Here is a 57,671-nt window from a genome sequence, read left to right as displayed (position 1 = left end):
GGCTGTCTCACGCACCACCGGGGTCAAAACACCGCTGGAATAGAGCACCCAGCATCCGTACAGCAGCCCGAACAGGGCGTAAAGGTAGGCCGCATAAGCAATGATGAAGGCGATCCAGGTTTCCACCGTCACACTGCCTTGATTGATACGCAGGTCAAAGTTGACCCCCATCAGCAGTGCAATGACAACGGCGAAGGTCGACCAGATGACCACTTTGCCCGAACGGCCCTGATCCTGCAGCTTGCGATAGGCGGCCAGCATGATCGCGCCACCCGCGCCCAGCGCAGCCGCCGGTGTCGGATTGGTGACACCTCCCAGGATCGAGCCCAGCACCGCGATGATCAGAACAAGCGGCGGGAAGACCACGCGGATCAGATCGTTTGTGGCACAGCGGGCCGCAGCCTCTTTGCAACCATACATGGCCAGCGCGAACGGCAGGGCGAGCAGCACGAAAGTCACGCCAGAGGATGTGGTAGGCGATATTATCAGGATATCGACCAACGCCATCAGCAGCAGCCCGATTGCGCCAAGTATCAGCGGTTGCGGTGACCGCGACGGTGCGATCCCTCGGCCCAGAACCAGGGTCAGACCCAGCAGGACGAGGGTAACCGCCACTCCGGTGCCGATCGGTGCCGCATCGGCAATCCTTTTTTGCTGTTCAGCAGCCAGTTCCTCTTCTGTCAGGCGATGCGCTTGGGTTGTGCCGCCCGCGGCATCAATGGCTTCCTGCTCGGAAACCGCCTGATCCCATGCAGCCTGCCCATGCAGGTCGATCATTGACGCCTTGCATTCTTCCGATACGTTGGTCCGCAGCGACGCACCCTCGCCGATATCCGAGAAGGCCGAGACCGAGATGTTCTGGCTTCCGATCACACCGACATTGCCCAAAAGGACCGCGCCGACGATCAGGGCTACAGGCGCACCCAGCAACCATGTCAGGCCTTCTGACCGCGTAATGGGTTCCCCGGAACCACCGGACACAGCCACAGCGGGCGCTTTGTGTGGATTCAGCAATGCATAACCAAAGGCATAGAGCGCATAGAGCAGCGCCAGCATGATCCCTGGCAACAGCGCAGCCTGGAACAATGTCCCGACCGAGACAACCGCAGGCTCACCCAGATAGGTCAGCGCGTCGGTGCAACCGGCCTCAACAGCCCTGGTTTCCTGGGCTGTCGAATACAGATCTCCTGCCAATGTGCCCAGTAGGACGATCACGATCGACGGCGGAATGATCTGCCCCAAGGTGCCCGATGCCGCGATCACACCGGTCGCCAGTTCCGGTGAATAGTTGTTGCGCAACATGGTTGGAAGCGCCAGCAGGCCCATCGTCACAACGGTCGCGCCAACGATACCGGTCGAAGCCGCCAGAAACGCCCCCACAACCACAATTGACACGGCCAGACCACCCGGAAGCGGGCCAAAAACACGTGCCATCGTCGTCAGCAGATCATTGGCAATCTTCGAACGTTCCAGCGTGATGCCCATCAGAACAAACATGAGCACGGCCAGAAGGGTCTCGATGGATTGTCCGGCCAGTACGCGCTCGTTCATGCGGTTCACGATGAACGAAACGTTGCGGTCCAGCGCGGTTTCCCAGCCCGAGGCAAAAACCGGTTCGGCGAGCCTTGGCAAATCCGGGTATCGGAACACCGATATGGTGTCCGGCTTGATCCCGGAATTCACAAGGTCCCGATAACTTTGCGATCCAACATCAATCGCCTGGTGGATCAGCAACCCCGCACTGTCCAGCGCGGCGATGATGCCAAAGGATATGATCCCCGCCCCGCCGATGGCAAAAGCCACCGGAAAGCCGGAAAGAATGCCCCCGAAAAGGCAAAAGAATACGATAATGAGGCCTATCTCGACGCCATCAAGTCCGAATAGCATTGTCTTTGTCTCCGCCCTTAATGCGCGCCTTCATAGGCTTCTTCGCCCTCACCAAGGCTGTCCTTGTCGAGGTATTTTCCGATGCTGTCCGGCCCTTCCACGTATTCCAGATACGACCGGTACAAAAACGCGATGGCGTGCAGGAACACCATGGCCGCAAACGCCACCAGAAGGATCTTGAACAGGAAGTAGGCATTGAACCCGTTGGGGCTGAACCCGATGGTTTCCACGTTCCAGCGCAAGGCACGGGACTTGGCTACCAGACGGTCCAGCGCGTCACTGGCCGAAGGGTTCGGCACGATCAGGTGACGCCACAGGAAGAACCAGCCGTACATCCAGGTCAGCACCGCCATTGGCATCATGAACAGTAACGCACCGCACATATCGACCACGCGCTTGGCGCGGTGGCTGATACCGGCATAGATCAGATCAACGCGCACATGCCCGCCCTGCACAAATGTGTATGTACAGCACAGACAGACGACCATGGCGTTATACAGTTTCAGCTCTTCCGCGAACCAGCTGATATCCATCTGGAACGGTATTCCCAGACCGAAGGACATATCGGGACGGGTAAAGACCCGTTGCATGAATACGATGACAATCTGCTGGATTACCATCAGCAGACCCGCCCAGGCAAAGAACCGCCCAGTGGTGTTTGCAAACCCTTCCAGGCCACGCACGATGGCCCACATGAAGTTTCTGTAATACAACCCGACGGCTGTCAGAACCAGAAAGAAGGTGAACACCACAAAGAAGAATTCGACCGAACCGCCGTAATAGACAAAGCGCATGATCGACGCCTTGTCAGACCAGTCCAGCCAGAGCTGCGGATGCGTGATCGCATATCCGAAATTATAGAAGGCTTCGGCAATGTTCTGAATGAACCAAACCAGTCCATTCCACAGGGCGCCGAAGAACGAGATACCGTTTTCGTCCTGCATGTTGTCCCCAGGTCGTCTCAGTTGCGCGCAGGCCTATTGTGGCTTGCCCAAGTCCTTTCGCGCAACGGGAAAGGTTTCCCCGCAAGGCGCGGGGAAACCGTTTTTCCTTTGATCAGGAAGATTTAGCCGCGAACACGGTCACGCTGTGCGGTGTAGACACCCGACGACAGGTTGTTCCATGCCGACGAAGCCGCCATCGACGGCATTGCGCTGTCGTAGATCTTCTTGAACAGCTCGTCGCCCATGTTCTCGTCCAGAACCTCTTGGCTGGCCTTGCCGAACGCATCCCAGACACTGTCGGGGAATTCCAAAACCTTGACGCCACCGGCCTGCAGGCGCTGCAGGGCGGCACCGTTGTTGGCCAGGAACTGCGCCAGGTTCCACTGGTGCGCTTCGGCGGCAGCGATCTCGATGATCTTCTGCTGGGCCGGGGTCAGTTCATTGAACACGTCGCGGTTGGTTGCCAGCGACAGACCTGCGCCCGGCTCGTGGAAGCCCGCGGTGTAGTAGGTCTTGGTGATTTCCTGGAAGCCTGCCTTTTCGTCGGCCCAGGGTCCGATCCACTCGGTTCCGTCAATCGCGCCGGACGACAGCGCCTGATACACTTCGGAACCGGGGATGTTCTGAACGGACGCGCCCAGTTTGCCCAGAGCTTTACCGCCCAGACCGGGCATACGGAACTTCAGACCATTGAAGTCTTCGGGGCTGTTGATCTCTTTCGAGAACCAGCCGCCCGCCTGCGCACCGGTGTTACCGGCTAGGAAGGACTTCAGGCCAAAGATTTCGCCCAGCTCATCATGCAGCTCCATACCGCCGTCATGATAGTACCAGTTCACCAGTTCCTGTGCGGTCATGCCGAAAGGCACTGCCGTAAAGAACGCATAGCCCGGGTGCTGACCGACAAAGTAATAGTCAGCGGCGTGATACATGTCGGCCTGACCGGACGACACCGCGTCAAACACCTCGAACGCGCCAACCAGTTCGCCTGCCGCCTTGATCTCAACATTCAGGCTGCCATCCGACATGGCGTTGATGCTGTCGGCACAACGCTGCGCGCTGTCAAACACGCCAGCCAGACCACGACCCCACGAGGTCACCATGGTCAGTGTGCGCTGTCCCTGTGCATAGGCCGGAGCCGCCAGAGCGGTTGCTGCGGCTGCCGAACCGCCCAGCGCGGATTTTTTCAGAAATGAACGACGATCCATATGAGTGTTCCTCCCCTTCATAGTCACGATCCGGCAGAACCGGACCTGTCGCATTCAGTGCGCGTCAGCCTAATGTGAGCGAAGCGAAAGGGAATACCTACTACTGCGTAGAGAATCGATTTCTTTGGGGGATGCGGTGAAATTTCCGAATGAAAACTCCAACAAATACGGCCCAAATACCGGAATTTCACCGACCAACGCCAATCTTTTTGCATTTTTGCCGCCGCTTGCGTATCGATTCGTCCATGCAAAGAATCCGACATCTGATTTCGCTGACCTATGCGCAGAAACTGTCGCTGGTGGCCGCAATCCCGCTGGTTGTGGCCGTGGCAGCAATCGCTGTGCTTGTCGCATATGAGGCGCGTGCGACCGCTGAGCGCGAGATCGAAGCCCTGGAGCGCAGCCTGATCGAGGCCAAGAAAGAAGAACTGCGCAACTACGTGACGCAGGCGCGCAATGGTTTTGCCTATATCTATGGCCGCGCTGAACCGGACGATGAGGTGTCGAAGAACCTTGTCTCGCAGATACTTTCGGCAATGATCTATGGGCAGGACGGGTTCTTTTTCGTTTACGATTATGATGGCAACAATCTGGTCAGCCCCCGTCAGACACAATTCATCAACCGCAACTGGGAAGGTCTGACCGACAGCGATGGCACACCTATCGTTGACGAGTTCATTCGCCTCGCCCGTCAGGGAGCCGGGTGGCACAGCTTCATGTGGGAAAAACCCTCGACCGGGGATGAGGCGCAGATGATCGCCTATGTCGTCGGGTTGCAGGACTGGCGCTGGGTCGTGGGTACCGGGGTCTTCATTGACGACATTGTCGCCACAGTCGCCAACGCAAGGGCCGAGGTTGAGACCCGCGTGCAGCGCACCTTCATGTATATCGGCGCCATTGTTGTTGCTGCGGTTCTGATTGTTTTTGCTTCGGGCATGTTGCTGAACATTCGCGAGAGACGGTTGGCGGATGCCAAGTTGAAAGAACTGACGCAGCGTGTCTTCGACGCGCAGGAAGAGGAACGCGGCCGGGTTGCCCGCGAACTGCATGATGGCATAAGCCAGATCCTTGTGGGTGTGCGCTATGCGCTGGACAATGCGCGCCGCCGGCTGTTGCGCGGCGATGATGCAGGCGCGCGCGATCCGCTGGACAAAGGCATTGACCATCTTCGCACCGCTATCACCGAGGTGCGCCGCATCAGCCGCGACCTGCGCCCCGGCGTGCTGGATGACCTTGGCCTTGGACCTGCGTTGAAGGCTCTGACCGACGATTTTCGCGAACGAACCGGGATCGAGACCGAGTTTTCCACCGTCGTATTCCGCAACCGGCTGGATCAGGACAGCAAGATCGCACTCTACCGCATCGCACAAGAGGCGCTGACAAATATCGAACGCCACGCGGATGCCTCTTATGTGACGATTGACCTGCGCGGCCACAAGAACGGCGCAACCATGCGGATCACCGACAATGGCCGTGGGTTGCGCGCAGAATCCGGAACCCCAACCACCGGCATCGGTCTGCGCAACATGCAGGAGCGAATTGAGCAACTTGACGGATCGCTGCGTATTCTGTCATCACGCGGACCGCGCGGCGGTACGGTAATCGAGGCCAGCCTGCCGCTGAGCCACCTGTTGCCTCCGCAGGAAGACGCAACTCCGAACCGAAAGGCCGGTACATGAGCGCCAAAAACATCCGAGTTCTTATTGTCGACGATCATCCCATGGTGGCCGAGGGCATTCAGTCGATCCTTGAAAGCTACGACGATATCGAAGTGGTTGGAACTCTCGGCAGCGGTCAGGCCGCGGTGGATCAGGCGGTTGGCCTCGCCCCCGATGTCATCCTGATGGACCTGAACATGCCTGGCCTCGGCGGTCTCAGCGCCACGGAGATCATTCTGGAACGTCTGCCCGATACGCGCATCCTGATCCTGTCGATGCACGACAGCCCCGAGTATATTTCGACCGCGCTCAGCCACGGCGCAAAAGGCTATGTTCTCAAAGATGTCCCAACCGAAGAGATCAAGCAGGCCATCGATGCGGTCATGCGGGGTGAGCAGTATCTGTGCACAGGCGCAAGTGGGTCCCTGAAACCCAAAGGCGACAACGCACGCGAGGCGCTGACTGGGCGCGAGCAAACAATTCTGCTGGAACTGGCGCAGGGCAAATCAAACAAAGAAGTTGCGCAAAAGCTGGATATCTCGGTGCGAACGGTTGAAACGCATCGCAAGAACATCAAGCGCAAACTGGGAATATCCTCGACCGCCGGGCTGACCCGCTACGCGCTGGAACATGGCATGCTGCAAGGCACCGGGGTCGGCTTCTGATCGATGCGCGGCCGCAGCGCGCAGCGCGCTACCCGGCCCAACCAGAGAAGACGCGCCACAGGCGCGTTGACGACGGGCGGGAGCCTTGACCTCCGGTAGTGCCCCTTCAATCCAGCAACTGATCTTTTCGCAAACCCGCACGCTCATAATGGTGTGGCAACACGCGTCCATAGAGCTGCTGCGTCCGTTCGATCCCACCACACATGCCTTCGGCCTCGACAAATGAAAAGATACCCACATACCGCCGCCGCGTGCCCTTGACCGGGGCGACCCTGTGCAGGGAGTAGCGGCCTTTGAATATCTGCAAGTCCCCAGGTCGCAGCTCCAACCGATGAACGCGCTCATTGTTTCCGTCCAGAACCGACGCGACCTGATCGAAATTCTCATCCTCGGCTGTGCGCAGATTGGGTGCGTATTCGAATGCACCGCCCTGCTCGCCATTCTGGATCGCCAGTGTCACGGTGTAGTTGTTGGTGTCGAAATGCCAGGGAAAGCCCTGCCCCTCTTCCACGACATTGATGATCACATCTGCCAGAGGGTCATCGTAACGAAAGAAGCGGTCCTCAGGCTCATCCAGCGCATCCCGAATGAAGGGAAGAAATCCGCTAAACTCGTAAATCCTGCGCAAAGGACCGGAATGCGCAAAATTGTCAGCAGGAACAAACGCGTTCGACCGGTCATAGAACCGTCTGATCGGATGGGCGGCGTCGAACCGTGGGTCGTCTTTGGTGAAATAGGCATTTGTGCGATTGAAAGACCGGTGTGCATTGGGCGCCACCTCGTCGGCCTCCTGCACCAACAGCTCGATCCCTTGCGCATGTGCGAAACCCGGCAGAACCGCACAGCCGTCCTGTTCCAACTCGCGCCGCAAATCCCCGATCAATCGCCTGTAAGCTGGCGAATCCGGGCGATCAATCGGATATCGTCCCAGATCTACCAGGTCCTGTAACATGCTCCGCCTCCCTCGTTTGCGACCACAGGGTCAGCGTGACGCAGACAAATCACCGGATCATGCCAGTTTCAGACATCGGCCTGACGCATTCAGACCTTCATACCTGTCCCGCCCTCAGGAAAACGACTGCCCTTTTCCCGGAAATTCCCAGCATGCGGCAATCTGCGCAACAAAATTTCGCAAAATACCGCCATTGAGATAGAAAATTGGTGGATTTGCCTGTTGACGCTCCTCCCCACCGACCATAATGTCCCCTCCAAGCAAAAAGGAGCCTCTGGCGATGAGAACGCTAGTCGTAATCGTAGGAACCACGCGCATGGGCCGGTAACGGTAAACCATAATCGAACCCATGCGCCTCCGAAATTTCGGGGGCTTTTTTTTGTCAAACGCAAGACACATGTCGCGAACGGAGCAAAGCAGATGACACGTGAGATGACCGGCGCAAAGATGGTAGTTCAGGCCCTTAAGGATCAGGGCGTGGACACGGTATTCGGATACCCCGGTGGCGCCGTCCTACCGATCTATGACGAGATCTTTCTGCAAAACGACATTCGTCACATTCTGGTGCGTCACGAACAGGGTGCAATCCACGCCGCCGAAGGCTATGCGCGGTCGACCGGCAAGCCAGGTGTTGCGCTTGTAACCTCTGGTCCCGGTGCCACAAACGCAGTTACCGGCCTGACCGATGCGTTGCTGGATTCGATCCCGATTGTGGTTCTGACCGGACAAGTCCCGACCTTCATGATCGGATCGGATGCCTTTCAGGAGGCCGACACCGTTGGCATCACGCGCCCCTGCACCAAACATAACTGGCTGGTAAAGGACACGAATTCGCTGGCCGAGACGCTGCACGAGGCTTTCCATGTGGCCAAATCGGGTCGTCCCGGCCCGGTTCTGATCGACATTCCCAAGGATGTGCAGTTTGCCACGGGTGAATACAACAGTCCGAAACCTTCGACCTCGCATTACCAGCCGGTGCTGAAAGGCGATCTGGAGGAAATCAACGAGCTTGTTGCAGCCATTGAGAAAGCCAAGAAGCCGGTTTTCTATACGGGCGGTGGTGTCATCAACTCTGGCCCCGCAGCCAGCCAGTTGTTGCGCGAACTGGTGGATTCCACGGGCTTCCCGATCACCTCAACCCTGATGGGTCTGGGCGCTTACCCCGCCTCAGGCGAAAACTGGTTGGGTATGCTGGGGATGCATGGCCTCTACGAGGCGAACCTTGCGATGCACGGCTGTGACCTGATGATCAACATCGGTGCACGGTTCGACGACCGGATCACCGGGCGCATCGACGCGTTCTCTCCAAAGTCGAAGAAAGCCCATATCGATATTGATCCGTCTTCGATCAACAAGGTCATCCGTGTGGATATTCCAATTGTCGGCGACGTGGCGCATGTTCTGGAAGACATTCTGAAGGTGTGGAAGTCACGCGGGCGCAAGACCGATGCAGCGGCTGTCAAGAAATGGCAGGCGCAGATCTCTGAGTGGCGTAAGATCAACTGTCTGTCCTACACCAACAGCGAAAAGTCGATCAAACCGCAATATGCGCTGCAACGACTTGAAGAACTGACGAAAAAGTATAACCGCTATATCACCACCGAGGTTGGCCAGCATCAGATGTGGGCGGCACAGTATCTTGGGTTCGAAGATCCCAACCGCTGGATGACATCGGGCGGGTTGGGCACCATGGGCTACGGCTTCCCCGCTTCGATCGGCGTGCAGATGGCACATCCGGACGCGCTGGTGATCAACGTCGCCGGTGAAGCCTCGTGGCTGATGAACATGCAGGAGATGGGAACGGCCGTTCAGTACCGTCTTCCGGTCAAGCAGTTCATCCTGAACAACGAACGCCTCGGCATGGTCCGCCAGTGGCAAGAGCTACTGCATGGCGAGCGGTATTCGCATTCCTGGTCCGAAGCCCTGCCCGATTTCGTAAAACTCGCTGAAGCGTTCGGCGCCAAAGGCATCCAGTGTTCCGACCCCGCCGATCTGGACGACGCAATCATGGAAATGATCAACTACGACGGTCCGGTAATCTTCGACTGTCTGGTTGAAAAGCACGAGAATTGCTTCCCGATGATCCCGTCCGGCAAAGCGCATAACGAGATGCTTCTGGGTGAGGCCGAAACGCAGGGCGTGATCGACAGCAAAGGTTCGGTTCTGGTCTGATACCGTCCGAGGATTACCGCCGGGCGACCATTGCGCCCGGCAAACACAGGATGATGAAAGGGACATAAATGTCTGCCCTACATATCAAAAAAGGCTCCAACCGCCATTCGGCCTATAACCTACGGCCTACTTTTTCGGACGTGCAGGAACGCCACACCATTGCCGTGCTGGTCGAAAACGAACCCGGTGTCCTGGCCCGCGTGATTGGGCTGTTCTCGGGGCGTGGATATAACATCGAAAGCCTTACCGTGGCCGAGGTGGATCACACAGGACACCTGAGCCGCATCACCATTGTCACCACCGGCACGCCGCAGGTGATCGAGCAGATCAAGGCGCAGCTGGGCCGGATCGTGACTGTCCATGACGTGCATGACCTGACGGTCGAAGGCCCGTCGGTTGAACGCGAACTGGCCATCATAAAAGTCGTGGGAGAAGGCGACAAACGCGTCGAGGCGCTGCGCCTGGCTGACATCTTCCGCGCCAATGTGGTCGACAGCACTCTGAACTCTTTCATCTTCGAGATCACCGGCGCGCCGGACAAGATCGACGCTTTTGCTGACCTGATGCGCCCGCTGGGCCTGATGGAAATCGCCCGCACCGGCGTGGCGGCCCTACTGCGCGGCGACTGAACAACGTACCCGCCTTGGGACTTTTCTTGCACCCAAGGCGGGAACACTATTTGAGGTTGGTGGGCATCTTTAAAACCAACCCACGCGCCCTTCTATGCGCTAAATTTGCCATAGGGCCGGCTTTTCCGAATAAGGATCAGGTATTTTCACATAAAGCCTATTGCCATTGCACTTAATGGCATTAGCCTCGATGCCGCAACGCGACGTGGGGATACGTTGCTTGGGGTCAATCTGTACGATTTTTGAATGCGCGCCAGGGTCTGGCCCGGTGTTGCGATGGTTTTTCGGGAAACTCAGCAAGGCGTGGGCATCCATGACCGACGACATTCGCAGCCCGTCTGAACTTCGCGCGATGTTTGGTGCGAACCTGCGGCAACTGGCACGAAGGTATCGGTCAGTCTCAGCACTGTGCCGCAAGCTTGGCGTGAATCGGACGCAATTCAACAGGTATCTTTCAGGCGAAAGTGTTCCACGGCCGGATGTTCTGGATCGCATCTGCCGATTTTTCGACGTGGATGCGCGCATTCTCCTGAAGCCGCTGGACGAAATTGAAAAGATCGAGGACCACCCCGCAGTAGCGGCCTTGACCGAGTTCCTGGGATCAGGTGTGGACATGATCGCCAGAACTGCGTTTTCTCCGGGGTTTTATGCCGTGATCGAAAGCGTCTCGGCCTCGCACCGTATGACCTTGCTGCACGCCCGACCACTGGCCCAATGCACGTTGATACGCGGATATGTGTCGCGCGCCGCGATGCCCGAAGCAACACCACAGGCGCGCGAAATACAGGGGATCGTCGCCTGCACCGGCAGTTCCGTCTATATGCTGACCTCTCAGCGAGCGGGTCAGAACAGTCGTGTTTATATGATTGCACCCGATCCGACGGGAACAGCAGTTCAGTGGCGCGGCACGGCCATAAGCCCGGCCAACCCTTCGACACCGGAACCCGTGGTTCTGAAATATCTCGGGCACGATGCAACGGCGATTTTCGCCGCTGCACGGTTGTCGACCAACAATCCGGCACAGTATCCCTGACCGGTTTTCTCAGGACGATGCGTCCTCGCCTTCGACTTGGGTGATTTGCCTATACAGGTGCCAACTGGCGTGGCCCAACAGTGGCAGGACCACCAGAAGGCCCAGAAACCAGGGCACCATGGCCAGAAACGTCAAAACAGCGATGATCACCCCCCATGCCAGCATCACCGGAAAGTTCCCGGACACATAGGTAAAGCTTGCAATCATTGCCGTGACAAAATCCAACTCGCGATCCAGCAGCAGTGGGATCGACAAAACGGTGATCATATACAGAACGGTTGCGAAAACCGCCCCGACCACCGTGCCCACAGCCAGCATTGTCAGGCCATTCGCCGTCAGAAAGACCTCAAGCGAGGATGACACGTTTGTCATCGTGGCCAGCCCAAGGAACAGGGCAAAGATCATGTGCCCCAGAAAAAACCAGAACAGAAACACCACGACGATGATGGCGCAGATCGACGGCAATTGCCTACGGCTTTGTTGCAGCACGACACCAAAGATTGCGCCAAGATCCAGCGGTTCACCCTGTTCCAGCCGGTGCGACACCTCGTAAAGGCCAACAGCGGCAAACGGGCCGATCAACGGAAAGCCAATGGCTGCCAGAACCAGCCAGAAGGTTGTACCGGTCTGGATGGTGACCCATGCCATCGCCCATCCCGCAAGCACGTAGAACCCGGCAAAGATCAACCCGAACTGCGGCGCACGCCGAAAGTCGGCCCAGGCGCGCCCCAACGCGGCGCGTAGCATGGCAGTATCTACCGGACGCATGTCCGGAACGCCAAATGGCTTTTCCATTAAGTCTCCTCCCTGATCGGCGTTATGACATCGCCGGCCTCTTGTTGGGCCAGTCGGTTTCGGCGTGATAGGCCGCCCCGACCGACAGTAATTTCTGATCCGACCCTTTTGGTCCAAACAGTTGAAAGCCCATGGGCAGGCCCTGCACACCAAATCCGGCAGGCGCAGCCAGACAAGGCAAGCCGATCAGGCTGACCGGTACCGTGACATGCATCCAGCGATGATATGTATCCATTGCGCAGTCCGCGATCCGTGTGGGGTATGGTGTTTCAATCCCAAACGGCCAAACCTGTGCGGATGGCAGGACAAGGGCATCAAACTGCTCAAACAGTTCAGCCGCGCGCCGGAACCAGTCTGACCGGATAACACTGGCGTGATGCACATCCATGGCACTCATCGTCAGACCCCGATCCAGCTCCCACTGTGCTGTGTCTTTCAGGTGGTCCCGTCGTTCAGCCAAGGGTTCAAGCCCTGCGGCAACGCTCCAGGACCGCAGGGTGATCCAACTGGTCCATAACCGTTCGGCATCAAAAGGCGGGGCGACATGTTCAACGCGCGCGCCGAGCATTTCGAACACCTTCAACGCATCCCGGCACAGCTCAAGAATTCCGACCTCTGTTGGAAAGGCCCCGCCCCAATCGCCCAGCCAGCCAATGCGCAGCCCGCTCAGATCTGCTGCGACCACCGGTGACACCGGCGTACAATCTCTGGCCAGCGGCAGGCGTGGATCAGGCCCCGAGATCACATCGAGCAGGAGACCCAGATCCTCGGGGCTTCGCGCCATGGGCCCCAGCGTAGACAATTGATGTAGAAAACTATCACCCACAGGATCAGACGGCACCCTGCCCCAGCTTGGGCGAAAGCCATAGATGTTGTTCCATGCCGCCGGGTTGCGCAGGCTGCCCATCATGTCGGACCCGTCGGCCAATGCCACCATACCCGTCGCCAAAGCCACTGCTGCCCCACCGGATGAGCCACCGCAGGTGAAACTGGCATCATACGGGTTGCGCGTCGCACCATAGACCGGGTTGAACGTGTGCGAGCCCAGCCCGAATTCCGGCGTGTTGGTCTTGCCGATCAGGATGGCGCCCGCGGCCCGCATCCTAGCGGCAATCAGATCATCCCTGTCAGGGACGACATCCCTGAAAACAGGCGATCCATGCGAAGAGACAATACCTGCTACATTGACCAAATCCTTGACCGCAATTGGCAAGCCGTGCAGCGGGCCAGTGACGGGGCCGCTGTCGCGGGCCTGTGCTTCGGCCATCAGTTCACTCTTGTCCCGCAGCGCCACGATGGCGTTCACGTCACCGTTGACCTTGGCAATGCGATCCAGCGTGGCCTGCATGACTTCCATGGCCGAAACCTGCCGGGTAGCCAGTTGGTTCAGAAGCTCTGTTGCAGATATCCGGGTCAGGTCCATAACACGCCAGTCTGTTGTTGTTCTTCAACAGCCTAGCGAGCGGCTCACCTCATTTAAACCCACTGTTTGGATGTATCTTTTCTTGCTTAACATACAACGGCATCACAACGCTTTGCCGTGCAATGGCAGGTTGCTGTTCCGGCCCAGCCAATACCGTAGACAAAGGGCAATGGCGCCACCACTCAACACCAGCCAGACGCCACCCCACAGCATCGCGGTGCCGCCGAATTCCTCGGCCAGCAGGAACGCGTCCGAGCGCGCACCGAATCGTCGGATGGTGTCATCAAAGATATCAAACGGCACGTAGATCATGCTGGTCAGTCCGATGACGCGCAGCACCAGATCACTGACCTCGTGGCTCAGAAACCACGCTGTCGCAATCATTGCCGTCCCGACCCCTGCGCAAAACAGCAAGGCGAAAGCATCGCGTATGTACAGCAGTGCGATCAGACACATGATTGCGCCGAAAACAGCCAGAACAGCTCGGTCAGCATTTGTCCGCAAGGCGATGATCAAAAGCGCCATGCCAAACACAAGCGAGCCGAGATACCCGGCGGACAGGCTGAGAAACCTGCTGCCGCCCCGGCCGATCACCATTCCGCCTTGCTGGGGTGAAATCGTGAAACTCTCGACCGAGCCGCCAGTCAGTAGGATTGTCCCGGCATGAGACAGCTCATGCAGAAAGACAACCAGAATTTTAAGCGGAACAACAACCGGCGTACTCCAGAGCGCAAAGACCAGACCGGTGATCAGGATAAGCTGCCAGTGCCCTTTCAGCAGGTCCAAAAAGGAACGCTGGCGTGTCACCTTAGCTGTCGCCCTGCGCCTCGGATCGGCTTTTGCCTGCCACGTTCAGGGCCAAGGTTGCCGCCATGAATCCGTCCAGATCGCCGTCCAGAACGCCTTTGGTATCCGAGGTTTCGTGATTGGTTCGCAGGTCCTTTACCATCTGATAGGGCTGCAACACGTAAGACCGGATCTGGTTGCCCCAGCCTGCGTCGCCCTTGGCCTCGTGCGCGGCGTTGATATCCGCGTTGCGGCGATCCAGTTCCTGCTGGTACAGACGCGACTTCAGGGCCTTCATGGCAATATCGCGGTTCTGGTGCTGCGACTTTTCCGAGCTGGTCACAACAATCCCGGTCGGGATGTGTGTAATCCGGACGGCCGAGTCGGTGGTGTTCACGTGCTGGCCACCAGCCCCCGAAGACCGGTAGGTGTCGATGCGGATATCGGCCGGGTTCACCTCGATCTCGATATTGTCGTCGACCACCGGATAGACCCAGACCGAGCTGAACGACGTGTGGCGCTTGGCCGCCGAGTCGTAGGGCGAAATCCGCACCAGCCGATGCACGCCGCTTTCCGATTTCAGCCAGCCATAGGCGTTGTGACCAGAAATCTTGTAGGCTGCGGATTTGATCCCAGCTTCTTCGCCCGGTGTCTCGGATTGCAGCTCGACTGTGTAACCCTTTTTCTCGGCCCAGCGCACATACATGCGCGCCAGCATCGACGCCCAGTCGCAGCTTTCGGTTCCCCCCGCGCCCGAGTTGATTTCGAGGAAGGTATCATTGCTGTCGGCCTCACCGTCCAGCAGCGCCTCAAGCTCTTTTTTTGCAGCCTTGGTTTTCAGCGTCTTGATCGCGGCTTCGGCATCCTGAACGACTTCTTGGTCTTCCTCCATCTCGCCCAACTCAATCAGTTCGATATTGTCGCTGAGATCGGTCTTGATGGATTCATACGTCTCGATTGCATCGACCAGCATCTGCCGCTCGCGCATCAGTTTCTGCGCGTTTTCAGGGTTATCCCAAAGGTTGGGGTCTTCGACGCGCGCGTTGAATTCCTCAAGGCGATGCGGCGCAGTTTCATAGTCCATACGCTGCGCCAGCAGCTCCAGCGACTTTTTGATATCCGCCACGATGTTCTGGGTTTCGGCGCGCATGGTCTTGTCCCAACTTGCTCAATCAGGCCTGCGTGATAGCAAGAGGTGCGAGACACCACAAGACAGGCTGGATGCTGAAACAGCTATCGTGCTTTCAATCCGAAAGATGCGCAATCGCCCGAATTTCCACCAGCGCCCCTTCCCGTCGCAATCCCGCAACTTCAACTGCGGTCCAGGCCGGGTACGGCGCGGTCAGTACCTCAAGGCGCACGCGATCAAACAGGTCGAAATGATCCCGCATTTCAACGTGGTATGTCGTCATCTCGACGACCGCATCCAATCCAAGGCCGGCTTCCTTCAAAACCTCTGCAATCTTTGCAAAGGCGTTTCGGAATTGTTCTTCCGGATCGCTTGGCATGGAGCCGTCCGCCGCGTTTCCGGTCATGCCGGTTAGAAACACGTGCTGGCCCGAGAGGACGCCCGGAGAAATGCTCAACTGTCCGGGTGCCCCCAGCAAAGAGTGCGGAATCAGCGGGATCTTAGCCAATTGGAACGCACCTTGTCAGTAAAGCCCGCCGGTGCTCAGGTCCCCTTGGGAAGCTTTCGGTCCAACGGTCACGGTCTCGCCCGTTGACGTCTGAACCTGAACCCCCGCGCGCTGCACTTCTTCAAACAATGGCAGATCCGATCCGATGGCAAAACCACCATCATAGACACGGTCGATGAATCCATCGACACCGTCGCGGAAGAATTCAGCCACGACATAATCACCGGTGGCATCATCTGGCAGGCGGGCCCCGCTGAAACGGTCGATCTTGATGAAATGGCCGCCTTCGGGCACTTCAAACGGACCGCCGCCATATTTCTCGACCGCTTTTTCCATGAAGCTCTGGAAGACCGGGCCGCACAACGTGCCACCATAGGCCCCACGTCCCATCGGACGCGGTCGATCATAGCCGATGTAGCAACCCGCCACGATGTTCGACGTAAAGCCGATGAACCACGCATCCTTGGAGTCGTTGGTGGTTCCGGTTTTGCCTGCTGTTGGCACCGGCAGATTCACTACGCCGGATGCTGTCCCGCGATCCACCACGCCCTTCATCATCGATGTCAGCTGATAGGCGGTGATCGCATCCATGACCTGCGCGCGATCCGTGACAAGGGTCGGCGATTCATCTGGTTCCAGCCAGGTCGAGTTACAGTCCAGACACTGACGGTCATCGTGGCGATAGATGGTTTTTCCGAACCGGTCCTGAATGCGGTCGACTAGAGTCGGTTCCACACGTTGGCCGCCATTGGCGAACATCGCATAGGCCGCGACCATCTTGTAAAGCGTGGTTTCCTCGGCCCCCAGCGAGTTGGCCAAAAACGCGCCCATCCGGTCATAGACACCGAACCGTTCCGCATAGCCGGCAACAACGGGCATTGTAACTTCCTGCGCCAGACGGATGGTCATCAGGTTCCGCGACTGTTCGATCCCTGTTCGCAAAGGTGTAGGGCCGTAGAACTTGTTGGAGGAGTTCTTGGGGCGCCACAGACCCTGCGGCGTGTTCACTTCGATTGGCGCATCGACAACGATGGTCGCGGGGCTGTATCCGCTGTCCAGCGCGGCAGCATAGACAAACGGCTTGAACGACGATCCCGGCTGGCGTTGTGCCTGTGTGGCCCGGTTGAACACGGTATCCTGATACGAGAACCCGCCCTGCATCGCCAGAACACGACCCGAGTTCACATCCATCGCGACAAAGCCGCCTTGTACCTCGGGCACCTGGCGCGCCGACCATTGCCCATCTTCACCCGCAACGACAAAAATGACATCACCACGCTTGAAGTTGGCCGCAAAATCACCCTGCATCCACTTGATGTCCGCGCGCGGGATAATCCCATCGGCAGGACCTTCTTCGACACCAACGGTCAGTTGCTGGTCGGTCACGCCCAGAACCACGGCGGGATACCAACGGGTTGGCAGAATAACGTCGCGCGGAATTTCCATGGTCGCCAGCGCCTCGCGCCATTGCGCCTCATCCGCCAGTTTTTCTTCCGGGATCACGTCACCTGTTCCGCGCCATTTGCCACGGGACCGGTCGTATTTCTCGAGCGCCTCGCGCAAGGCCCGTGCGGCCTCAACCTGCATTTCCTCGTCCACCGATGCACGCACGGTGAAGCCCCCGGTAAAGAACTCGCCCTCACCAAAATCTTCGCTCAGCTGGCGGCGGATTTCGTCGGTGAAATAGTCGCGGGGCGGCAGGGCCGTACGGAAGCTTTCAAAATCTCCGTTCTGGACCGAGCGCAGAGGCAGCTCGACCTCGGCCTCATAGGTCGCCTGATCAATGTAACCGTTCTGCCGCATCTCACGTAACACGTAGTTGCGCCGGGCCAGAAGGCGTTCTTTTTCCCAAACGGGGTGGTAATCTGACGGCGCTTTGGGCATGGCAGCCAGCATGGCGGCCTCATGCGGGGCCAGTTCCTGGAGAGTCTTGTTGAAATAGGTCTGCGCAGCGGCAGTCACACCGTACGAGTTCTGGCCCAGAAAGATCTCGTTCATATAAAGTTCGAGGATCTGTTCCTTGTCCAATGTATCCTCAAGCCGAGTCGCAAGAATGATTTCCTTGATCTTACGCTCGGCCCGGCGGTCACCGGACAGCAGAAAGTTCTTCATGACCTGCTGCGTGATGGTTGATGCACCGCGTACGGTTTCGCCCTTGGTCCGCACTGCCTCGACCCCGGCGGCAATGATGCCGCGCGGGTCATAGCCCTGATGGTTGTAGAAATTCTTGTCTTCCGCCGAAATAAACGCCTGCTTCACCAGATCCGGGATTTCCTCGGATGGCGTAAACAGGCGGCGTTCCTGCGCGAATTCATCAATCAGCTTGCCTTCACCCGAATAAATCCGGCTGATCGTGGGTGGTTTGTACTGTGCCAGTGACTCGTGGCTGGGCAGGTCGCGCCCATACATCCAGAACACCGCGCCGATCACCAGCGCGGCCATGAAAATACCCAATGTCACGAGGCTGAAAATCGCCCCGAAAATCGAAAGAATGAACCGGATCACGTTACTGCCTTTTTTTCGCGGTGCTGCATATATAGTGATGCGCCGCCCAAGGGTCAAAACACCGAGCGTATTCTAGCCGTTTTACGCCGCAAGGTCACTGACCAATAAGGGATTTGAGGATCACATCCTGCTGGCGCCAATCCTCAAGCCCCCGATGAATTCCCAGCGCCATTCTTGCACGCCAATCAGGATCTTTGAGGTTCTTCAGGTCTCTGGGACTGGACAGAAATCCAAGCTCGACCAGAACCGACGGGATGTCCGCCGCCTTGAGTACTGAAAAAGATGCGGTACGCAAGGGTTTGCCGTTCATCGGCCCGCCTTGTTGTGCCAGGCCGTTTGCGATGGCCTTGGCCAGCGCGCTTGTGCGTGGCATCGTTTCCTGACGGGCCATGTCCAGCAGAACATCGGTGACCTGATCATCCGCCCCGTTCAGATCGATACCGGAAATCAAATCCCCGCGGTCGTGCCGTTCCGCCAGCTTCGCACTGGCCACATCCGAGGCATCGTTGGACAGGGTATAAACCACAGCGCCATGCGCCCGCCCTTCGGACAGGGAATCAGCGTGCAGCGAAATGAACAGGTCCGCACCGGCCCGGTGCGCCAGCGCAATTCGGCGCTCCAGCGAGACGAACTGATCGTCGACCCGCGTCAGAACCACCTCGTACCCGCCTGATCTTAGAAGGATTTCGCGCAGCTCACGTGCGAAAGTCAGCATCAGGGTTTTTTCATCAATCGCGTCAGTCTCGGCCCCCGGGTCAATGCCTCCGTGGCCCGGATCCAGCATGACACGCAAGGGTCGGTCGGCACCGCGCACCGCGGCTTGAGGCACATCCGCCGGTTCCGGCAAGTCCCAGCCCGGGTTTCGCGGCGCACCTGCCGAGGCGTTGAAGGCATCGAAATCCGTCCCCTTGAGGTCGAGCGACAGCAATGCAGCACCTGAATCCTCTGCCACCGACATTTCTGCTTTCGTCACTGCCATCGGCGCCCCCAGTTCCAGCACCAGACGTGACCAACCCGGAACATATGCGCCAAACTGCACGCCGCTGATGCGATCGGATTGCAGGAAATCTTCGCGGATCAGCCCGACCCAATCCACTTCGTTGAAGTCCAGAACCATACGGTAGGGATCCTGCAAGGTGAAAATCCTGTAGGGAACGCCCTGACTGAGGGCGATGTCCACCCGAACACCGGTACGCCCGACATCCGTAATACGGCTCTGGTCAGGCTGGACACGCGCCAACGCGCTGAAATCCTGCGCAATGGCACCACCAGCCAACGCCCAACACAGCGCAATGCTAAAGAAGATCCTGCTCATGGCCTCAAGTTTTCCCGAGATCGTTTGCCGGGCACCCTATACCACAAGCGGCCGCTTGTGAACGGCTCAGGCCGGTTCCCTGACAGCGCCGCGCCGCGCCATAAAAAGGCGCAAACGCTCAAGCCCTTCCTGAATGTCATCCGTCGCGCGCGCATAGGAAAAACGCAATGTGGTATGGCCGCGCTGCGGGTCGAAATCCAGCCCTGGCGTCACGGCCACACCGGCCAGTTCCAGAATCTCGGCCGCAAATGTGCGGCTGTCGTCGGTCAGGTCGGATACATCTGCATAAACATAAAACGCCCCGTCGGGCGGCGCTATGTTCGAAAACCCGGCCTTGGGCAGCCCGTCCAGCATCAGCGCGCGATTGCGGCGGTACACATCCAGATTGGCTTGTAATTCGTCGTCGCAATCCATCGCAGCCAGCGCTGCGACCTGGCTGGCATGAGGGGCGCAGATGAACATGTTCTGAGCAATCCGTTCGACCACGCGCACCTGATCCTCAGGCACCACCATCCAGCCAACGCGCCATCCGGTCATCGAAAAGTATTTCGAGAACGAGTTGATCACATAGCATTCATCAGTCAGCTCCAGCGCCGTCACGGCCTTGGCTTCGTATTCCAGCCCGTGGTAAATCTCATCACTGATGAACGACGCGCCCTGCCCGTGCGCCGCCTGGATCAGGGTGCTCATGGCGGCACGGTCCAGCATCGTACCGGTCGGATTTGCGGGCGAGGCAACCATCAGCCCTTTCAGGTCCATCCCCTGAATATCCGCCGCCACGGGCTGCAACCTGTTTTCCGGCGCGGTCGGCAGGTCGACCGGGACCAGCCCCAGCGCCTTCAGGATCTGGCGATAGGACGGATAGCCGGGCGCCCCGATACCGACACGGTCACCGCTGTCGAACAATGCGGTAAAGGTCAGCAGGAATCCGCCGGACGAGCCAGGTGTGATCACCACCCGCTCTGGGTTCAGATCGACATTGTACCAATCCCCGTAAAGCCGGGCGATCCGCTGCCTCAGGGCGGGCAGACCCAGGGCAACCGTATAGCCCAGCGGGCCTTGCTCCATCGCCGCGGCCAAAGCCTCGGTCGCGCCCTTTGGCGCGCCGGTTCCGGGTTGGCCGACTTCCATGTGGATCACGTGGCGACCCGCCTCTTCGGCCTTGCGTGCCGCCTCCATCACATCCATCACGATGAAGGGATCGACCCCGGACCGGGTTGAGTTTCTCATGCCCATCTCCCATGTTGCAGTCATGGCTTTTGAGCGCGTATCCCGGTTGGCGTCAATCCCGGCCCTGATGGTTGCCGTTGTCGTCTGGCTGGCGGCAGCGATGCAATCGCACGCGCAGAGCCTAGTCCGCGACCCTGATATCGAACATGGCCTGCGTGAACTGGCCTTTCCGGTGTTGCGGGCTGCGGGGCTGAACACGAACCGGGTTCAGATTCTGGTCGTAAACGACAACACGTTCAACGCATTCGTCATCGACTACAACGCGATTTATGTGAACTACGGGCTGATTCTGACCGTCGAAAGCCCTGAGATGTTGCAGGCTGTCATCGCCCACGAGGCCGCCCATATCTCGAATGGTCATCTGGCGCGACGGGCTGAGAACCTGAAAGCCGCGCAGCGCAACGCCAGCCTCGGCACGGCTTTGGCCCTGCTGGCTGCAGCGGCGGGTGGGGGCGAGGCCGCCATCGGGATCGCTGCTGGCACCCAAGGCGCGGCAATCCGCGGTTTTCTGGGTCACACCCGCGCGGAAGAGGCATCCGCCGACCGCAGCGCCGCAAGTTACCTGCGATGGGCCGAAATCTCACCCAGCGGGATGGTGGAGTTGCACCGAAAGTTCGCCGGTCAGGAACTGCTGAGTGTCGCCAACCAGGACCCCTATATGCGATCACACCCGACAAGCCGTGATCGTCTGCGCGCCGCCGAGGCTTTCCTGGATGAGTTTGGCGACCGAGCCGTTCCAAACCCCAATGCGGATTACTGGTTTGCGCGGGTTAAAGGCAAGCTGTCGGCCTTTCTGCGGTCGCCCAGTTGGACCTTGCGGCGCGCCGGCGAAGAACCCTACCGCGACATCCGCCTGATGCGAGAGGCTTCGGCCTATCATCAGAATCGCGATCTGTCCCGCGCTCGTGCCGCGATAGACTCGGCGCTTGCCGAGCGTCCTGATGACCCGTTCTATTACGACCTGAAAGGGCAAATCCTGTTGGAAAACAGAAGGGTAAGCGAGGCTGTTAAAGCCTACGCAAGCGCTGTTGAAATGGCACCTAACAATGCGTTGATCCTTGCGGGCTATGGGCGCGCACTGTTGGCGCAAGGGGAAACAAAACAGGCATTGAATGCACTGGAACAGGCGCGTGCGCGCGACTTTCGTAATGCACGCCTGATGCAGGACCTGGGTGTGGCTTACGCGCAGGTCGGAAATAACGGCATGGCTTCGACCGTGACGGCAGAGCGCTATGCCCTGCAGGGTCGGATGGAGGATGCCGGAATTCACGCGAAACGGGCCGTGGCGCAATTGCCGGAAGGCTCTCCGGGTTGGCAAAGGGCACAAGACGTGTTGATTGCCTCAGAACGACTCAAGAAAGATAAAAGGAAACGGAAATGATCCTCAGACATGCTGCACCTGCCCTTCTGGGGCTTTCCATGGCGGCGACCTCAGCGCAGGCGCTGGACCTGAACGCGATGAATGATGCCGAAAAGGCAGAGTTTGGCGCTCAGGTACGCGAATACCTGCTGGAAAACCCCGAAGTCATTATCGAGGCAATCAATATCCTCGAACAGCGAAACGCAGTGGCCGAAGCGGCCGCAGACAAGGAACTGGTTGCCGCCAATGCGGCCGAACTGTTCGACGATGGCTTTAGCTGGGTTGGGGGCAACCCGGATGGCGATATCACACTGGTCGAGTTTATGGATTACCGCTGCGGCTATTGCCGCCGCGCGGTGCCCGAAGTGGCAAACCTGCTGGCCAGCGATGGCAATATCCGCTTTGTGATCAAAGAACTGCCAATTCTGGGCGACGCATCTGTTTTGTCCTCTCGCTTTGCGGTGGCAACCAAGCAAGTGGCGGGCAATGACGCCTATAAACAGGTTCACGATGCGCTGATGGAATTCAGCGGCGAACCCTCAGAAGTAACTCTTCGCCGCATCTCTGACGGGCTGGGTCTGGACAGTGACGCGATCATCGCCGCGATGGACAGCGACAGCGTCACGGATGAGATCAGCCGCACCCGCGCCCTGGCGCAACGGATGCAGATTTCGGGCACGCCCTCATTCGTGTTGGGAACCGAGTTGCTGCGCGGCTATCTGCCTGCCGATCAGATGCAGCAGATTGCAGATGGCGTTCGCGCAGAACAGGGTTGATAGGTATTGGGGGCGGCACAGCTGCCCCCAGACAAAAAGGCGGACTGATCGCTGACCTCAGCCGTCTACCGGTTCCACGGCCCGTTGATAGAGATGCCACGTGGTATGGCCAAGGATCGGCAAGGTAAAGATCAAGCCCATAAACGCCGGAACCATCGACAATAACATTGTGACCGAGATGATCGCTGCCCAGCCGAGCATGACCACAGGGCTTTCCGAGACGACGCGTAAAGACGTCAACATGGCTGAAACGAAATTTGTTTCCCGGTCCAGAAGCATGGGCATGGCGACGACAGTGACCGAAAACAAGACAGCCGACAGAAACGCCCCGACACAGGTGCCGATTGCTAGGAATGTCCAGCCCTGCGGGGTGAACAAGATGATGTTCAAGAATCCGTCAAAATCCGAAAAGGATGAATTCTGCAGGATGATCGCAAGCCAAAGCCGGACCTGGTAAACCCAAACCCAGAAAATGAACAGCGTAACAAAGGCCATCCAGCCCATTTCGCGCTTGCGTTGATCGGCCATGACTGTGAGGATTTCATACCAGCCAAATTTCTCTCCCTTCTGTAACCGCCGGGACATCTCATAAAGTCCTGCAGCGGCGAAAGGCGCGACCAGAGGAAACCCGACAATCGCTGGGATGATCATCCAGATCTTGCCAAGCCAGACCAAGCTCCAGACCATCAGGATGCCGAAAGCCGCATAGAAAAACCCGAAGAAACCGCTCATGAAGGGGCGCGCCAGAAAATCGGAGAACCCAGCTTTTAGCGACGCCTTTATATCATCCGAAGTAACCCGATTGACCTTGGGCATGGCCTGCTGGTGTGGCGTCAGGTTCTCAGGTGGCGTAGGGCCTGCGGTCTTGGATGTCATGACACACTCCTCCCAAAGCATGGGTCCGCGCTGTTCTGTTTACCGACTGAACCGGCGGCGAAACAGGCATCGTTCGGTCACGAAACAAGTTTGCAACAGCTCAGGCATCAGGGCAAGGGATGAGTAAGGTCGCTATGTCTGCCTTACCGACACAGCCGACCCCACACTACTCCGCCGCTTCCGCAGCCGCGTCCAGTTCCGCGGCTTTCTTTTCGACCTGCTCCACGATGTGGTCGATCATCTGATCGTTGGACATCTTATGGCTGGCCTTGCCCGCCAGATAGACCATCCCGGATCCTGCCCCGCCACCGGTAAACCCGACATCGGTCATCAGCGCCTCGCCCGGTCCGTTGACCACGCAGCCGATGATTGACAGGCTCATCGGTGTCTTGATGTGTTCCAGACGACGTTCCAGCGCCTCGACGGTCTTGATAACGTCAAACCCCTGCCGCGCGCAGGACGGGCATGAGATGATGTTGACGCCACGGTGGCGCAGACCAAGGGATTTGAGGATTTCAAAGCCGACCTTCACCTCTTCCACCGGATCGGCAGACAGGCTGACGCGGATCGTGTCGCCGATCCCCATCCACAGCAGGTTGCCCAACCCGATGGCGGATTTGATGGTGCCGGACACCAGTCCGCCCGCCTCGGTGATACCCAGATGGATGGGCGCATCAGTGGCTTCGGCTATGCCCTGATACGCGGCGGCGGACAGGAATACGTCGCTGGCCTTCACACTGATCTTGAACTCGTGAAAATCATTGTCCTGAAGGATGCGGATATGTTCCAACCCGCTTTCGACCATCGCCTCGGGGCACGGTTCGCCATATTTCTCAAGCAGGTGCTTTTCCAGGCTGCCTGCATTTACGCCGATGCGGATCGAGCAATTGTGGTCGCGCGCGGCCTGAATGACTTCTTTCACCCGACTTTCATCGCCGATGTTGCCGGGATTGATACGCAGACAGGCAGCGCCTGCCTCGGCCGCTTCGATACCACGGCGATAGTGAAAATGGATGTCCGCAACGATGGGCACCGGGCTTTCGCGCACGATTTCTTTCAATGCCTTAGCCGACGCCTCATCTGGGACTGAAACGCGCACGATATCCGCGCCAGCCTCGGCTGCGGCCTGAACTTGCGCCACCGTTGCCGCCACATCGGTGGTCAGGGTGTTGGTCATGGTCTGAACGGCGATCGGGGCATCCCCCCCGACGGGAACGTTACCGACCATGATTTGACGGGATTTACGACGATATATGTCACGCCAGGGGCGCACGTGATTAAGGGACATAAGGACGGATCCGCGTCTGCCTGAGTTGCGACTGTAGATAGTCCGGCAAAGGGGTTACCGCAATGGCAAGATCACTCGGCGGGCGCTTCTGTCGCCTCGGTTTGCAGTTCAGCCACCAATTGCTTGAGAGCGCTGTTCTGTTCCGCCTCAAGATCGGCAACGGCATAAACTTCAGACACCGCGTCTTTCGAAAGGATCACCCCTTTGGCAACCGTGCCGGGTGCCCCTGCCGGGCCATAGTGCTCGCCGTTCATTGAGAAATAAACCGATCCCGACGCCCCTGCCCGCAACAGCGGTGGTTCTTCCGTTAGCGGAACCTCAAAGACACTGCCTTGCTCGACCGTTCCAAGGGTCCCTTCGAAAATAACACTGCCATCCGCCGCCGTCACCCGCATCCAAGAAGGATCGACAGCAACGATTTTCAGCATGGTATCAATCTGTTCCACGACCTGCGGCAAGGATGGTCGTTCAACCGTGTGCACTTCGGCGACTTCGAACTGCGGCAGGCTTGGCGGGCGGAAGGTTCCGACATCGCGTGGATCAAGGGTCGAAATCGGCGCATCGCGGGCAACCAGAACCGGAACATCCAAGGCCTGCGGACGATAGAGGCGGTCCAGTGCCTCGGTGTTCGCCGCAGCAACCGCATCATCGACAACGCCGTCGCGCACGGCATCCAGCGGATCAAGGTCGGAAAGCACCACAGGCGCTTGTTCAACCGGGCTGACCTGTACCTGCTGGATCTTGTTCAGAACCGCCCACCCGCCATAGCCGATGCCACCAATAACCGCCAAAAGCACCAGCGACGATCCGATGGCGCGCGGTTCAATCTGACTGACCAGAGATTCCTTGCCCGGAATATACGGCGTATTGGGCGAGATGAAGGGATCGCGCCCCATTGGCCCACGCGTCGGAAGCGCACCGGTCGGCTTTCGCACCACCGAAGCCTCGGCCGACATGCCATGCGCGACCGAAAAACCGCTTTCCGCGCAGAAAGTCGAGAAGGTTTCATCCGGGTTCATCCCCAGATAACGCGCGTAAGAACGCACATACCCGGCGATAAAGCCGGGCGTGTCAAAGGCATCAGGATCTGCGTTTTCGATGGCAGCAATGTAGTTGGCTTTGATCCTCAGCTCGCGCTGAACATCCAACAGGGATTTGCCCATGGTTGCGCGTTCGCCGCGCATCTTGTCACCAAGGCGTACCTCGTAGTCGTCAAACCCTTTCGGTCTGACATCTACATCCTCATCAGATTCGCGCTGTGATCTGCGCCCAATCATTCCTGCTGCCCCATTCTGCCTGTCGCGCGTTTCGCGTTAGCGGCGAATCATCCCCAAAACGATTCGTCCGCCGATTTTGTTAGCGTAAGCTTAACACGCGGCAAATACGTTGCACACTTTGGCGTGAGGTTAACCGGCAAGTTCGGCGCGATTTAGCGCACAATGTGACCAAAGTTCGTCCATCGCCTGTACCAGACGGTTCATTTCGTCAGGCCCATGCACCGGAGAAGGGGTAAAGCGCAGACGCTCGGTTCCGCGCGGAACGGTCGGGAAATTGATCGGTTGCACATAAATGCCGTAATCATCCAACAGCATATCGCTGAGCTTCTTGGTATGGACCGGGTTTCCGACGATCACGGGCACGATATGGCTTCCGTGGTCGATCAGCGGTAGCCCCATCCCCTTCAACCGCAGCTTGAGGATTTTGGCCTGCGTCTGATGCTGCTCACGCAGTTCAGGTGCAGTTTTCAGGTAGGCAACAGATGCAGCAGACCCGGCCGCAACCGCAGGTGGCAGGGACGTGGTAAAGATAAAGCCCGGCGCATATGACCGCACGGCGTCGCACATCTTGGCGCTGGCCGCGATATAGCCGCCCATCACGCCATAGGCTTTTGCCAGCGTGCCATTGATGATGTCGATCCGGTGGGCAAGGTTATCGCGCTCGGTCACACCGCCGCCGCGCGGGCCATACATGCCTACTGCATGCACTTCATCAATATAGGTCAGCGCACCGAATTCATCCGCCAGATCGCAGATCTCTTCGATCGGACCAAAATCGCCGTCCATGGAATAAACCGACTCGAATACGATCAATTTGGGTGCGGCCGGATCGTCCGCCTCAAGCAGCTCGCGCAGATGCGCCACATCATTGTGCCGGAAGATGCGCTTGGCTCCGCCATTCCGGCGCACGCCTTCGATCATCGAGGCATGGTTCAGCGCGTCAGAGTAGATGATCAGGCCCGGGAACAGTTTAGGCAGCGTGCTGAGCGTTGCGTCATTGGCGATATAGGCGCTGGTAAAAAGCAGCGCGGCTTCCTTGCCGTGAAGATCGGCCAGTTCAGCTTCAAGCCTTTTATGATAAACCGTGGTGCCCGAGATATTGCGCGTACCGCCTGAACCTGCACCGGCTGCATCAACAGCTTCGTGCATTGCATTCAGAACGACCGGGTTTTGCCCCATGCCCAGATAATCGTTGCCGCACCATACGGTGATGTTCTGCTGTGACCCGTCCGGACGTGTGCGCACCGCATGGGGAAAATACCCATTGCGACGTTCGATATCGATGAAGGTCCGGTAACGACCTTCATCATGCAGCCTGGCAATCGCTGAATCGAGCTGAGCAGTATAGTCCAAAGGACCCTCCTTGAACGCCCGTATCCGGTTTCCCATTGGGCGATATTTTCGCCACCTCCCACAGCTTACCCTGTTTCGGTGGCTTTGTGTTCCCTTATTCAGCTGGTTACAGCCGAAAAGGTGAACCCAACTTTGATTTGCATCAAATATAAGTTTGCACCCCATCCGACAAGTAAAGTTACGGCCATCGAACGCGTGGAAACGACGCAGGTCTCGCCTCCCTACCCAAAGCTTACGCTGCCGGGCCGCAATTCGTGTCAACAACTCTGGACGGCGCCGACAACGCTGCTAGGGTTCGCGGGAACAAAAAACAGGCAGGAGCCCCCCATGTCGCTAGACGCCGTGTTGAACCGGATTGACGAAGATCTGCAAACCTCGATCGACCGCCTGATGGAACTGCTGCGCATCCCGTCGATCTCGACTGACCCCGCATACAAGGCCGAGGTTAGCCGCGCCGCGGACTGGCTGGTCGCCGATCTGAACAGCATCGGGATTGCGGCAGAGAAACGGGAAACACCGGGCCACCCGATGGTTGTTGGCCACGTGGGTGAGGACGCGACTGCGCCGCATTTCCTGTTTTATGGCCACTACGATGTGCAGCCGGTCGATCCGTTGAACCTGTGGAACCGGGATCCATTCGATCCCGCCATTGAGGACACCGAAACCGGACCGGTCATCAGCGGACGCGGAGCGTCAGACGACAAAGGCCAGCTAATGACTTTTGTCGAAGCCTGCCGCGCCTGGAAGGCCGTACACGGATCCTTGCCCTGCCGCATCACTTTCTTTTTCGAGGGCGAAGAAGAATCAGGCTCGCCCTCACTGGTTCCTTTCCTCAAGGAAAATGCCGCCGAACTCAAAGCGGATCTGGCGCTGGTCTGCGATACATCCATGGTATCACGCGGCGTTCCGTCGATTGCGGCGCAGTTGAGGGGCATGCTGAAGGACGAGTTTACCATTGTGGGGCCGCGCATCGACCTGCATTCCGGCCACTATGGCGGCCCGGGCCTGAATCCGCTGCGCGAACTGTCGAAAATCGTGACCTCTTTTTATGACGACGAAACCGGGCGGATCGCTGTCGACGGGTTCTACGAAGGCGTGCATGAAGTACCCGAAGACCAGTTGCGCCAATGGCAGAATTGCGGCTTCGACGAAGCGGATTATCTGAATTCGGTCGGCTACACCCAGCCGCATGGCGAAAAGGGTTACTCCACCTTGGAGCAACAATGGGCACGACCAACGCTCGAAGTGAACGGGCTGTGGGGTGGTTATAACGGTGCGGGCTCCAAAACCGTTATTCCGTCCAAGGCCCATTGCAAAATCACCTGCCGTCTTGTTGGTGACATGGACCCGGACGCGCTGCGCGCCAAAATCCGCAAACATGTCGAGGATCAGCTATCCCCGGACGCCAAAGTGGTCTGGGATAACGATATGGAAGGGTCTCCCGCTTCGGTCATGAATATCACCCGCCCCGAATTCGAAGCCGCGCGCGGCGCATTGTCGGATGAATGGGACCGCGAGGCAGTGTTCACTGGAATGGGGGGATCAATCCCTGTTGTCGGCTATTTCAACACCGTTCTGGGGCTCGACTCGATGCTGGTTGGCTATGCAAACGAAGATGATGCCATCCATTCGCCGAACGAGAAATATGACGTGAAAAGCTTCCACAAGGGCATCCGGTCATGGGCGCGCATTCTGGATGCTTTGAACAAATAGGTCTTTTGCGAGGCTCTGCCTCGCGCTCCGGGATATTTGCAGCCAGATGAATAAAGGATCCCTGCTTCATCTGGCCTAAAATATCCCGGGGGAGGCGCGCGGCACGCGCGGCGGGGGCAGAGCCCCCAACCCTGACGGGGAACTACGCCGATCTTACATATGGATCACGCGACCATAGGCATCCAGCACACTTTCGTGCATCATCTCTGACAGTGTCGGGTGCGGGAAGACGGTGTTCATCAGGTCTTCTTCCGTTGTCTCCAGCTGGCGACCGACCACGTAACCCTGAATCAGTTCGGTAACTTCGGCACCGATCATGTGGGCGCCCAGCAACTCGCCTGTTTTCGCATCAAACACGGTTTTGATCAGCCCGTCCGGCTCACCCAAGGCTATGGCCTTGCCATTGCCGATAAAGGGAAAGCGGCCGACTTTGATGTCGTAACCCAGCTCTTTGGCCTTTGCTTCGGTATATCCAACCGAGGCAACCTGAGGCTGGCAATAGGTGCATCCCGCGATGCTTTCGGGTTTGACCGGGTGCGCATGTTGACCCGCAATGAGGTCCGCGACCATGACACCCTCGTGGCTTGCTTTATGTGCAAGCCAGGGCGCGCCTGCGATGTCACCGATCGCATAAAGGCCCTCAACGCCGGTGCGGCAATACTCGTCCGTAACCACATGTGTCCGGTCGATCTTGACGCCCAGAGCTTCCAGACCAAGGTTTTCGATATTGCCAACGATCCCGACAGCCGAGATCACTGTGTCGAACTCTTGTTTCTCGACCTTGCCCTTTACCTCGATATGCGCGGTCACTTTCCCCTTGCCACGGTCCAGCTGCTTGACCATGGCTTTTTCCATGATGGTCATGCCCTGTTTGGTGAACGCCTTCTTGGCCAATGCGCTGATTTCGGCGTCTTCGACCGGCAACACCCGGTCCATCACCTCGACAACTGTGGTGTCTGCGCCCAGCGTATTGTAGAAGCTGGCAAACTCGATGCCGATCGCACCAGACCCGATGACGAGCAGTTTTTTCGGCATCCGCGGCGGTTGCAGCGCGTGCTTGTACGTCCAGACCAGATCGCCGTCAGCTTCAAGGCCCGGCAGTTCCCGTGCCCGTGCCCCGGTTGCGAGAATGATGTTCTTGGCGGTCAGTTCCTCGGTGCCTTTGTCGGTCTTGACGCTGACCTTGCCCTTTGCAGGGATCGTGGCCTGACCCATCACGACGGCAACCTTGTTCTTCTTCAACAGATGGCCAATGCCTCCTGACAGCTGCGCGGCCACGCCACGGGATCGTTTGACCACCGCGTCCAGATCATATCCGATCTTTTCGGCTTTCAGACCGAAATCCTTGGCGCGCTCCATCAGATGGAACACTTCGGACGACCGCAACAGCGCCTTGGTCGGAATACAGCCCCAGTTCAGGCAGATCCCCCCCAAATGCTCGCGCTCGACCACTGCGGTTTTCAGGCCCAGCTGGGCTGCGCGGATTGCAGCGACATAGCCGCCGGGGCCAGCCCCGATTACGATCAGATCATAGGATTGTGCAGCCATGTGTTCCTCTCGGCGCAGGAGTTGAAAATTTAGTTTACCATTAAACTATTATTCGGAACGCATCAACACACCGTTCCCGCGACAAATAGGACGCAGGGTAAGCGATGCCTGAACTTGCGGATTTCAGCCTATACCCCGGGCCATGCAATGGCTAGAAAAGAAACGCCGACACCGGTCGGACCTATTCTTTTCTCAACCCATTCAAGGGGCTGACCATGGCCAAAACTCTGAAAGATCTGCTGCTTGCCCTGCTCAATGCCACATTGATACTTGTTGCGCTGTGCCTGTTTCTGGGCTGGAAACTGGCGTCCAAAGCCGAAAACATCACTGCTGAAGTCTCGCAAACGGTTCAGGCCTTGGCCCCCATCCGGGATGAGGCGAAGGGCATTCGGGACGAGCTTGCGGCGTTGCGGACTGATTTGGCGGCGCTTTCAAAGCAAGACACGTTTGCAGACAGCCAAGCCGCGCAAAACCTCCGGGCAACGCTGGGGCGCCTGAATGCAGCAGAACAGAAGCTGCAAACGGTTCAGGAGCGGATTTCGGAACTGGCTGACACGCCAGAAATGCTGATTGCGCAGGCGATCCAAACCGGCGCCGATATCGCAGCGGAACGCGTTTTGGCATTGCGGGGATGCACACCTGAGTCATAAAGCGCAGCCGTGACCAAAGAGCGGTTGCGGCTTCGCGTTCAGCCCGTAGCTTGTAGTTCGCGCACGGTCGTGCCGTACCCGCCCATATCGACATAGGCAGTTTCATGCGGAGTCGAGCTGCGGGACAGCGCCGCGTTCCGATACGGGAAACGACCGAACTTGCGGATCACCTCGCGATGCGCTCTGGCGTGCAGCAGGTTGCTTGCGTCGCTGCTCATGTTTTGGCAGATCAGACGCACACAGCGTTCCTGATCGCACAGGTTTTCCGAGTGCATCATCGGCAGGTAAAAGAACTGTCTGGCTGGTTCGTCGATCTTCTTGTCCCAGCCTTTGTCGACTGCGCATTTCGCCGCCGCCAATGCCGCACGATCGGTCGAGAAGGCACGCGCCTCACCTCGGAACATGTTACGCGGGAACTGATCTGTCAGGATGATATAGGCCAGCGCCCCGCTGGGATAAGTCAGCCAGAGCGAAAACCGACCCGCTGCCGCTGCTTCCCAAGTTGACTGAAACCGCGCCCGAATGTCTGCGTCCAGCGCCTCATTTTCAATATACCAGCCCTTAGGGCCAACTTCATCTAACCAAAAACTCAATACTTCTTCAGGCGTTACCATTGCCTCAAACTCCGTCAATTGCCCGCGCCCCAGACGTAACGTCATTTAAGTCCCTTTTACAGAACTGTTACAGTAACATATTGCAACACAACCGACATAATTTCGTGTCTCAAGCGGTTTCGCGCGCACCTTCTTCGAACTCTGCTTCTGCCGCCTCTATGGCAACTTCCTGTGCAACCTCGAATGCAACGGGCGATGCAGTGGGATAAAGCGTCGACATGGTGCCGGTTTCATCAACAGGAACTGCTGCACGCTGGGTCATCCGGTAGACCGAATAGGCGGCCAATGCGACAAGCAACACGGCAATGATCAGGAAAAAGCCCGGCGGGCCAAAGACTGCGTCACCCATCAGCCAGCCTGTGATAACGGGTCCGGTAATTGCCCCAAGGCCGTTGATGAAGATCAGACCACCGGATGCCGCGGCCATATCCTCGTATTCCAGAAAATCGTTGGTGTGCGCAATCAGCAATGAATACAAAGGGTTGGTCATTCCGCCGATCACAAAAGCAGACGCCAGGAGGATTTCGAAGGAAAAGCCATAAAGCATACCACTGACGGCGCCAACTGCTCCGGTTGCCGCGACCAACAGGATCAGGAAACGCCTGTCCATCCGGTCGGAAAACCAGCCCAGCGGGTATTGCAGGACAATTGCCCCAACATAGAACGCCGCCACAAATGCCGAGATCTCAACCAAGGACAGACCGGCCTGGGCCCCGTAAACCGCAGACATCCCGAATTGCGCCGAGAACACGCCGCCTAGCAGGAACATGCCGACACACCCCAGCGGAGAGCTTTTCATCAATTCCCGCAACGTCATCGGCTTGGTAGTATCGAATGCCGGCGTTGGCGAAATTGACAGCAAAATCGGTGCGAAAGATACCGAAACAAGGATCGAGGCGATCACGAATGTTTCGTATCCGGCAGGGTCGCCCAACAGGAAAAGGCCCTGCGCGCCGATGATACCCAACATCTGAACGATCATGTAAAGCGACAGGGCCTGACCGCGGTTTTCATTATTGGCTGCGTTGTTGAGCCAGCTTTCCGCAGTGACGTAAACGCCCGAAAAACAGAACCCGATCACTACGCGTCCCAGAACCCAGGCAATCGGGTCTGCCAGCATCGGATACATGATCATCACGGCAGAAATGAAAGACGCCAGCGCCGCGAAGACCCGCACATGACCAACACGCCGGATCATCTCGGGCGCAAGCCGTGAACCACCCAGAAAACCAACAAAATATGCTGACATTACAAAAGACATCTCAAGGGTCGAAAACCCCTCGAGTTGTCCGCGAACACCCAGGATCGTGCCCTGAAGGCCGTTTCCGACCATCAGCAACCCCATGCCGAGCAACAATGCCCATGCGCTGGACAGAACCTGAATCATTTGGGCCTCCGATAGGTGCCAAGCTGGTTTGAGTTTTGTTCTGCGATCAAAGACCGCTTCCATCGCGCTTGTCTACGACATTCCCTGTCGGTGATGCCGTATGCGCGCCTATCCGGGGATCAAAAGCGACGCATCGCCATAAGAAAAGAACCGGTATTTCTGCGCGATGGCATGGGCGTAAACCTCGCGCATCCGGTCCTGACCCATCAACGCCGAAACCAGCATCAACAACGTGGATTTCGGCAGATGAAAATTTGTCATCAGCGCATCGGTCACGTGAAACCGGAAACCGGGATAGATGAAGATATCGGTGTCACCTTCCCACGGTTCGATCGTGCCCGAACGCGCAGCACTTTCGATCAGGCGCAAGGCGGTGGTGCCCACCGGGATGACACGCCCGCCCGCAACTTTTGTCGCCTGTATCTCGGCAACAGCCTCGGCGCCAACCTGCCCCCATTCGGCGTGCATCTTGTGGGTTGTCACATCCTCGACCTTGACCGGCAGGAAGGTTCCGGCGCCAACATGCAGGGTCACATGTGTGACGGCGACACCCCGTTTCGACAAAGCCTGCATCAGGGCATCGTCAAAATGCAACGAGGCGGTCGGGGCTGCCACCGCACCGGACCTGCGGGCCCAGATGGTCTGATAATCCGTCTTGTCCTGCTCGTCCGCCGGACGTTTGGCGGCGATATAGGGCGGCAGCGGCATCGCACCGGCCTGATCCAGCGCCTTGTCGAAATCCTGACCACTGAGATTGAAGCGCAAGTAGGCCTGCCCGTCTTCCACCCGATCCAGCGTCGCGCTCAGATCGGCCGAAAACACGATCTCTTCCCCCGGCTTCACTTTCTTCAATGGCTTGATCAGCGCAGACCAGGTGCCATCGGCCTGCGGGTCCAGCAGAGTGGCCTCGACCCCGGCGGAAACCGGGCCTTGCGCGCTGTCTCTGTGGCGCCGCCCGTTCAGGCGCGCCGGGATAACGCGCGTGTCGTTCAGCACCAGCCGGTCGCCCGGCCGCAGGAAATCGGGCAGGTCGAACACGTGGCTGTCCACTGTGGCACCCCCCCGCGCCACAAGAAGGCGCGCAGAGGATCGCGGGCTGGCAGGCCGCGTGGCAATCAGGTCGTCGGGCAGGTCGAAATCAAAATCGCTGAGCTTCATGACCGCGCCTTACAACCCCACAAAAGATTCGGCTATATCCCGTCAGCGGTCACTGGGAGGAGAACCAAATGTCGGTTTCGGCTCGTCAGGTTCCACCGGCGCAGCATTGGGGCCGTCCGAGACCTTTGGCGCAGGCTGACGCAACAGATCACGCAAAAACAAGGGCGCCAGACCGGACAGAGGGTTCACCGCGACTTTGGGCGAGGATATCGGCCCGGTCAGCGTGTAATTGAATCCGATGACACCTTCGCCCTTGCGGGTAAACACGCTGCCAACGGCATTGAGAAGGTAAATCGGTGAAATCGCCCCCCGCAGGTTCAGCAGGCTGTTCACGGTGTCGATTGTTCCATCAAACGAAAGCCCCATTGACGGGCCAACAGCGCTGCCACTCAGCACTTTGATGTCGGTGGGCGATATCCTCATGCGGCTGTCAATCGCCGAAAAGAAGATCCCCTGCCCGGCCATCTCGTCCAGCAGGCCAACAAGGCTGATCGCGTTCAGGATCGCGGCCATGGCCGGGGCATCGGTGATCCGGGTATTAACGATTTTCAGGATGACGTCGTAACTGCCGGGCTCAGCCACCGGTTCAAGCTTGAGGTCCAGATCACCGCCACGCGCCTGTGTCAGAACGCCGGCCGATCGCAAAACGGCCCCCGCGTCTTTCGACGTCAGGTCAACGGCGCTTCGATTTCCCCGTGGGGTCACTTGACCGGCAACAGCCGCACCGCCGTTCACCCGCGCTGTGAAGGTGCCATTTACGCCGCCGGTTGTCTGGAACGCCCCCCGGAAACCTGTCAGTGCAACAGTTTCGGTAACCTGAAGACGGTCCAGTGCCACGTCCAGTTTCGGCCCCGGGGCACCGCCGCCGCCCGATCCGCCGCTTTCCCCGAAGTTTGCAGACCCCATGTTCAGCACACCGCCAAGGACGCGGATATCCGGGACAGCGGCTCCCCGCCCGATCAGTTCCGCCGGAACCGCAAGCCAGTCCCCCAGATCGAACGAGCTGAACTGGACACGGTCATATTCACCGTTTTCGTGAAAGGAAATGGATGCGGTTGTGCGCAGTCCCGCTGCATTGATCCGCAGGTCGTCCACTTTCAGCTGCGCGCCCAACGTCGCGTCCGCAGTCAGTGATCCTGTGGTGTTTACCTCTTTGCGCCAACCGAGTTCAGGGATGGCTAGCGCCACGCCCTGAAGGTCCGAAACAACAGACAGTTTCGGAGGTGCCCCAGCGCCCAGACCCAGCGTAATATCAGCAACCCCTTTGCCCGTCAGCATCCCCGGCGGCAGGCCAGCCTTGATCTCATCCATCAGACGCGGGGACAGTTCGATCTGGCCGGTGAAGGTGCTGCGCTGTTCGGTTTCGCCGTCAATGGGCTGCTGCCAAAGCGCCTCAAGCGGAACATCGCCGAACTGTCCCAGCCCTTGAATCTGGACACCCGACTGATTGCCGGAAATATCCAGCATCGGGGCACTTATGGAAAATCCCGGCACCAGACGGTCACTGGACAGATTGGCCAGCGTTCCGATAAAGTGAAATTCGGTATCCTGAAACTTCAGCTCTTTTATCAACGGCAAGGACAGCGTTCCGGTCAACGCAACCGTGCCTTTGGCAACGTCAACGGGCAAACCGGCCTTGCTCAGCAATTCCAGCGGCGGCCGGTCCAGCAGCGACAACGCAGAAGTCACGCTGCCCTTTGCCTGAATACGGGCGATGCCGGGTGCGGATTTCTTGATATCCGTGTCAGGTATGATGAAGGACGTCCCCGCGGCATCCACACTCCCCCCGTCATCGGCGAACACCAGCCCCTGCTGCGCGGTGACCGTAAACCGGCTGTCGATCAGACTGGCCTGACCCTGTGCATCTTCGATCGGCGGCAGCGTCTTGGCAAAGCGAACTTTGGCCTGCTCGAACCCAAAATCAAGATACAGATCCGGTTTGGAACCGGGTTCCAGACGCAGGGCAAAATCCATGTCCGACAAAACCCCCTGATAGAGGTTTTCCGTCACCCATTCCCGTGGCTTGGGTGCCAGACGCTCCGGCCAGTAGCTCAGAACATTGTCCGAGCTCATCTGATCCAGATGGGCATCCAGCGCCACAGCCCAGCCATCTGCACGTCCGTGCAAAACACCAAAGGCGCGCACGGTGTGGCCCGGATCCTCGATGGTCATCTGGCCAAGGCGCAACTGGAACGGGTTGAACGCCATCTTGAAATCCAGGCTGGCGCGCGACAGCTGAATCGGCTCCGGGAACAGGTTCGCCGGGTTCACATTGATCCCGGACAAGCGCAACTGTGTCTCCAGACTGTCCAGCACACCATCTTCAGCCCCTTGCAGAAACGCCTTTCCATCGGCCTGAACTGTGCCCCAGGCCGACACCACCGACACCTCATTGAAGTCCAGCATCTGGGCGTTCGGGTCATAGGTGAAATATGTACGGGCAGATTCGAACGGGACAGGGCGTGTTTCCGGGTTGGGCTGCACCGCCCCGGCCCCCAGATTGAGGGTTGCGAACACGGTTCCTGTTGCCCCGTTTTCATCGACACTGCCCCGCAAAGCCCCTGAAATCGGTGCGCGCAGAACCTGCAACCAGGCAAGGGCCGGGCTTTGGCCTGCTATATCCTCGGCCGGAAGATCGGTGACCGAGATGCCAAAGCTGGCGGCAGGCGTGCCCAGTACGCTGGTATAGTTGGCCTCGATACTGCTGACATAGTCACGCCCCGACAGAACCGAAAACCCGGTTGCAAGCCGCACTTCGTTATCACTGCGGTTCGCCTGAATATGCCCACCGTCCAGAACCCACGACCGCCCCTGCCGCAGGTCGCGGTAATCCAGCGTAATCGCATCAAGTTCGACCGAGGTCAGCGCCGACAGTATCGGAGATTGAAAGACCTCGTCCGAGGTCTCGATCAGCTGTGCAAGGTCCGGCGCTTCCTGAACCGGCGCGCTGCCCGATCCCACGGTCAGGGTCAGCGCCCCGTCCTGATCGCGGGTCATGGCGATCTGCGCGCCACTCAGAATGATGCGCTTGGGCCGGACCTGACCGCGCAGCAAGGGGCGCATGGCCAGGCTGGCGCGCATATCGGATACCTGCGCAATCTGCTGGCCCGCCGCGTCACTGATGGCAACATCGGTCAGCCGCAGACGGGGTCGCCAGCCTTCGTGAATGATGAAACTGACGTCTCCAAACCGGATTTGCAGCCCGCCCAGCGCCCGTTCCAGCCGGGCTTCGACCCTATCGCGCAGCCAGACCGGCGCGTGCATTCTCTGTCCCACGACCATGAAACCGGTAAACATCGCCAGAAGCACCAGCACGATGGCCCCACGCATAGCCCACAGACCAGCGGTGCGGCGGCGCGACCGACGGCGCACGGGCTTGCCCGGTTTTGCTTCGTCGTCTTCGTGCTGCTTCAATTTGCTATCCACGCCTTCCAACCCGCACGCGTTGCCCTATGATGAAGGGCAGCCTTTAAAAACCTTTAGCGGAGTTTCCAATGCCCGACGTTTCAGACATCGCCCCCGACTTCACTTTGCCGCGCGACGGCGGTGGCGAGGTGACGCTTTCGGCGTTGCGCGGTGGCACCGTGGTTTTGTTCTTCTATCCCCGTGATGATACGCCGGGCTGCACCAAGGAATCCATCGGTTTCTCAGAGCAGCTTCAGGCGTTTACCGAGGCAGGGGCTCACGTTTTCGGCATTTCGCGGGACAGCGTCGCCAAGCATGACAAGTTTGTCGCCAAACACGGGCTGACCACTCCGCTCTTGTCGGACGAAGGCTCGACCGTCTGCGAGGACTATGGCGTATGGGTTGAAAAGAACATGTATGGCCGGAAATCGATGGGGATCGAGCGATCGACCTTTGTCATTGATAGCGAGGGACGCATTGCCAAGGTCTGGCGCAAGGTCAAGGTGCCCGACCATGTGGATGAGGTGCTGGAAGCGGTGAAGGCGCTCTAAGCCCCCCTCGACCTGCCGCGCCATCCGGTCTATCACCCGCGCTGACATGCCAAAGGCGGAGCAACCCGGTGCCCAAAACACTGACACAGATGGCGACAGAGGTTCTGACAACAGCGGACGGGCGGGCCAAAACCGCCCTGTCCAAAGCCCATGCCGCCGCGTGGTTTACCTCCCGCACGGCCGAGGGTGAGCCGATCGAGATCGGCACCGCATCACCGCCCCTATCCCCCGCGCGCCCGGACAAGCCCGAGCTGTTGTCCCCGCGTGAGGTACCCAAACGGAAACCGGGTACCGAAGCCGGGCGCATTGCCCTGCTGCACGCGGTTGCCCATATCGAGCTGAACGCCGTCGATCTGCACTGGGACATCATCGCGCGTTTTGGCCATGTACCCATGCCCATCGGGTTCTACGATGATTGGGTGAAATGCGCCGAAGAGGAATCGCGCCATTTCGAGATGGTTTGCGATTGTCTGGAACAGATGGGCAGCCACTACGGCGCCCTGCCCGCCCATGCTGGCATGTGGCGCGCTGCCGAGGATACTGCCGAAGATCTGATGGGGCGGCTGGCCGTTGTACCCATGGTGCTTGAGGCGCGCGGGCTGGACGTGACGCCCGGCATGATCGAGATATTCCGCAAGGCCAAGGCCGAACAGGCCATCGCCGCGCTCGAAGTGATCTATGCTGAAGAGGTCGGCCACGTCGCTTACGGCTCAAAATGGTTCCACTTCCTGTGTGGCCGGGAAAACGCCGACCCCAAGGATGTGTTTCACGCGCTGGTCCGGCGGTACTTCCACGGTGTTCTCAAGCCCCCCTTCAACGAAGAAAAACGGGCCGAGGCCGGGTTGCCCCCCGATTTCTACTGGCCCCTGACCGAAGACCTGCCTGCGCCCGGAGACCTCTCGAACTGACACTTTTGCGTTATTTTCGGCAAAATCTCGCCGATCTTTGCGGGATTTCAGCGCCATTTGCACCTGATTGGTCAACAAACTTGCCCGAACGCCGCTGCCGCTTTATGCAATCGGCCCAAGGGACGGCAGGCACTCACGACCGGTTCCGATCTTGGGGATGAAAGGTGGGACGCGTGCGAACACGTCTGGCAATAAAACTGCACTCACTGCTTGAGAGACATTTCCCGGAACGCCGGGTCTTTCTGAAATCCGACACAGACACGAAATTTATCCGGCTCAGTTCGGAAACTCAGGTCGTCGCAGTGGCCGGAGTTGCCGTCATGGTCGGGTGGACAGCGGTTGCGACAGCCATACTGCTGATGGACAGCATCGGGGCCGGGAATTTCCGGGAACAGGCAAAGCGCGATCAGGCCATCTATCAGGAACGCCTGAACACTTTGTCGGCAGAACGCGATGCCCGTGCGCATGAGGCGCTGGCCGCTCAGGACCGGTTCAATGCCGCGCTGGACCAGATTTCCGCGATGCAGTCGGAACTGCTGGCCTCGGAAAACCGTCGCCGCGAGCTTGAGACAGGTATCGAAGTCATCCAGACGACATTGCGCACCACGATGAAACAGCGCGAAGAGGCGCGCTCAGAGCTGGCCCAATTGAAACAGGACACCAGCGGCTCCGATATGTATGCCGCGGTTGCCAGCGCCCCGGTACAGATGGCCTTTATGACCGACGCCTTGGCGCGGACCGCCAAAGAACGCGACCTGATCGCCACCAACGCCCTGGACGCGCTGGAACAGCGGGACGATCTGGAACTGGAAATCCGTCTGATGCAGGAACGCAGCGACGAGATTTTCCGCCAGCTGGAAGAGGCGATGGTCATTTCGGTCGAACCTCTGGACAAGATGTTCCGAGAGGCCGGAATGCCAACAGATCGCATCATCGAAGAGGTCCGGCGCGGATATAGCGGTATGGGCGGTCCGCTGACCCCTTTATCCCTTAGCACACGCGGCGAAGAAGACGAGCTTTCGCCCGAAGAAGTGCGCGCGAACACGTTGCTGCGCCAGATGGATCAGCTGAACCTGTACCGGATTGCAGCGGAAAAGGCCCCCTTTGCCAGCCCGGTCAAAAGCGCGTTTCGCTTTACCAGCGGATATGGTCGCCGCCGCGACCCAAAAACCGGCGGTAGCCGGATGCACAACGGCACGGATTTTGCTGCAGCAACGGGCACCGATATCTTTGCGACCGCTGATGGCGTGGTCACGCATGCCGGTTGGCAATCAGGCTTCGGACGCCTTGTGAAAATCAAGCACGCGTTCGGAATTGAGACACTTTATGCTCATAACACCAAGATCAACGTAAAGGTCGGCCAAAGGGTCTCGCGCGGGGATCATATTGCTGATATGGGTAACACCGGACGGTCCACCGGCACGCATCTGCACTACGAGGTGCGCGTGAACGGAAATCCCGTAAACCCAATGACTTACATCAAGGCTGCGAAAAATGTTTTCTAAAAGCAAAATCAACGAGCCCGCACCCAAAGCACCTGAGGCGGCCAAACCTGCCGCTCCGGCGACCCCAGCGGCTCCTGCTCCGGCTGACGCGAAACCTGCAATGGCACCCAAACCCAAGCCGCCGGCCTCGGTTCTGTCCTCGGATCTGCACATCACCGGCAACATCAAGACCAGCGGTGACATTCAGGTGGAAGGCACTGTCGAAGGCGACATCCGCGCCCATTTGCTGACCATTGGTGAATCGGCAACGATCAAGGGCGAAGTCACCGCAGATGACGTTGTGATCAACGGTCGCATCGTTGGCCGCGTACGTGGCCTCAAGGTTCGCCTGACCTCGACCGCCCGTGTCGAAGGCGACATCATCCACAAGACCATCGCCATTGAAAGCGGCGCGCATTTCGAAGGCTCGGTTCAGCGTCAGGACGATCCCCTGAACCCCGGCCGCAGCGCCAAAGCCGGATCGAACCCGGCGGCAGAAGTCAAACAGTAAGCAGACTGCACTTCATGTCAGGGCGCCGTGGGGAAACCCGTGGCGTCATTTCTTTTGAGTGTCCGGATGATCCGGGATTCCCGTTTTCGTCCCTTTCTGATCGCGCTACAGTCGATCCATGTTGCTTTTTCTGACGGTTGTCGCGCTGATCGCTGGCGCTGCGGCCTTTCACTTCTGGTCGAAACGACAAACCCGCCTGACCTTGCTGGCCAAGTCGCTGTCCCAGCACCAGCGCGATATTGTGAACGCTCAGGTGCCGATTATCCAGAAGCTGCCCAAAGACTTGCGCGGGGCGCTGGAAGGAAAGATCAACCTGTTTCTTGATCAGGTCGATTTCGTCGGCTGCGACGGGCTGGACGTCACCGAAGATATGCAGGTGTCGATTGCCGCGCAAGCCTGTCTGCTCGTGGTGAATACAGACCAGTGGTATGACAACCTGACGACCATTCTGGTTTACCCCGGTGCCTTCAAATCAAAACAGCGCCGCCACAGTGGCTATGTCGTCACCGAACAGGAAATCATCCGCAGCGGGGAAAGCTGGAACCGCGGCCCCGTGATCCTGTCCTGGGCCCATAGCCAGCGCGGTGCCCTGAATGATCACGATGGTCGGAACGTCGTCTTTCACGAGTTCGCGCACCAGCTTGATGACCTCTCGGGCGCAACCAATGGTGTTCCCGTGCTCAGCAATGACCAAAGCTTTGGCGAGTGGGAAACCGCCTTTCTGAACGGTTACAAGACACATGTTCACGCCGTGGAAACCGGGAAACCCACAGTGATCGATCCCTACGGCGCGGAAGGGCACGAAGAATTCTTTGCCGTTTCGGTCGAGGTGTTCTTTGAACGACCACATGCGCTGAGATCCTCTGACCCGGCAATCTATGAACAGCTGTCAAAGCTTTTTCATCTTGATCCCGCTCAATGGCACAGCGGTCCGTTCTGACCCGATTGAGGAAGCTTCGAAAAAAATTCCCCGTTCGCAACAATTTAACATAAGCTAATTCTTGAATTACGGTTAACCTCATTATTGGGCGGAGGATTTTCTATGTCATCGAAACTACTTGCCGAGTTCTTCGGCACGTTCTGGTTGGTTCTGGGGGGCTGCGGCAGTGCCGTTCTGGCGGCAGGCGTAGCTGATGTGGGCATCGGTTGGCTTGGTGTTTCCTTTGCCTTTGGCCTTACCGTTTTGACGATGGCTTACACAGTTGGCCCAATCTCGGGCGGGCATTTCAACCCGGCCGTCAGTTTGGGGCTGATGATTGGCGGACGGTTTCCGGCCAAAGACCTTCTGCCCTACTGGGTCGCACAGGTCGTTGGCGCAATCGCTGCCGCAGTGGTTCTGTACCTGATTGTCAGCGGGGCACCCGATTTCGCAGGTGTCGGAGGGTTCGCGTCAAACGGGTATGGTGAGGCCTCGCCGCAGGGATATTCGTTGATGTCGGCTTTGATCATCGAAGTCGTGATGACGGCTTTCTTCATTCTGATCATTCTGGGCGCGACGTCTGAAAAGGCACCCGCCGGGTTCGCTCCGATTGCCATCGGTCTGGCGCTGACCCTGATCCACCTGATCTCAATCCCGGTGACGAATACCTCCGTCAACCCGGCGCGCTCAACCGGCGTTGCCCTGTTTGCCGACGGCCCGGCTCTGGCTCAGCTCTGGCTGTTCTGGGTGGCCCCCCTGATTGGCGGCGCAATCGGCGCTTTGATATGGAAAGCAATGTCCTCGGATGACTGATCCGCGCGGGAAAGGTAGTTATCCCGTTTTCTGAAAAACACGGTATCCTTCCGCCCAACCTGGCTTGGTCACAGCCTTTAATTCAACGGGAGGATACCATGAAGACATTTTCCATAGCACTTTTCCTAAGCTGCGCTGCGACGGCAGGCTGGGCCGAAGACAAATGGCTGAGCATCCCGCAAGCCCCCCAGATGCCCGCCGCCACCGAAGCGGGCACGGCAGAGATCAACGGCATCGACATGTATTACGCCACGTATGGCGATGCGGGCGGCACCCCGGTTCTGATGATCCACGGCGGGCTTGCCCATGCCGATGTCTGGGCTGCGCAGGTTGCCGACCTGTCGCAGGACCACAGGGTGATTGTGGCGGATACGCGCGGGCATGGACGATCCACAAACGATGGCAGCCCTTATTCTTACGCGTTGTTGTCGCAGGATTATCTGGCGCTTCTGGATCATCTGGGGGTCGATCAGGTGCATCTGGTCGGCTGGTCCGATGGGGCAAATATCGGGTATTCAATCTCGACCACCAACCCGGATCGGCTGGCCAGTCACTTTGCCCATGCAGGCAATGTCACGCTGGACGGGATCGATCCTTCGGTGGAAACCAACGAGGTGTTTGGCACTTACGTGGGCATGATGGCCCAAGATTATGCGGCCATGTCCCCCACTCCTGACGGGTTCGAGGCATTTCTTGGTGGGGTTGCCGCCATGTGGGGCACCGAAAAACCCGGTGGGCTCGGGGCGCTGTCATCGATCACCGTCCCGACACTCGTGGTTCAAAGCGCACATGACGAGGCCATTCTGATGGCGCATTCACAAGCAATTGCTGACGCGATCCCCGAAGCCAAATTGCTTGTTCTGGAAGATGTCAGTCACTTCGCATCTTTTCAGGATCCCGTTGACTATACCCGTGCCATCCGTGATTTCATCGACAAATAGGCCAAAGAAAAAGCCCGGCGCTTGAGCCGGGCTAAATCATCTTATTCGGTAACGGTGACTTTTTTCATCATATCCGGTGCACCGATGATCGCACCATTCTGACCTTCGCCCCGCTTGATCGCGTCGACCACATCCATACCGTCGGTCACCTGACCAACCACGGTATACTGGCCGTCCAGAAATGGGCCGGGGGCGAACATGATGAAGAACTGCGAGTTGGCCGAATCCGGATCGCTGGACCGGGCCATGCCGACCACACCCCTGTCAAAACTCACGTCCGAGAACTCGGCCGGCAGGTCCGCGCGATCAGACCCGCCGCGCCCGGCATAACGCATGTCGAAGCCGTCCGCGCCCGAGTTGCCGTATTGCACGTCGCCGGTCTGCGCCATGAAGCCATCGATCACGCGGTGAAACACGACGCCATCGTACTGACCGTCAGCAGCCAGCGCGGTGATCTGTTCCACATGCTGGGGTGCCACATCTTCGAACAGGTCGATCGAGATTGTGCCATTGGCCCCTTCCCCTTCGACCTCAATCTGCAAACCGCTGGCCAGCGCCGGGCTTGCCAGCAAGGCAAAAGCCGCAGCCAGTTTATGCATCTGCGGCCACCTTGACGCTGATCATGCGGTCCGGGCTCGCAGGCGGCTCGCCGCGTACGATGGCGTCCACATGCTCCATCCCGTCGATAACCCGGCCATAGACCGTGTACTGACCATTCAGGAAGTGATTGTCCTTGAAGTTGATGAAGAACTGCGAGTTGGCCGAATCCGGGTTCTGAGAGCGCGCCGCACCCAGCGTGCCGCGATCATGGGGCAGCTTGGAAAACTCTGCCGGAACATTCGGCAGCGACGAACCGCCGGTGCCCGCCATGCGCAGGTTGAACCCGTCTTCCATATCGCCATGCTGCACGTCGCCGGTTTGCGCCATGAAACCGTCGATCACACGGTGAAACGCCACGTTGTCATATTCACCGCCACGGGCCAGTTCCTTCATCCGCGCACTGTGCAGAGGCGCTACATCCGGCAGCAGCTCGATGACGACATTGCCGCCTTTCAGCTCGATGATGATTGTGTTTTCGGGGTCTTTGATCTCGGCCATGAGGCCCTCCTGTCGTTTATCTTGCGCAAATACCTATGACGCACGCGTGCGAATGCCAAGTGACGCATTGACCTGAGGGCAAAATGCAGGAAAAGAACCGCCTAAATCGGTTGCCAATGACAAGGATCGCACAATGGGCTGGAAAACACTGGACGATATGGACCTGAACGGCAAACGCGTGCTGGTGCGTGTGGATATCAACGTGCCCGTGGTTGACGGTGTTGTGACCGACGCCACCCGTATCCAAAGGATCGTCCCTTCGGTACGCGATATTCTGGCCGCTGGCGGCAAACCGATCCTTCTGGCTCATTTTGGCCGTCCCGGTGGCGAACGGCGTGAAAGCCTGTCACTGAAACAACTGGTCCCGACATTGGCAAGCGCTTTTGGCGCCAAGGTTCTGTTTGCTGCCGATTGCGTCGGGGCCGAGGCGGAACTGGCCGCCAGTGCCTTGCAACCCGGCCAGGTCCTGTTGCTCGAAAACACGCGCTTTCACGCAGCCGAAACCAAAAATGACGCCGATCTGGCCGCTGGGATGGCCAAGCTGGGCGATGTCTATTGCAACGATGCGTTTTCAGCCGCGCACCGCGCCCACAGCTCGACCGAGGCTATCGCCCGTCTGCTGCCGGCCTGTGCGGGCCGTCTGATGCAGGCCGAGTTGCAGGCGCTGGAAAGCGCGCTGGGTGCACCCAAGCGCCCGGTAACGGCGGTTGTTGGCGGCGCCAAGGTCTCGACCAAGCTGGAACTGCTGGGTAACCTGATCGACAAGGTCGATTATCTGGTGATCGGTGGTGGTATGGCGAACACATTCCTTGTCGCCCAAGGCATCAGCGTTGGCAAATCTCTGGCTGAAACCGCAATGAAGGACACCGCCGCCGAAATTCTGGCCAAGGCCGAAAGCTCGGGCTGCCAGATCGTCCTGCCGCGTGATGTTATGGTGGCTGAAAAATTCGAGGCCAACGCACCCCACAAGGTTCTGCCCGCCGATCAATGCCCTGCGGATGGCATGATCCTGGACGCGGGCCCTGAAAGCGTCGCAGCGATTACCACGATTTTCGACAAAAGCCAAACCCTGATCTGGAACGGCCCGCTGGGCGCGTTCGAGCTGGAGCCGTTCGACGCGGCCACCAATGCCGCGGCCCTGAAAGCCGCAGCCCTCAGCCGTTCGGGTCAGCTGATTTCGGTCGCGGGTGGCGGTGACACGGTTGCGGCGCTGAACGCGTCGGGTGCGGCCAAGGATTTCACCTATATCTCGACCGCAGGTGGTGCATTCCTTGAATGGATGGAAGGCAAAACCCTGCCCGGTGTCGCTGCGCTGGAACAATAGGCAGCACTGATCGCATTTGGCCGCTTGTCACGGTTCATGGTATTATCCCCTATTTGAACGGGGGATTATGTCATGAGGTCATTATACCTGCTCATCCTTCTCGCGATGCCGTGGCCTGCAACAGCACAATCCAGTTGCGGTGGCCAGACACAGCTTGACGCAAATTTCTGTGCCAAGGAGCAATGGGAAGCCGTTGACCGCAACCTCAACCGGTTATGGAAACAGATCAAGCCGGTCGCTGATGCGCGTGGCAACGGCGATGCCCTTCTGGCGGAACAACGTGCGTGGCTAAAGACACGGGACGCCACTTGCGACAAGGAACTGTCCGGCGGCGGCAGCGCTGCGCCCATGTTCTACTGGACCTGTATGAAAGAGCAGACGCTTGCAAGAAATCAGCAGCTTCAGTCCTGGCGCTGAGCTTTAACCGGGACGCACACGAAATACTGATGAAAAAACCGAATCAGGGGATTCACAACCCGAATCGCCTGTGACATAGTGCGATCAGAGGCTCGGAAAGAGCCCGTTATTGAGGCAAGTTTTCATACGGCGGTAAACAGAGTGTCCCGTTCCCATCGGCCCGGTTTGGGTGCAGTTCTCTTCTTCTCGGTGGCTTTCATGCTGGGTGTGTATTTCACCTTCGCCGCCGTTCAGGGGGATTACGGCCTGTTTCGGCGGGTCGAAATTGCGGCGGAACGGGACGCTCTGTCACGCAGTCTGGAAAAACTGAATGTCGAAATCGCCGAGATGGAAAACCTGACACGGCGTCTGTCCGACACCTATCTGGATCTGGACCTGCTGGATCAGCAGGCGCGCTCGGTTCTGGGCATGATCCGGTCGGACGAAATTGTGATCCGCTGATCAACGACCCTTTTCAGAAAAGGCAACTCAGGCCCGGCGTTTCGGCCAGGATGCGCCGTGCCGAACGCTGCGTCACATTTCCCCTCGCCAGAAAGCCTCAAATGCTTTATGAGATAGTTTAACGCTAAACTATCTGTCCGAAAGGGGGAGATCGCCACGATGGCTGCGCGAAAAACCACAAAGAAACCAAATGTTTCTGCGGAAGAACTCCAGACATACTACCGCGAGATGCTGCTGATCCGCCGATTCGAGGAAAAGGCCGGTCAGCTTTATGGCATGGGCCTGATCGGCGGGTTCTGCCACCTTTATATCGGACAAGAGGCCGTTGTTGTCGGGCTTGAGGCCGCTGCAGAGGAAGGCGACAAGCGCATCACCTCGTATCGCGACCACGGTCACATGCTGGCCTGTGGCATGGATCCGGGCGGCGTGATGGCCGAACTGACCGGGCGCATCGGTGGCCTGTCCAAGGGCAAGGGCGGCTCGATGCACATGTTCTCGAAAGAAAAGCATTTCTACGGCGGGCATGGTATCGTCGGCGCGCAGGTTCCGCTGGGCGCGGGGCTGGCTTTTGCTGACAAGTACAAGGAAAACGGCCGCGTTACCTTCACCTATTTCGGGGACGGTGCCGCGAACCAGGGTCAGGTGTATGAGACCTTCAACATGGCGGCCATCTGGGGCTTGCCGGTGATTTTCGTGATCGAGAACAACCAATACGCCATGGGCACCGCTCAGTCCCGTTCGACCTCGACCAAAGACATCTTCCATCGCGGCGAAGCGTTCGGCATTCCGGGCGAGATCGTCAACGGCATGGATGTGCTGGCGGTCAAAGAAGCAGGCGAAAAGGCTGTCGCGCACTGCCGCGCGGGCAAAGGCCCCTATATCCTGGAAATCAAGACCTACCGCTATCGCGGCCACTCGATGTCCGACCCGGCCAAGTACCGGACCCGCGAAGAGGTTCAGAAGGTCCGCGAACAAAGCGACCCGATCGAACACGTGCGCGAGTTGCTGCTGACCGGAAAGCACGCGACCGAGGATGACCTGAAAGCGATCGACAAGGAAATCAAGGAGATCGTCAATCAGGCCGCCGAATTCTCGAAAGAAAGCCCCGAGCCTTCGGTCGAAGAGCTCTGGACTGACATTTACGCCTGAGAGGACGAATAAGACATGGCAACCGAAATTCTCATGCCCGCCCTTTCCCCCACGATGGAAGAGGGCACGCTGGCCAAATGGCTGGTCAAGGAAGGCGACACCGTATCCTCGGGCGACATCATGGCCGAGATTGAAACCGACAAGGCAACGATGGAGTTCGAAGCCGTCGATGAAGGCATCGTCGGCAAGATCCTGATCGCCGAGGGCACCGAAGGGGTCAAGGTGAACACCCCCATCGCGGTGCTGGTCGAAGAAGGCGAAGACGCCTCTGCCCTGCCCGCAGCAGCCCCCGCAGCGGCAGCGGCGCCCGAGGCCACCCCCGCAGCAGCCCCGGCCCCGGCTCCTGCCGCAGCAGCCCCCGCGGCTCCAGCGGTGGACCTGTCACCCGACTGGCCCGCGGATGCTGAAATGAAATCCGAAACCGTGCGCGAAGCCTTGCGTGATGCAATGGCCGAGGAAATGCGCGGCGATGAAAACGTCTATCTGATGGGCGAGGAAGTCGCTGAATATCAGGGGGCCTATAAAATCTCGCAAGGTCTGCTGGATGAATTTGGCTCCAAACGCGTGATCGACACCCCGATCACCGAACACGGGTTTGCCGGTATCGCGGTGGGTTCGGCCTTTGGCGGTCTGAAACCGATTGTCGAATTCATGACCTTCAACTTCGCCATGCAGGCGATTGACCAGATCATCAACTCTGCGGCCAAAACGCTCTATATGTCCGGTGGTCAGATGGGTTGCCCCATCGTGTTCCGGGGGCCCAACGGGGCCGCGGCCCGCGTGGCCGCACAGCACAGCCAGGACTATGCCGCGTGGTACATGCAGATCCCCGGTCTGAAGGTCGTCATGCCCTATTCAGCCGCTGATGCCAAAGGTCTGCTGAAATCGGCCATCCGCGATCCCAACCCGGTTGTGTTCCTGGAAAACGAAATCCTCTACGGCCGCTCTTTCGAAGTGCCGCAGGTGGATGACCTGACCATTCCGCTGGGCAAGGCCCGCATCTGGCGCGAGGGCTCGGACGTGACCATCGTCAGCTTTGGCATCGGCATGCAATACGCGCTGGAAGCTGCCGACAAGCTGGCCGAAGACGGCATCAGCGCCGAAGTGATCGACCTGCGCACCATCCGCCCGATGGACACTGGCGCCATCATCAACTCGGTGATGAAGACCAACCGTCTGGTGACAGTGGAAGAAGGCTGGCCGCAGGGGTCCGTCGGCAGCTACATCAGTTCGGTCGTGATGCAGGAGGCGTTTGATTACCTCGACGCACCGGTCATCAACTGCACCGGCAAGGACGTTCCGATGCCCTATGCCGCCAATCTCGAAAAGCTGGCCCTGATCACCACCGATGAGGTGATCGCCGCCGTCAAACAAGTGACCTACCGGTAAGGAGCGACAGACAGATGCCTACAGAAATTCTGATGCCCGCCCTGTCCCCGACGATGGAGGAAGGCACGCTCGCCAAATGGCTGGTCAAGGAAGGCGACACCGTCTCCTCCGGTGACCTGCTGGCCGAGATCGAAACCGACAAGGCCACGATGGAGTTCGAGGCCGTTGACGAAGGCACCATCGGCAAGATCCTGATCCCCGAGGGGACCGAAGGGGTCAAGGTCAACACCGCCATCGCGGTTCTGCTGGAAGATGGCGAAAGCGCCGATGACATTGGCACGGCCCCGGCTGCAGCCACGGCGGCTGCCCCCGCAGCCGTCGCGGGCAACGAGGCTGCCGCGCCAGCGGCACCCGAGGCGGCCGCCCCTGCCCCGGCCGCTCCGGCCAAGGCTGATGGTGGTCGGATTTTTGCCTCGCCTCTGGCCCGCCGGATTGCTGCGCAAAAAGGTCTCGACCTGACGCAGATTGCCGGTTCCGGCCCGCATGGTCGCATCGTCAAGGTTGATGTTGAAGGCGCAACTGCCACCGCTCCGGCAGCAGCTCCTGCCACTGCTCCCGCCGCCGCCGCGCCCGCAGCTGCCCCAGCAGCTCCGTCTGGTCCATCGGCGGATATGGTCGCGCGGATGTACGAAGGCCGCCCGTACGAGGAAATCAAGCTCGACGGTATGCGCAAAACCATCGCCGCACGTCTGGGCGAGGCCAAACAGACCATTCCGCATTTCTACCTGCGCCGCGATATCAAGCTTGATGCGCTGCTGAAATTCCGTGGTCAGTTGAACAAGCAACTCGAAGGCCGCGGCGTCAAGCTAAGCGTCAATGACTTCATCATCAAGGCTGTCGCCAACGCGTTGCAGCAGGTTCCGGCTTGTAATGCCGTCTGGGCAGGTGACCGGGTGCTGCAACTGAAACCGTCAGATGTGGCTGTTGCCGTCGCAATCGAAGGCGGGTTGTTCACGCCGGTCCTGCAAGATGCTGACATGAAATCCCTGTCAGCCCTTTCGACCGAGATGAAAGACCTTGCCGCCCGCGCACGCGAACGCAAGCTGGCTCCGCATGAATATCAGGGCGGCACCTTTGCCATCTCGAACCTGGGCATGTTCGGCATCGACAATTTCGACGCCATCGTGAACCCTCCCCATGCCGGTATTCTGGCCGTCGGCACCGGCGTCAAGAAACCGGTTGTCGGGGATGATGGCGAGCTGACCGTGGCAACGGTGATGTCTGTCACCATGTCCGTTGATCACCGGGTCATCGACGGCGCGCTGGGGGCCGAGCTGCTCAAGGCCATTGTCGACAATCTGGAAAACCCGATGGTCATGCTGGCGTAAGCCATACCGACCTCGCGAAAAAAAAGGCCGCCTCGAATATCGAGGCGGCCTTTTTTGTTATTTCAAATCAACCTACTGATCTTTGCCCAGCATGTGATCCATCGAGATCGACGGCTGATCGCATCCGGCCTCGCCCACGATCTTGGCCGGGATACCGGCAACGGTCTTGCACGGCGGAACGTCCTGCAACACCACCGAACCGGCGGCGATACGGCTGCAATGGCCGACCTTGATGTTACCCAGAACCTTTGCCCCGGCCCCGATCAGAACACCATCTCCGATTTTGGGATGGCGGTCTTCCTCCTCCTTGCCGGTTCCGCCCAGCGTCACCGAATGCAGCATCGACACGTTGTCTCCGACCACGGCGGTTTCACCGATGACGATGGAATGGGCGTGGTCGATCATGATCCCCTTGCCGATCCTCGCGGCCGGGTGAATATCGATGCCGAATATCTCCGACGATCGCATCTGGAAGAAATAGGCCAGATCAAAACGCCCCTTGCGCCACAGCCAGTGCGCCACGCGATAGGCCTGCATGGCCTGATAGCCCTTGAAATACAGGATCGGCTGCAACAACCGATGGCAGGCCGGATCACGCTCATAAACCGCCATCAGATCGGCGCGGGCGGCTTCCAGCAATCCGGAATCGTTTGCATAGGCCTCGTCCACGATCTCACGCAGAACCATCATCGACATTTCGTTCGAACACAGCTTGGCCGCGATCCGATAGGACAGTGCACGCTCAAGGCTGCGGTGATGCAGAATACAGGCGTGTACAAGCCCGCCCATAAGCGGCTCCGTCTCGACGGCTGCTTGGGCTTCGGATGTGATACGGTTCCAGACCGGATCGACCGGTGTCACAGGGCTGCGTTTTTCAAACATAGCTTTTGATCCTTTGCTGCGCCTAGAATGCCATTTAGTGGCAAAAAGGCCAAACGCAAACCCGTGATCCGCGATACAACGAAAATGAATGAGTCTGAACGCGCATATTTTGAAACACGAATTCGCGAGCGTCTGGCCGAACTGAATCAATTGTCCGCATCAGGCCAACAGGCTCAGGCCGTTGTTGAGCTGGATCAGCAGGCGGTTGGTCGGCTCAGCCGCATGGATGCGCTGCAAAACCAGGCGATGGCAAAGGCGCAACAGGTGAATCGCAATGTTGAAACCCGCCGCCTTCAGGCCGCGCTTATGCGGCTGGACGAGGGGGAGTACGGGTATTGCGAGGATTGTGGCGACCGTATTCCCGATGGACGATTGTCTCTGGATCTGGCCGCCAGCAAATGTGTCAGCTGCGCGACCGGGTGATCAGAAACTCGGCAAGATGGTGCAAAACCGTCGAAAAACACTGACAATATTGCAAATCGTCAAACCCCGGCTCGTCCGCCAGCACCCTGTTGCGCGCAACCGCCATCAACGATCCGTTGCCGTAAACCGGATGCAGCCGACCCGTGCGCGCGCGGTGATTGTCGGCCAGTTCCGCTTCATGGATCATCCGGGCGCATAAGCGGGTCCGCTCGGTCGGTGGCGCCGCCAACAAGGCGCGCGCCGCGGCACTTACATCACCATGCAAAACCGGTCGCATCAGGCCGCTTATCCGACAACCAAACGCGCCATCGCACCGGGGCCGTAAATGGCCGACACCTGCGCAATCCCGACCTCATATGACCCGGTCAGACCATCTGCCGCCTTCATCGCCGCCGAATAGGACCAGCCCTGAAGGGATGTCATCTCTTCACGAACAAGGGTTCCCCCCGCAAAGGCACGCACGAGATAGGATTCGCTTTCCTCGCCCAGTGGAACCTCCAGCCCTGACCAGTCATCCCCATCCAACCGGGTGCGCCGCACCCAGGTCAGGTGATCGCCGGTTGCGTCGGATCGCACCCGGAGGTGAACCGGGGAAAACGGGCGCAAACCATTGCCATCGAATGAGGCGATCAGGTGCTGGTAAGCCGGATCGTCGTAACCACGGGTCGCCGGGCCGATGCGATAGTGTTTGGCCAGCCCCCGCTCGTTGCGCAACAGGTTGATCTGCTGCACCTGATCGTTCAGCAACACGAAAAGGGACCCGTCCGGCCAGACATCCGGCATCAGGGCATCCGACCCCAACTGGCCCCTCAACCGCCCGGACAACGCGTAAACGCCGGGGGAGTCAAGCGTGGCATCCGAGAACTGGAAAACCTCCCAGTTGCCGGGTGTTCCGTCGCCGATGGCCGCCAGATTGACACCGTTCAGAACCGCGCCACGCGGACGCGATTCCAGCTGACCGGCCAACAGCCGCACCTTCACCGCTGGGCCTTCGTCCCAGACGCCGATGCTGGCGCGCCTCAGCGGTGTTTCGGTCACGCCCACAATGGCCTCACCGGTGATCACATCACTCAGGCTGTACCCCTCATCGGTTGAGGAGGAATAAACCGTCGCGGCCCCCGGCCAGGGATCAGCGGTCACCGCAAGATAAGGTGCATGCGGGATCTCTGCCCCGGTGATCATCGGCAGGTCCAGAAACACCGGCAACACTGGAACGGGCGCGGCATAGGGCCTGACAACCGCCGGGTCGTCGCGCAGGTGCGATGCCTTGTACACACCTTGTTCAACCCGGACCGCTTCGACCAGTTGCAGATCGGCCGATTCCAGACGGTCAATCCGGTAAAGGGGGCTGTTTTCGGTTTCTGACAACCGCACCAAATCACCTGCGCCCAGATGCAGCAGTGATGGCGGCAAGGCAAACCGCACCGTATCGCGGGAAACACGGGCCTCACTCAACCAGCGCTCAGCCGTTTGCCGACCTTCGGTGCGTGTCATGGACAGCGGCATCTCATTGACCGAGACCGAATGCGTGCTGTCCTCGGGCAGAACCGCCTCTTCCGCAACCAGATCGTGATCCGCATCCGACTGGACAAAACGCAGGCGCACGCGGCCCGTCATCTCGGCCTCGGCTTCACGCCGGTGTTCAACCGTGCCATCCAGATCACCGCTGATCGCCAGATGATCGGGATTCAGGGCAATCGCGCCATAGCCATCGCGCATCTGAAAGCGCAAGATGCCGTTCCGTTCGATCGCGTCGAACCCATAGCGCATCATCAGCGGCTGCAAAGCCGACCGCGCATTTGTCACATCTTCGAAGACATATCCCCGAACCACGCCATAAAGCCCGGAAACATCGATATCCGTCACCCCTGCCGCGTGGCATATCTCAGTCACGACCGAGGCCAGCGTCCGCGAGCCGGACCGGCCGTTCAGCCAATGCCCCCGGTCATAGTTCGCCCCATCATCCCATTGGCTTCGCAGATTGGGAAAGGTCGGAAACGGGCGGGTATCCCACGCCCAGACATAGGCATTCGCCAAATCCAGCATTGGCCCGCCGTAGACTTGCGACACCGGGTTGACGTCCGGGTCGCTCCAATATCCAAGGGTCGCTGCAAGGTACTGGACCTGAATAAAATCGTCGCGCAGACCGTTTGAATATGCAGGCAGCAGCGACTCAGACGATTTCAGGTCCAGAAACTTGTTCGGCTGGTTCGTGCCCTTGTCGATTGCCGCACATCCCAACTCGGTAAACCAGATCGGCTTTGATCCGGGCACCCAGTCGGTCGGATTGGGTTGACGAACGCCACCGATCCGCTCGTGGTGCAGATTTGACCACCAGCCGCGCAGGTCCTTGTACCGCCAGACCCATGGCTCATCATGCTCCTGATCTTCGATGGGCGTTCTGATCTGTGCCTCGGCCTCTTCCGGCGAGGCATAATACCAGTCATACCCCTCGCCCCCCTCGATATTGCTGCGCAGATACCCAAGGTCGTAGACCGACGGCGCACCTTCCTCGGCGTCTACGTGACTTTCGCCATCACGCCAGTCAGACAACGGCATGTAATTGTCGATGCCAATGAAATCGGTGTTGTCATCCGCCCATAACGGGTCGAGGTGAAAATACCTGTCTCCGCTTCCGTCGGGCTGGTATCCGAAATACTCGCTCCAATCCGCCGCATAGCCGATCTTGGTGTCCGGACCCAGAATCTGGCGCACCTCTGCCGCCAGCGCACTCAGTTGCGCAACGGCAGGAAACCCCGAGGCCCCCCGGATCTGAGTCAGGCCACGCATCTCGGATGAGATACAGAAGGACGACACTCCACCAGCCGCCTTGCACAACATGGCATAGTGCAGAATGAACCGTCGCAGGCCCCATTCCTGCGGGCCAGAATATTTGACGATTTTCGTGGCCCGAACGGGACCATTGCCAAGCAAGCCGCCAAACGTGCCACCACCGTTTAGCCATTGCAGATCGCCAAGCCCGCGATCATCCGGCCGCCCGCCAAGCAACGGGCCCGAGCCACTGCCGCCGCCCGAGCCTACCGGGTCGTCAAAGCCTTCGTTGATCGTAAAATCCGCAGCACTTGCTGTCCCAAAGAACGCGGCCACCTGCGCGTCCGCCGCAGCGGTCTGATCAGCAGACCCCGCGCGCCCCGGTGCCACATCCAGCGTGATCCGTCCCCGCCAAGGCAGATGGGGCTGGCTTGCGGCCTCCGACCAGGGGTCCGGCAGCCCGTTTCCCTGCAATTGCTCCATCAGGATGAACGGGTAGAACATGACCCGCTTACCCGACTGGTTGAGGTGACGGATCGCTTCGACCACCGCCGGGTCTGCGGGTGTTCCGCCATAGACCGGGCGACCATCCTGCCGCGCGACCTGGCCCGCCGTGCTTCGGACCTGATCCGACACGATCCAGGGCATGTTGCGGCTGTCCGTGTCGCTCTGTTCGACCTTGGGCCGGATCCTGCATGTGCCGCATCTCAGATCGTCACCGAACCAAGAAACCACCAACGAGGCCGCATCGCAATTTGGCAGCTCGGTCTCCAGCGCACGGGTCGAGCTCACAAGATCCGATACACCGGACGCAGAATGCACATTGGCCGCCCAGCTTGACCCGGATTGCGTATAATTCACCTGCGAACGGGCCAGCGCATACTCGCCCGTGCCCGGTATCATCGCCACCCCGCGCACGATTTGCGGCAAGGAGCTTGGGTAATCAGGCATGTCGCGCTGCGCGGGGCGCACCACCTCGAACGAGAACTGCGGCACCCGGTTGCCAAAACTCGCAAGCTGGAAATCCTCGATCACCACATAGGCTGTACCGCGATAGGCTGGTACCGTGCCCGCCCCTTCGATTGCTTCGATCAGGGGATCGGGCAACTGATCCTGCGTGCCGTGATAGATGCGCATGTTCAGCCCGGATCGGTCCTGTTCTTCCCCGTCTGCCCAGATGCGCCCGACATCGGCAATCTCGCCTGCACCAACGGCAATGGCCAGCGAAATCGAATAGCTGTAGCTGACGGTGGTCACTTCGGGGGCCTTGGGTTTGCCTTTACCCCCGCCTCCGCCGCCCTGCGTTTCCCGGGTCTCGGTCTCAAGAAAGTCCGACGCCCAGATGACCTGACCGCCAACGCGCATACGCCCAAAGACAGTGGTCACCGGCGCGCCCTCGCCGGTTTCCGTCAGCCTGAACCGGTCCATGCGGCCTGTTTCGACGACTTCGCTGCCACTGCCCATAACGGACTGGCTGAAGAACCTCTGATCGATGACCCGCCCGACCGTTGCGCCAATGGCCCGGCCTATGATCGCGGTGGACAGGCCCGCAACGGTGCCACCGATTGACCCGCCCAGCGCCGCCCCGGCTGCGGAAAGAAGAATAGTAGCCATCAGAGCACCTCCAACGGGAATTCGAAACAGGAAACAACCCTGCGACGCCATGGCCCGCTCAGCGCGTTCTCGACGACGCCATGACCGGAATAGGCGTGAATGAACCTCGGCTCAGAGCCTGCGACGCTGACGATGCCAAGATGTTTGGCCACGCTGCCATCGCGCATCCGGAACAGCAGCACATCTGCGACCGCGAAATCGGCGGCCGGTTTTTCGACCAGATGCCGCCGCGCCGCCGCCCACATGCGTTCCTCGCCCTGCGGTTCGGACCAGTCCAGACTGTAGACCGGAACCGCCTCGGGCTCCTGCCCGATCACGGCGCGCCAGACGCCGCGCAGCAGGCCCAGACAATCCGTGCCCGCCCCCTTGGTCGAGGCCTGATGCACATAAGGCGTCCCCAACCAGCTGCGCGCTTCTGCGACAATATCCTGCCTGTGTATCGTCACCTCAGGCTCCCTCCGCTGTT

Annotated in this window: 51 protein-coding genes (1 of these 51 running past the window's edge); 23 read left to right on the top strand and 28 right to left on the bottom strand. The window is 58.9% G+C overall.

Features of this window, described 5'->3' with window-relative positions; genetic code table 11:
* The 3 genes from AC2FLZ_RS02745 to AC2FLZ_RS02735 all read right to left on the bottom strand — a co-directional run.
* A protein-coding gene (locus AC2FLZ_RS02745) for a TRAP transporter large permease (protein ID WP_480493007.1) crosses the window boundary here: on the bottom strand, positions 1 to 1,887 show its 5' portion. It extends 468 nt beyond the left edge of the window; only the first 1,887 of its 2,355 coding nucleotides appear in the window; it begins with the start codon at positions 1,885 to 1,887; the stop codon falls past the left edge of the window.
* Positions 1,888 to 1,904: 17 nt separating this feature from the next.
* Complete coding sequence (locus tag AC2FLZ_RS02740; protein ID WP_480553749.1) at positions 1,905 to 2,831, bottom strand: TRAP transporter small permease subunit; 927 nt, start codon at positions 2,829 to 2,831, stop codon at positions 1,905 to 1,907.
* 122 nt (positions 2,832 to 2,953) lie between these two features.
* Positions 2,954 to 4,036: a TRAP transporter substrate-binding protein gene (locus AC2FLZ_RS02735; protein WP_480473301.1), complete on the bottom strand. Its 1,083-nt coding sequence runs from the start codon at positions 4,034 to 4,036 to the stop codon at positions 2,954 to 2,956.
* A 245-nt stretch (positions 4,037 to 4,281) separates the two neighbouring features.
* Between AC2FLZ_RS02735 and AC2FLZ_RS02730 the strand changes: the two genes are divergently transcribed.
* Both AC2FLZ_RS02730 and AC2FLZ_RS02725 read left to right on the top strand, forming a co-directional pair.
* The gene (locus tag AC2FLZ_RS02730) at positions 4,282 to 5,715 is read left to right on the top strand and encodes a cache domain-containing protein (RefSeq protein WP_496881713.1); all 1,434 of its coding nucleotides are present in this window, start codon (positions 4,282 to 4,284) and stop codon (positions 5,713 to 5,715) included.
* Positions 5,712 to 6,359 carry a response regulator transcription factor gene (locus tag AC2FLZ_RS02725; protein WP_267363844.1) on the top strand — a complete coding sequence of 216 codons (648 nt, stop codon included), beginning with the start codon at positions 5,712 to 5,714 and terminating at the stop codon, positions 6,357 to 6,359. Before AC2FLZ_RS02730 ends, AC2FLZ_RS02725 begins: the two co-directional genes overlap by 4 nt.
* 106 nt (positions 6,360 to 6,465) lie before the next feature.
* Here the strand turns inward: AC2FLZ_RS02725 and AC2FLZ_RS02720 are convergent, their stop codons facing one another.
* Both AC2FLZ_RS02720 and AC2FLZ_RS02715 read right to left on the bottom strand, forming a co-directional pair.
* A complete protein-coding gene (locus AC2FLZ_RS02720) occupies positions 6,466 to 7,311 on the bottom strand; it encodes a HalD/BesD family halogenase (RefSeq protein WP_480493005.1) in 846 nt (281 codons plus the stop codon).
* A gap of 114 nt (positions 7,312 to 7,425) precedes the next feature.
* Complete coding sequence (locus AC2FLZ_RS02715) at positions 7,426 to 7,662, bottom strand: hypothetical protein (protein WP_480473309.1); 237 nt, start codon at positions 7,660 to 7,662, stop codon at positions 7,426 to 7,428.
* Positions 7,663 to 7,731: 69 nt separating this feature from the next.
* Here AC2FLZ_RS02715 and AC2FLZ_RS02710 point away from each other — a divergent pair, with 69 nt between their 5' ends.
* From AC2FLZ_RS02710 to AC2FLZ_RS02700, 3 genes are all read left to right on the top strand, one after another.
* On the top strand, positions 7,732 to 9,483 hold the full coding sequence (locus AC2FLZ_RS02710) for an acetolactate synthase 3 large subunit (protein WP_480493004.1): 1,752 nt from the start codon (positions 7,732 to 7,734) through the stop codon (positions 9,481 to 9,483).
* 68 nt (positions 9,484 to 9,551) lie between these two features.
* Positions 9,552 to 10,112 (top strand): acetolactate synthase small subunit, encoded by a 561-nt coding sequence (ilvN, locus tag AC2FLZ_RS02705; RefSeq protein ID WP_209503637.1) that lies wholly within the window; start codon positions 9,552 to 9,554, stop codon positions 10,110 to 10,112.
* Positions 10,113 to 10,425: 313 nt separating this feature from the next.
* A complete protein-coding gene (locus tag AC2FLZ_RS02700) occupies positions 10,426 to 11,145 on the top strand; it encodes a helix-turn-helix domain-containing protein (protein WP_496881712.1) in 720 nt (239 codons plus the stop codon).
* A 9-nt stretch (positions 11,146 to 11,154) separates the two neighbouring features.
* On the opposite strand, the gene AC2FLZ_RS02695 is transcribed toward AC2FLZ_RS02700, so the two are convergent.
* From AC2FLZ_RS02695 to AC2FLZ_RS02660, 8 genes are all read right to left on the bottom strand, one after another.
* Entirely contained in the window at positions 11,155 to 11,940 is a 786-nt protein-coding gene (locus AC2FLZ_RS02695; protein WP_480473317.1) for a DUF2189 domain-containing protein, read from the bottom strand.
* 22 nt (positions 11,941 to 11,962) lie between these two features.
* Entirely contained in the window at positions 11,963 to 13,363 is a 1,401-nt protein-coding gene (locus tag AC2FLZ_RS02690) for an amidase (RefSeq protein ID WP_496881711.1), read from the bottom strand.
* A 102-nt stretch (positions 13,364 to 13,465) separates the two neighbouring features.
* On the bottom strand, positions 13,466 to 14,170 hold the full coding sequence (locus AC2FLZ_RS02685) for a M50 family metallopeptidase (protein WP_496881710.1): 705 nt from the start codon (positions 14,168 to 14,170) through the stop codon (positions 13,466 to 13,468).
* A 1-nt stretch (position 14,171) separates the two neighbouring features.
* Entirely contained in the window at positions 14,172 to 15,299 is a 1,128-nt protein-coding gene (gene prfB, locus AC2FLZ_RS02680) for a peptide chain release factor 2 (protein ID WP_480517404.1), read from the bottom strand.
* Positions 15,300 to 15,393: 94 nt separating this feature from the next.
* Positions 15,394 to 15,786 carry a RidA family protein gene (locus AC2FLZ_RS02675; RefSeq protein WP_480603294.1) on the bottom strand — a complete coding sequence of 131 codons (393 nt, stop codon included), beginning with the start codon at positions 15,784 to 15,786 and terminating at the stop codon, positions 15,394 to 15,396.
* A 15-nt stretch (positions 15,787 to 15,801) separates the two neighbouring features.
* On the bottom strand, positions 15,802 to 18,291 hold the full coding sequence (locus AC2FLZ_RS02670) for a penicillin-binding protein 1A (protein ID WP_480493002.1): 2,490 nt from the start codon (positions 18,289 to 18,291) through the stop codon (positions 15,802 to 15,804).
* Between the two features lie 94 nt (positions 18,292 to 18,385).
* Positions 18,386 to 19,606, bottom strand: coding sequence for an N-acetylmuramoyl-L-alanine amidase (locus tag AC2FLZ_RS02665; protein ID WP_496881709.1), 1,221 nt, complete (start codon positions 19,604 to 19,606; stop codon positions 18,386 to 18,388).
* Positions 19,607 to 19,672: 66 nt separating this feature from the next.
* On the bottom strand, positions 19,673 to 20,836 hold the full coding sequence (locus AC2FLZ_RS02660) for a pyridoxal phosphate-dependent aminotransferase (RefSeq protein ID WP_496808717.1): 1,164 nt from the start codon (positions 20,834 to 20,836) through the stop codon (positions 19,673 to 19,675).
* Here AC2FLZ_RS02660 and AC2FLZ_RS02655 point away from each other — a divergent pair.
* A complete protein-coding gene (locus AC2FLZ_RS02655) occupies positions 20,835 to 22,217 on the top strand; it encodes a M48 family metalloprotease (RefSeq protein ID WP_496881708.1) in 1,383 nt (460 codons plus the stop codon). The genes AC2FLZ_RS02660 and AC2FLZ_RS02655 overlap by 2 nt on opposite strands.
* Positions 22,214 to 22,972 (top strand): DsbA family protein, encoded by a 759-nt coding sequence (locus AC2FLZ_RS02650; protein WP_480553759.1) that lies wholly within the window; start codon positions 22,214 to 22,216, stop codon positions 22,970 to 22,972. Before AC2FLZ_RS02655 ends, AC2FLZ_RS02650 begins: the two co-directional genes overlap by 4 nt.
* A gap of 57 nt (positions 22,973 to 23,029) precedes the next feature.
* Here AC2FLZ_RS02650 and AC2FLZ_RS02645 read toward each other — a convergent pair whose 3' ends face one another.
* The 4 genes from AC2FLZ_RS02645 to hemA form a co-directional block, all read right to left on the bottom strand.
* Positions 23,030 to 23,848 (bottom strand): DUF2189 domain-containing protein, encoded by an 819-nt coding sequence (locus AC2FLZ_RS02645; RefSeq protein ID WP_480473337.1) that lies wholly within the window; start codon positions 23,846 to 23,848, stop codon positions 23,030 to 23,032.
* A gap of 166 nt (positions 23,849 to 24,014) precedes the next feature.
* Positions 24,015 to 25,136, bottom strand: a complete 1,122-nt coding sequence (ispG, locus tag AC2FLZ_RS02640; RefSeq protein WP_480473338.1) for a flavodoxin-dependent (E)-4-hydroxy-3-methylbut-2-enyl-diphosphate synthase — start codon at positions 25,134 to 25,136, stop codon at positions 24,015 to 24,017.
* 71 nt (positions 25,137 to 25,207) lie between these two features.
* Positions 25,208 to 26,413, bottom strand: a complete 1,206-nt coding sequence (locus AC2FLZ_RS02635) for a helix-turn-helix domain-containing protein (protein WP_496881707.1) — start codon at positions 26,411 to 26,413, stop codon at positions 25,208 to 25,210.
* Positions 26,414 to 26,542: 129 nt separating this feature from the next.
* Positions 26,543 to 27,766, bottom strand: a complete 1,224-nt coding sequence (hemA, locus tag AC2FLZ_RS02630; RefSeq protein WP_496881706.1) for a 5-aminolevulinate synthase — start codon at positions 27,764 to 27,766, stop codon at positions 26,543 to 26,545.
* A 327-nt stretch (positions 27,767 to 28,093) separates the two neighbouring features.
* On the opposite strand from hemA, the gene AC2FLZ_RS02625 reads away from it, so the two are divergent.
* On the top strand, positions 28,094 to 29,479 hold the full coding sequence (locus AC2FLZ_RS02625; protein ID WP_496881705.1) for a M20/M25/M40 family metallo-hydrolase: 1,386 nt from the start codon (positions 28,094 to 28,096) through the stop codon (positions 29,477 to 29,479).
* Between the two features lie 153 nt (positions 29,480 to 29,632).
* Here the strand turns inward: AC2FLZ_RS02625 and lpdA are convergent, their stop codons facing one another.
* The gene (gene lpdA, locus AC2FLZ_RS02620; RefSeq protein WP_480517424.1) at positions 29,633 to 31,027 is read right to left on the bottom strand and encodes a dihydrolipoyl dehydrogenase; all 1,395 of its coding nucleotides are present in this window, start codon (positions 31,025 to 31,027) and stop codon (positions 29,633 to 29,635) included.
* A gap of 215 nt (positions 31,028 to 31,242) precedes the next feature.
* Between lpdA and AC2FLZ_RS02615 the strand changes: the two genes are divergently transcribed.
* A complete protein-coding gene (locus tag AC2FLZ_RS02615; protein WP_496881704.1) occupies positions 31,243 to 31,677 on the top strand; it encodes a hypothetical protein in 435 nt (144 codons plus the stop codon).
* Between the two features lie 38 nt (positions 31,678 to 31,715).
* Here AC2FLZ_RS02615 and AC2FLZ_RS02610 read toward each other — a convergent pair whose 3' ends face one another.
* The 4 genes from AC2FLZ_RS02610 to AC2FLZ_RS02595 form a co-directional block, all read right to left on the bottom strand.
* Positions 31,716 to 32,291: a DUF924 family protein gene (locus tag AC2FLZ_RS02610; protein ID WP_480476775.1), complete on the bottom strand. Its 576-nt coding sequence runs from the start codon at positions 32,289 to 32,291 to the stop codon at positions 31,716 to 31,718.
* Positions 32,292 to 32,400: 109 nt separating this feature from the next.
* The gene (locus AC2FLZ_RS02605) at positions 32,401 to 33,678 is read right to left on the bottom strand and encodes an MFS transporter (protein WP_480485322.1); all 1,278 of its coding nucleotides are present in this window, start codon (positions 33,676 to 33,678) and stop codon (positions 32,401 to 32,403) included.
* 108 nt (positions 33,679 to 33,786) lie between these two features.
* Positions 33,787 to 34,836, bottom strand: coding sequence for a tRNA preQ1(34) S-adenosylmethionine ribosyltransferase-isomerase QueA (gene queA / locus AC2FLZ_RS02600; RefSeq protein WP_496881703.1), 1,050 nt, complete (start codon positions 34,834 to 34,836; stop codon positions 33,787 to 33,789).
* A gap of 42 nt (positions 34,837 to 34,878) precedes the next feature.
* Positions 34,879 to 38,262, bottom strand: coding sequence for a YhdP family protein (locus AC2FLZ_RS02595; RefSeq protein WP_496881702.1), 3,384 nt, complete (start codon positions 38,260 to 38,262; stop codon positions 34,879 to 34,881).
* 68 nt (positions 38,263 to 38,330) lie between these two features.
* Here AC2FLZ_RS02595 and AC2FLZ_RS02590 point away from each other — a divergent pair, with 68 nt between their 5' ends.
* The 7 genes from AC2FLZ_RS02590 (at position 38,331) to AC2FLZ_RS02560 (ending at position 44,368) form a co-directional block, all read left to right on the top strand.
* Positions 38,331 to 38,792 carry a peroxiredoxin gene (locus AC2FLZ_RS02590; RefSeq protein WP_480492993.1) on the top strand — a complete coding sequence of 154 codons (462 nt, stop codon included), beginning with the start codon at positions 38,331 to 38,333 and terminating at the stop codon, positions 38,790 to 38,792.
* Positions 38,793 to 38,881: 89 nt separating this feature from the next.
* Entirely contained in the window at positions 38,882 to 39,700 is an 819-nt protein-coding gene (locus AC2FLZ_RS02585) for a ferritin-like domain-containing protein (protein ID WP_480517766.1), read from the top strand.
* 173 nt (positions 39,701 to 39,873) lie between these two features.
* Positions 39,874 to 41,205 carry a DUF5930 domain-containing protein gene (locus AC2FLZ_RS02580; RefSeq protein WP_496881701.1) on the top strand — a complete coding sequence of 444 codons (1,332 nt, stop codon included), beginning with the start codon at positions 39,874 to 39,876 and terminating at the stop codon, positions 41,203 to 41,205.
* A complete protein-coding gene (locus AC2FLZ_RS02575) occupies positions 41,195 to 41,695 on the top strand; it encodes a bactofilin family protein (protein WP_209596778.1) in 501 nt (166 codons plus the stop codon). The genes AC2FLZ_RS02580 and AC2FLZ_RS02575 overlap by 11 nt, the downstream gene beginning before the upstream one ends.
* 118 nt (positions 41,696 to 41,813) lie before the next feature.
* A complete protein-coding gene (locus AC2FLZ_RS02570; protein ID WP_480492991.1) occupies positions 41,814 to 42,635 on the top strand; it encodes a M90 family metallopeptidase in 822 nt (273 codons plus the stop codon).
* A gap of 102 nt (positions 42,636 to 42,737) precedes the next feature.
* Positions 42,738 to 43,427, top strand: a complete 690-nt coding sequence (aqpZ, locus tag AC2FLZ_RS02565) for an aquaporin Z (protein ID WP_496808714.1) — start codon at positions 42,738 to 42,740, stop codon at positions 43,425 to 43,427.
* Positions 43,428 to 43,525: 98 nt separating this feature from the next.
* Positions 43,526 to 44,368: an alpha/beta fold hydrolase gene (locus AC2FLZ_RS02560; RefSeq protein ID WP_496881700.1), complete on the top strand. Its 843-nt coding sequence runs from the start codon at positions 43,526 to 43,528 to the stop codon at positions 44,366 to 44,368.
* Positions 44,369 to 44,409: 41 nt separating this feature from the next.
* Here the strand turns inward: AC2FLZ_RS02560 and AC2FLZ_RS02555 are convergent, their stop codons facing one another.
* Positions 44,410 to 44,967, bottom strand: coding sequence for a peptidylprolyl isomerase (locus AC2FLZ_RS02555; protein ID WP_480504760.1), 558 nt, complete (start codon positions 44,965 to 44,967; stop codon positions 44,410 to 44,412).
* Positions 44,960 to 45,466 (bottom strand): peptidylprolyl isomerase, encoded by a 507-nt coding sequence (locus tag AC2FLZ_RS02550; protein ID WP_209503601.1) that lies wholly within the window; start codon positions 45,464 to 45,466, stop codon positions 44,960 to 44,962. Before AC2FLZ_RS02550 ends, AC2FLZ_RS02555 begins: the two co-directional genes overlap by 8 nt.
* 133 nt (positions 45,467 to 45,599) lie before the next feature.
* Here AC2FLZ_RS02550 and AC2FLZ_RS02545 point away from each other — a divergent pair, with 133 nt between their 5' ends.
* The 6 genes from AC2FLZ_RS02545 to AC2FLZ_RS02520 all read left to right on the top strand — a co-directional run bounded on the left by AC2FLZ_RS02545 (position 45,600) and on the right by AC2FLZ_RS02520 (position 51,514).
* Positions 45,600 to 46,790, top strand: a complete 1,191-nt coding sequence (locus AC2FLZ_RS02545; protein ID WP_496714780.1) for a phosphoglycerate kinase — start codon at positions 45,600 to 45,602, stop codon at positions 46,788 to 46,790.
* 72 nt (positions 46,791 to 46,862) lie between these two features.
* A complete protein-coding gene (locus AC2FLZ_RS02540) occupies positions 46,863 to 47,207 on the top strand; it encodes a lysozyme inhibitor LprI family protein (protein ID WP_480553771.1) in 345 nt (114 codons plus the stop codon).
* Positions 47,208 to 47,348: 141 nt separating this feature from the next.
* Entirely contained in the window at positions 47,349 to 47,648 is a 300-nt protein-coding gene (locus AC2FLZ_RS02535) for an FtsB family cell division protein (RefSeq protein ID WP_209503595.1), read from the top strand.
* A 159-nt stretch (positions 47,649 to 47,807) separates the two neighbouring features.
* Entirely contained in the window at positions 47,808 to 48,797 is a 990-nt protein-coding gene (gene pdhA, locus AC2FLZ_RS02530) for a pyruvate dehydrogenase (acetyl-transferring) E1 component subunit alpha (protein ID WP_209503593.1), read from the top strand.
* A 15-nt stretch (positions 48,798 to 48,812) separates the two neighbouring features.
* Positions 48,813 to 50,186, top strand: coding sequence for a pyruvate dehydrogenase complex E1 component subunit beta (locus AC2FLZ_RS02525; protein WP_480553772.1), 1,374 nt, complete (start codon positions 48,813 to 48,815; stop codon positions 50,184 to 50,186).
* A gap of 14 nt (positions 50,187 to 50,200) precedes the next feature.
* A complete protein-coding gene (locus AC2FLZ_RS02520; protein WP_480553773.1) occupies positions 50,201 to 51,514 on the top strand; it encodes a pyruvate dehydrogenase complex dihydrolipoamide acetyltransferase in 1,314 nt (437 codons plus the stop codon).
* 72 nt (positions 51,515 to 51,586) lie between these two features.
* Here AC2FLZ_RS02520 and cysE read toward each other — a convergent pair whose 3' ends face one another.
* The gene (gene cysE, locus AC2FLZ_RS02515) at positions 51,587 to 52,396 is read right to left on the bottom strand and encodes a serine O-acetyltransferase (protein WP_480621950.1); all 810 of its coding nucleotides are present in this window, start codon (positions 52,394 to 52,396) and stop codon (positions 51,587 to 51,589) included.
* Between the two features lie 27 nt (positions 52,397 to 52,423).
* Between cysE and AC2FLZ_RS02510 the strand changes: the two genes are divergently transcribed.
* A complete protein-coding gene (locus AC2FLZ_RS02510; RefSeq protein ID WP_480896735.1) occupies positions 52,424 to 52,819 on the top strand; it encodes a TraR/DksA family transcriptional regulator in 396 nt (131 codons plus the stop codon).
* On the opposite strand, the gene AC2FLZ_RS02505 is transcribed toward AC2FLZ_RS02510, so the two are convergent.
* From AC2FLZ_RS02505 to AC2FLZ_RS02495, 3 genes are read right to left on the bottom strand one after another with little or no spacing between them, the layout of a single operon-like run.
* Positions 52,800 to 53,096, bottom strand: a complete 297-nt coding sequence (locus AC2FLZ_RS02505; RefSeq protein WP_496881699.1) for a DUF7742 family protein — start codon at positions 53,094 to 53,096, stop codon at positions 52,800 to 52,802. The genes AC2FLZ_RS02510 and AC2FLZ_RS02505 overlap by 20 nt on opposite strands.
* Before the next feature lie 8 nt (positions 53,097 to 53,104).
* Complete coding sequence (locus AC2FLZ_RS02500; RefSeq protein WP_496881698.1) at positions 53,105 to 57,205, bottom strand: baseplate multidomain protein megatron; 4,101 nt, start codon at positions 57,203 to 57,205, stop codon at positions 53,105 to 53,107.
* The gene (locus AC2FLZ_RS02495; RefSeq protein ID WP_496881734.1) at positions 57,205 to 57,645 is read right to left on the bottom strand and encodes a C40 family peptidase; all 441 of its coding nucleotides are present in this window, start codon (positions 57,643 to 57,645) and stop codon (positions 57,205 to 57,207) included. The genes AC2FLZ_RS02500 and AC2FLZ_RS02495 overlap by 1 nt, the downstream gene beginning before the upstream one ends.
* Between the last annotated feature and the right edge of the window lie 26 nt (positions 57,646 to 57,671).

The organism is Ruegeria sp. YKSF131 (assembly GCF_059612645.1).
This window is presented reverse-complemented; position numbering and strand designations above follow the sequence as displayed.

Excerpts from the sequence above, each read along its gene's own strand:
- AC2FLZ_RS02740 (WP_480553749.1), bottom strand. The coding sequence starts at position 2,831 with ATGCAGGACGAAAACGGTATCTCGTTCTTCGGCGCCCTGTGGAATGGA.
- AC2FLZ_RS02735 (WP_480473301.1), bottom strand. The coding sequence starts at position 4,036 with ATGGATCGTCGTTCATTTCTGAAAAAATCCGCGCTGGGCGGTTCGGCA.
- AC2FLZ_RS02730 (WP_496881713.1), top strand. The coding sequence starts at position 4,282 with ATGCAAAGAATCCGACATCTGATTTCGCTGACCTATGCGCAGAAACTG.
- AC2FLZ_RS02725 (WP_267363844.1), top strand. The coding sequence starts at position 5,712 with ATGAGCGCCAAAAACATCCGAGTTCTTATTGTCGACGATCATCCCATG.
- AC2FLZ_RS02720 (WP_480493005.1), bottom strand. The coding sequence starts at position 7,311 with ATGTTACAGGACCTGGTAGATCTGGGACGATATCCGATTGATCGCCCG.
- AC2FLZ_RS02715 (WP_480473309.1), bottom strand. The coding sequence starts at position 7,662 with ATGGGTTCGATTATGGTTTACCGTTACCGGCCCATGCGCGTGGTTCCT.
- AC2FLZ_RS02710 (WP_480493004.1), top strand. The coding sequence starts at position 7,732 with ATGACACGTGAGATGACCGGCGCAAAGATGGTAGTTCAGGCCCTTAAG.
- ilvN (WP_209503637.1), top strand. The coding sequence starts at position 9,552 with ATGTCTGCCCTACATATCAAAAAAGGCTCCAACCGCCATTCGGCCTAT.
- AC2FLZ_RS02700 (WP_496881712.1), top strand. The coding sequence starts at position 10,426 with ATGACCGACGACATTCGCAGCCCGTCTGAACTTCGCGCGATGTTTGGT.
- AC2FLZ_RS02695 (WP_480473317.1), bottom strand. The coding sequence starts at position 11,940 with ATGGAAAAGCCATTTGGCGTTCCGGACATGCGTCCGGTAGATACTGCC.
- AC2FLZ_RS02690 (WP_496881711.1), bottom strand. The coding sequence starts at position 13,363 with ATGGACCTGACCCGGATATCTGCAACAGAGCTTCTGAACCAACTGGCT.
- prfB (WP_480517404.1), bottom strand. The coding sequence starts at position 15,299 with ATGCGCGCCGAAACCCAGAACATCGTGGCGGATATCAAAAAGTCGCTG.
- AC2FLZ_RS02665 (WP_496881709.1), bottom strand. The coding sequence starts at position 19,606 with ATGAGCAGGATCTTCTTTAGCATTGCGCTGTGTTGGGCGTTGGCTGGT.
- AC2FLZ_RS02655 (WP_496881708.1), top strand. The coding sequence starts at position 20,835 with ATGCCCATCTCCCATGTTGCAGTCATGGCTTTTGAGCGCGTATCCCGG.
- AC2FLZ_RS02660 (WP_496808717.1), bottom strand. The coding sequence starts at position 20,836 with ATGAGAAACTCAACCCGGTCCGGGGTCGATCCCTTCATCGTGATGGAT.
- AC2FLZ_RS02650 (WP_480553759.1), top strand. The coding sequence starts at position 22,214 with ATGATCCTCAGACATGCTGCACCTGCCCTTCTGGGGCTTTCCATGGCG.
- AC2FLZ_RS02645 (WP_480473337.1), bottom strand. The coding sequence starts at position 23,848 with ATGACATCCAAGACCGCAGGCCCTACGCCACCTGAGAACCTGACGCCA.
- ispG (WP_480473338.1), bottom strand. The coding sequence starts at position 25,136 with ATGTCCCTTAATCACGTGCGCCCCTGGCGTGACATATATCGTCGTAAA.
- AC2FLZ_RS02635 (WP_496881707.1), bottom strand. The coding sequence starts at position 26,413 with ATGATTGGGCGCAGATCACAGCGCGAATCTGATGAGGATGTAGATGTC.
- AC2FLZ_RS02625 (WP_496881705.1), top strand. The coding sequence starts at position 28,094 with ATGTCGCTAGACGCCGTGTTGAACCGGATTGACGAAGATCTGCAAACC.
- lpdA (WP_480517424.1), bottom strand. The coding sequence starts at position 31,027 with ATGGCTGCACAATCCTATGATCTGATCGTAATCGGGGCTGGCCCCGGC.
- AC2FLZ_RS02615 (WP_496881704.1), top strand. The coding sequence starts at position 31,243 with ATGGCCAAAACTCTGAAAGATCTGCTGCTTGCCCTGCTCAATGCCACA.
- AC2FLZ_RS02610 (WP_480476775.1), bottom strand. The coding sequence starts at position 32,291 with ATGGTAACGCCTGAAGAAGTATTGAGTTTTTGGTTAGATGAAGTTGGC.
- AC2FLZ_RS02605 (WP_480485322.1), bottom strand. The coding sequence starts at position 33,678 with ATGATTCAGGTTCTGTCCAGCGCATGGGCATTGTTGCTCGGCATGGGG.
- queA (WP_496881703.1), bottom strand. The coding sequence starts at position 34,836 with ATGAAGCTCAGCGATTTTGATTTCGACCTGCCCGACGACCTGATTGCC.
- AC2FLZ_RS02590 (WP_480492993.1), top strand. The coding sequence starts at position 38,331 with ATGCCCGACGTTTCAGACATCGCCCCCGACTTCACTTTGCCGCGCGAC.
- AC2FLZ_RS02585 (WP_480517766.1), top strand. The coding sequence starts at position 38,882 with ATGGCGACAGAGGTTCTGACAACAGCGGACGGGCGGGCCAAAACCGCC.
- AC2FLZ_RS02575 (WP_209596778.1), top strand. The coding sequence starts at position 41,195 with ATGTTTTCTAAAAGCAAAATCAACGAGCCCGCACCCAAAGCACCTGAG.
- AC2FLZ_RS02570 (WP_480492991.1), top strand. The coding sequence starts at position 41,814 with ATGTTGCTTTTTCTGACGGTTGTCGCGCTGATCGCTGGCGCTGCGGCC.
- aqpZ (WP_496808714.1), top strand. The coding sequence starts at position 42,738 with ATGTCATCGAAACTACTTGCCGAGTTCTTCGGCACGTTCTGGTTGGTT.
- AC2FLZ_RS02560 (WP_496881700.1), top strand. The coding sequence starts at position 43,526 with ATGAAGACATTTTCCATAGCACTTTTCCTAAGCTGCGCTGCGACGGCA.
- AC2FLZ_RS02555 (WP_480504760.1), bottom strand. The coding sequence starts at position 44,967 with ATGCATAAACTGGCTGCGGCTTTTGCCTTGCTGGCAAGCCCGGCGCTG.
- AC2FLZ_RS02550 (WP_209503601.1), bottom strand. The coding sequence starts at position 45,466 with ATGGCCGAGATCAAAGACCCCGAAAACACAATCATCATCGAGCTGAAA.
- AC2FLZ_RS02545 (WP_496714780.1), top strand. The coding sequence starts at position 45,600 with ATGGGCTGGAAAACACTGGACGATATGGACCTGAACGGCAAACGCGTG.
- AC2FLZ_RS02540 (WP_480553771.1), top strand. The coding sequence starts at position 46,863 with ATGAGGTCATTATACCTGCTCATCCTTCTCGCGATGCCGTGGCCTGCA.
- pdhA (WP_209503593.1), top strand. The coding sequence starts at position 47,808 with ATGGCTGCGCGAAAAACCACAAAGAAACCAAATGTTTCTGCGGAAGAA.
- AC2FLZ_RS02525 (WP_480553772.1), top strand. The coding sequence starts at position 48,813 with ATGGCAACCGAAATTCTCATGCCCGCCCTTTCCCCCACGATGGAAGAG.
- AC2FLZ_RS02520 (WP_480553773.1), top strand. The coding sequence starts at position 50,201 with ATGCCTACAGAAATTCTGATGCCCGCCCTGTCCCCGACGATGGAGGAA.
- cysE (WP_480621950.1), bottom strand. The coding sequence starts at position 52,396 with ATGTTTGAAAAACGCAGCCCTGTGACACCGGTCGATCCGGTCTGGAAC.
- AC2FLZ_RS02510 (WP_480896735.1), top strand. The coding sequence starts at position 52,424 with ATGCCATTTAGTGGCAAAAAGGCCAAACGCAAACCCGTGATCCGCGAT.
- AC2FLZ_RS02505 (WP_496881699.1), bottom strand. The coding sequence starts at position 53,096 with ATGCGACCGGTTTTGCATGGTGATGTAAGTGCCGCGGCGCGCGCCTTG.
- AC2FLZ_RS02500 (WP_496881698.1), bottom strand. The coding sequence starts at position 57,205 with ATGGCTACTATTCTTCTTTCCGCAGCCGGGGCGGCGCTGGGCGGGTCA.